The sequence below is a fragment of the Herbidospora cretacea genome (assembly GCF_001570605.1).
Classification (GTDB): Bacteria; Actinomycetota; Actinomycetes; order Streptosporangiales; family Streptosporangiaceae; genus Herbidospora; species Herbidospora cretacea.
Window position 1 is genome coordinate 1 of sequence record NZ_BBXG01000020.1, and the last position, 54495, is coordinate 54495.

60 protein-coding genes (1 of these 60 only partly in view) are annotated in these 54495 nt (G+C 70.9%); 38 read left to right on the plus strand and 22 right to left on the minus strand.

Annotation, left to right across the window (positions count from 1 at the left end):
• Positions 1 to 36 precede the first annotated feature (36 nt).
• The gene (locus AW270_RS29970; RefSeq protein ID WP_061299482.1) at positions 37 to 471 is read right to left on the minus strand and encodes an IS5 family transposase; all 435 of its coding nucleotides are present in this window, start codon (positions 469 to 471) and stop codon (positions 37 to 39) included.
• A gap of 946 nt (positions 472 to 1417) precedes the next feature.
• Between AW270_RS29970 and AW270_RS29975 the strand changes: the two genes are divergently transcribed.
• A complete protein-coding gene (locus AW270_RS29975) occupies positions 1418 to 1678 on the plus strand; it encodes a hypothetical protein (protein ID WP_061299483.1) in 261 nt (86 codons plus the stop codon).
• A gap of 11 nt (positions 1679 to 1689) precedes the next feature.
• On the opposite strand, the gene AW270_RS29980 is transcribed toward AW270_RS29975, so the two are convergent.
• Complete coding sequence (locus AW270_RS29980; RefSeq protein ID WP_061299484.1) at positions 1690 to 2505, minus strand: esterase/lipase family protein; 816 nt, start codon at positions 2503 to 2505, stop codon at positions 1690 to 1692.
• Positions 2506 to 3489: 984 nt separating this feature from the next.
• Positions 3490 to 4092: a TetR/AcrR family transcriptional regulator gene (locus tag AW270_RS29990; protein ID WP_061299486.1), complete on the minus strand. Its 603-nt coding sequence runs from the start codon at positions 4090 to 4092 to the stop codon at positions 3490 to 3492.
• Positions 4093 to 4205: 113 nt separating this feature from the next.
• Here AW270_RS29990 and AW270_RS29995 point away from each other — a divergent pair, with 113 nt between their 5' ends.
• Entirely contained in the window at positions 4206 to 4751 is a 546-nt protein-coding gene (locus tag AW270_RS29995) for a hypothetical protein (protein WP_061299487.1), read from the plus strand.
• On the opposite strand, the gene AW270_RS30000 is transcribed toward AW270_RS29995, so the two are convergent.
• Genes AW270_RS30000 through AW270_RS30015 form a run of 4 tightly spaced genes read right to left on the minus strand, consistent with a single transcriptional unit; the run spans position 4748 to position 7333 of the window.
• Positions 4748 to 5413, minus strand: coding sequence for a 2-phosphosulfolactate phosphatase (locus tag AW270_RS30000; RefSeq protein WP_061299613.1), 666 nt, complete (start codon positions 5411 to 5413; stop codon positions 4748 to 4750). The two genes, AW270_RS29995 and AW270_RS30000, sit on opposite strands and share 4 nt — an antisense overlap.
• Positions 5391 to 6050, minus strand: a complete 660-nt coding sequence (locus AW270_RS30005; RefSeq protein WP_245674920.1) for a response regulator — start codon at positions 6048 to 6050, stop codon at positions 5391 to 5393. The genes AW270_RS30000 and AW270_RS30005 overlap by 23 nt, the downstream gene beginning before the upstream one ends.
• Positions 6047 to 7150: a sensor histidine kinase gene (locus AW270_RS30010; protein ID WP_061299488.1), complete on the minus strand. Its 1104-nt coding sequence runs from the start codon at positions 7148 to 7150 to the stop codon at positions 6047 to 6049. Before AW270_RS30010 ends, AW270_RS30005 begins: the two co-directional genes overlap by 4 nt.
• 3 nt (positions 7151 to 7153) lie before the next feature.
• On the minus strand, positions 7154 to 7333 hold the full coding sequence (locus AW270_RS30015) for a hypothetical protein (protein ID WP_061299489.1): 180 nt from the start codon (positions 7331 to 7333) through the stop codon (positions 7154 to 7156).
• Between the two features lie 132 nt (positions 7334 to 7465).
• On the opposite strand from AW270_RS30015, the gene AW270_RS30020 reads away from it, so the two are divergent.
• From AW270_RS30020 to AW270_RS30030, 3 genes are read left to right on the plus strand one after another with little or no spacing between them, the layout of a single operon-like run.
• Positions 7466 to 7792: a PadR family transcriptional regulator gene (locus tag AW270_RS30020; protein ID WP_061299490.1), complete on the plus strand. Its 327-nt coding sequence runs from the start codon at positions 7466 to 7468 to the stop codon at positions 7790 to 7792.
• Positions 7789 to 8145, plus strand: coding sequence for a DUF1048 domain-containing protein (locus AW270_RS30025; RefSeq protein ID WP_061299491.1), 357 nt, complete (start codon positions 7789 to 7791; stop codon positions 8143 to 8145). Before AW270_RS30020 ends, AW270_RS30025 begins: the two co-directional genes overlap by 4 nt.
• 1 nt (position 8146) lies before the next feature.
• Positions 8147 to 8455, plus strand: coding sequence for a DUF1048 domain-containing protein (locus tag AW270_RS30030; RefSeq protein WP_061299492.1), 309 nt, complete (start codon positions 8147 to 8149; stop codon positions 8453 to 8455).
• A 2-nt stretch (positions 8456 to 8457) separates the two neighbouring features.
• Here AW270_RS30030 and AW270_RS30035 read toward each other — a convergent pair whose 3' ends face one another.
• The gene (locus tag AW270_RS30035; RefSeq protein ID WP_061299493.1) at positions 8458 to 9273 is read right to left on the minus strand and encodes an SDR family NAD(P)-dependent oxidoreductase; all 816 of its coding nucleotides are present in this window, start codon (positions 9271 to 9273) and stop codon (positions 8458 to 8460) included.
• A 101-nt stretch (positions 9274 to 9374) separates the two neighbouring features.
• Here AW270_RS30035 and AW270_RS30040 point away from each other — a divergent pair, with 101 nt between their 5' ends.
• From AW270_RS30040 to AW270_RS30065, 8 genes are all read left to right on the plus strand, one after another.
• On the plus strand, positions 9375 to 9986 hold the full coding sequence (locus tag AW270_RS30040) for a TetR/AcrR family transcriptional regulator (RefSeq protein WP_061299494.1): 612 nt from the start codon (positions 9375 to 9377) through the stop codon (positions 9984 to 9986).
• A 25-nt stretch (positions 9987 to 10011) separates the two neighbouring features.
• Positions 10012 to 11778 (plus strand): bifunctional metallophosphatase/5'-nucleotidase, encoded by a 1767-nt coding sequence (locus AW270_RS30045; RefSeq protein ID WP_061299495.1) that lies wholly within the window; start codon positions 10012 to 10014, stop codon positions 11776 to 11778.
• Positions 11779 to 11942: 164 nt separating this feature from the next.
• Positions 11943 to 13193: an RICIN domain-containing protein gene (locus AW270_RS30050; RefSeq protein ID WP_218009385.1), complete on the plus strand. Its 1251-nt coding sequence runs from the start codon at positions 11943 to 11945 to the stop codon at positions 13191 to 13193.
• A gap of 115 nt (positions 13194 to 13308) precedes the next feature.
• Positions 13309 to 13851, plus strand: coding sequence for a type 1 glutamine amidotransferase domain-containing protein (locus AW270_RS30055; protein WP_061299497.1), 543 nt, complete (start codon positions 13309 to 13311; stop codon positions 13849 to 13851).
• An 86-nt stretch (positions 13852 to 13937) separates the two neighbouring features.
• Positions 13938 to 16061, plus strand: a complete 2124-nt coding sequence (locus tag AW270_RS30060; protein WP_061299498.1) for a peptidase domain-containing ABC transporter — start codon at positions 13938 to 13940, stop codon at positions 16059 to 16061.
• A 104-nt stretch (positions 16062 to 16165) separates the two neighbouring features.
• The gene (locus AW270_RS41940; RefSeq protein WP_275477785.1) at positions 16166 to 16297 is read left to right on the plus strand and encodes a hypothetical protein; all 132 of its coding nucleotides are present in this window, start codon (positions 16166 to 16168) and stop codon (positions 16295 to 16297) included.
• Positions 16298 to 16416: 119 nt separating this feature from the next.
• Entirely contained in the window at positions 16417 to 16548 is a 132-nt protein-coding gene (locus tag AW270_RS39160; protein WP_157522822.1) for a bacteriocin, read from the plus strand.
• Between the two features lie 71 nt (positions 16549 to 16619).
• Positions 16620 to 17267 (plus strand): HAD family hydrolase, encoded by a 648-nt coding sequence (locus tag AW270_RS30065; RefSeq protein ID WP_061299499.1) that lies wholly within the window; start codon positions 16620 to 16622, stop codon positions 17265 to 17267.
• Here the strand turns inward: AW270_RS30065 and AW270_RS30070 are convergent.
• From AW270_RS30070 to AW270_RS30080, 3 genes are read right to left on the minus strand one after another with little or no spacing between them, the layout of a single operon-like run.
• Positions 17264 to 18244 carry a TolB-like translocation protein gene (locus AW270_RS30070; protein WP_061299500.1) on the minus strand — a complete coding sequence of 327 codons (981 nt, stop codon included), beginning with the start codon at positions 18242 to 18244 and terminating at the stop codon, positions 17264 to 17266. The genes AW270_RS30065 and AW270_RS30070 overlap by 4 nt on opposite strands.
• On the minus strand, positions 18231 to 18713 hold the full coding sequence (locus AW270_RS30075) for a SigE family RNA polymerase sigma factor (protein WP_061299501.1): 483 nt from the start codon (positions 18711 to 18713) through the stop codon (positions 18231 to 18233). The genes AW270_RS30070 and AW270_RS30075 overlap by 14 nt, the downstream gene beginning before the upstream one ends.
• Before the next feature lie 4 nt (positions 18714 to 18717).
• On the minus strand, positions 18718 to 21396 hold the full coding sequence (locus AW270_RS30080; RefSeq protein ID WP_061299502.1) for an FAD-binding and (Fe-S)-binding domain-containing protein: 2679 nt from the start codon (positions 21394 to 21396) through the stop codon (positions 18718 to 18720).
• A 77-nt stretch (positions 21397 to 21473) separates the two neighbouring features.
• On the opposite strand from AW270_RS30080, the gene AW270_RS30085 reads away from it, so the two are divergent.
• Positions 21474 to 21866, plus strand: coding sequence for a VOC family protein (locus AW270_RS30085; protein ID WP_061299503.1), 393 nt, complete (start codon positions 21474 to 21476; stop codon positions 21864 to 21866).
• Between the two features lie 52 nt (positions 21867 to 21918).
• Complete coding sequence (gene lysA, locus AW270_RS30090) at positions 21919 to 23121, plus strand: diaminopimelate decarboxylase (protein WP_061299504.1); 1203 nt, start codon at positions 21919 to 21921, stop codon at positions 23119 to 23121.
• Positions 23122 to 23193: 72 nt separating this feature from the next.
• On the opposite strand, the gene AW270_RS39955 is transcribed toward lysA, so the two are convergent.
• Positions 23194 to 24978: a hypothetical protein gene (locus AW270_RS39955; protein WP_157522825.1), complete on the minus strand. Its 1785-nt coding sequence runs from the start codon at positions 24976 to 24978 to the stop codon at positions 23194 to 23196.
• A 106-nt stretch (positions 24979 to 25084) separates the two neighbouring features.
• The gene (locus AW270_RS30105; protein ID WP_061299507.1) at positions 25085 to 25489 is read right to left on the minus strand and encodes a hypothetical protein; all 405 of its coding nucleotides are present in this window, start codon (positions 25487 to 25489) and stop codon (positions 25085 to 25087) included.
• A gap of 186 nt (positions 25490 to 25675) precedes the next feature.
• On the opposite strand from AW270_RS30105, the gene AW270_RS30110 reads away from it, so the two are divergent.
• The gene (locus AW270_RS30110) at positions 25676 to 25960 is read left to right on the plus strand and encodes an SAV_915 family protein (protein WP_218009386.1); all 285 of its coding nucleotides are present in this window, start codon (positions 25676 to 25678) and stop codon (positions 25958 to 25960) included.
• A gap of 66 nt (positions 25961 to 26026) precedes the next feature.
• Here AW270_RS30110 and AW270_RS30115 read toward each other — a convergent pair whose 3' ends face one another.
• Complete coding sequence (locus tag AW270_RS30115) at positions 26027 to 26860, minus strand: alpha/beta fold hydrolase (RefSeq protein ID WP_061299509.1); 834 nt, start codon at positions 26858 to 26860, stop codon at positions 26027 to 26029.
• 145 nt (positions 26861 to 27005) lie between these two features.
• On the opposite strand from AW270_RS30115, the gene AW270_RS30120 reads away from it, so the two are divergent.
• Positions 27006 to 27284 carry a sulfurtransferase TusA family protein gene (locus tag AW270_RS30120; RefSeq protein ID WP_061299510.1) on the plus strand — a complete coding sequence of 93 codons (279 nt, stop codon included), beginning with the start codon at positions 27006 to 27008 and terminating at the stop codon, positions 27282 to 27284.
• A gap of 57 nt (positions 27285 to 27341) precedes the next feature.
• Positions 27342 to 27743, plus strand: a complete 402-nt coding sequence (locus AW270_RS30125) for a cellulose binding domain-containing protein (RefSeq protein WP_061299511.1) — start codon at positions 27342 to 27344, stop codon at positions 27741 to 27743.
• Here the strand turns inward: AW270_RS30125 and AW270_RS30130 are convergent.
• Positions 27730 to 28317: a TetR/AcrR family transcriptional regulator gene (locus tag AW270_RS30130; RefSeq protein ID WP_061299512.1), complete on the minus strand. Its 588-nt coding sequence runs from the start codon at positions 28315 to 28317 to the stop codon at positions 27730 to 27732. The genes AW270_RS30125 and AW270_RS30130 overlap by 14 nt on opposite strands.
• A gap of 30 nt (positions 28318 to 28347) precedes the next feature.
• Between AW270_RS30130 and AW270_RS30135 the strand changes: the two genes are divergently transcribed.
• Both AW270_RS30135 and AW270_RS30140 read left to right on the plus strand, forming a co-directional pair.
• On the plus strand, positions 28348 to 28746 hold the full coding sequence (locus tag AW270_RS30135) for a VOC family protein (RefSeq protein ID WP_061299513.1): 399 nt from the start codon (positions 28348 to 28350) through the stop codon (positions 28744 to 28746).
• Between the two features lie 92 nt (positions 28747 to 28838).
• Complete coding sequence (locus tag AW270_RS30140) at positions 28839 to 29414, plus strand: (2Fe-2S)-binding protein (RefSeq protein WP_061299514.1); 576 nt, start codon at positions 28839 to 28841, stop codon at positions 29412 to 29414.
• A gap of 4 nt (positions 29415 to 29418) precedes the next feature.
• On the opposite strand, the gene AW270_RS30145 is transcribed toward AW270_RS30140, so the two are convergent.
• Positions 29419 to 29802 (minus strand): YdeI/OmpD-associated family protein, encoded by a 384-nt coding sequence (locus AW270_RS30145; protein ID WP_061299515.1) that lies wholly within the window; start codon positions 29800 to 29802, stop codon positions 29419 to 29421.
• A gap of 129 nt (positions 29803 to 29931) precedes the next feature.
• On the opposite strand from AW270_RS30145, the gene AW270_RS30150 reads away from it, so the two are divergent.
• Genes AW270_RS30150 through AW270_RS30170 form a run of 5 tightly spaced genes read left to right on the plus strand, consistent with a single transcriptional unit; the run spans position 29932 to position 35571 of the window.
• A complete protein-coding gene (locus AW270_RS30150) occupies positions 29932 to 30738 on the plus strand; it encodes an ABC transporter ATP-binding protein (RefSeq protein ID WP_157522827.1) in 807 nt (268 codons plus the stop codon).
• A 42-nt stretch (positions 30739 to 30780) separates the two neighbouring features.
• The gene (locus AW270_RS30155) at positions 30781 to 31767 is read left to right on the plus strand and encodes an ABC transporter substrate-binding protein (RefSeq protein ID WP_061299517.1); all 987 of its coding nucleotides are present in this window, start codon (positions 30781 to 30783) and stop codon (positions 31765 to 31767) included.
• Positions 31764 to 33848 carry an iron ABC transporter permease gene (locus tag AW270_RS30160; RefSeq protein ID WP_082801935.1) on the plus strand — a complete coding sequence of 695 codons (2085 nt, stop codon included), beginning with the start codon at positions 31764 to 31766 and terminating at the stop codon, positions 33846 to 33848. Before AW270_RS30155 ends, AW270_RS30160 begins: the two co-directional genes overlap by 4 nt.
• Position 33849: 1 nt before the next feature.
• A complete protein-coding gene (locus AW270_RS30165; RefSeq protein WP_061299518.1) occupies positions 33850 to 34740 on the plus strand; it encodes a siderophore-interacting protein in 891 nt (296 codons plus the stop codon).
• Positions 34741 to 34779: 39 nt separating this feature from the next.
• Entirely contained in the window at positions 34780 to 35571 is a 792-nt protein-coding gene (locus tag AW270_RS30170; protein WP_061299519.1) for an NmrA family NAD(P)-binding protein, read from the plus strand.
• 175 nt (positions 35572 to 35746) lie between these two features.
• Here AW270_RS30170 and AW270_RS30175 read toward each other — a convergent pair whose 3' ends face one another.
• Positions 35747 to 40396, minus strand: a complete 4650-nt coding sequence (locus AW270_RS30175) for a CLIPPER-2 domain-containing protein (RefSeq protein WP_061299520.1) — start codon at positions 40394 to 40396, stop codon at positions 35747 to 35749.
• Positions 40397 to 40622: 226 nt separating this feature from the next.
• On the opposite strand from AW270_RS30175, the gene AW270_RS30180 reads away from it, so the two are divergent.
• Entirely contained in the window at positions 40623 to 41162 is a 540-nt protein-coding gene (locus tag AW270_RS30180; protein ID WP_061299521.1) for a hypothetical protein, read from the plus strand.
• Between the two features lie 31 nt (positions 41163 to 41193).
• The gene (locus tag AW270_RS30185) at positions 41194 to 42594 is read left to right on the plus strand and encodes a PepSY-associated TM helix domain-containing protein (protein ID WP_061299522.1); all 1401 of its coding nucleotides are present in this window, start codon (positions 41194 to 41196) and stop codon (positions 42592 to 42594) included.
• A gap of 4 nt (positions 42595 to 42598) precedes the next feature.
• Here the strand turns inward: AW270_RS30185 and AW270_RS30190 are convergent, their stop codons facing one another.
• Positions 42599 to 43495: a sulfite exporter TauE/SafE family protein gene (locus AW270_RS30190; RefSeq protein ID WP_061299523.1), complete on the minus strand. Its 897-nt coding sequence runs from the start codon at positions 43493 to 43495 to the stop codon at positions 42599 to 42601.
• Between the two features lie 154 nt (positions 43496 to 43649).
• Here AW270_RS30190 and AW270_RS30195 point away from each other — a divergent pair, with 154 nt between their 5' ends.
• The 11 genes from AW270_RS30195 to menD all read left to right on the plus strand — a co-directional run bounded on the left by AW270_RS30195 (position 43650) and on the right by menD (position 53138).
• On the plus strand, positions 43650 to 44027 hold the full coding sequence (locus AW270_RS30195) for a hypothetical protein (RefSeq protein WP_061299524.1): 378 nt from the start codon (positions 43650 to 43652) through the stop codon (positions 44025 to 44027).
• Positions 44028 to 44063: 36 nt separating this feature from the next.
• The gene (locus tag AW270_RS30200) at positions 44064 to 44978 is read left to right on the plus strand and encodes an SDR family NAD(P)-dependent oxidoreductase (protein WP_061299525.1); all 915 of its coding nucleotides are present in this window, start codon (positions 44064 to 44066) and stop codon (positions 44976 to 44978) included.
• Positions 44979 to 44990: 12 nt separating this feature from the next.
• A complete protein-coding gene (locus AW270_RS30205; protein WP_061299526.1) occupies positions 44991 to 45776 on the plus strand; it encodes an isocitrate lyase/PEP mutase family protein in 786 nt (261 codons plus the stop codon).
• A gap of 19 nt (positions 45777 to 45795) precedes the next feature.
• Entirely contained in the window at positions 45796 to 46395 is a 600-nt protein-coding gene (locus tag AW270_RS30210) for a sulfite oxidase-like oxidoreductase (RefSeq protein WP_061299527.1), read from the plus strand.
• Complete coding sequence (locus AW270_RS30215) at positions 46388 to 47110, plus strand: ferredoxin reductase (protein ID WP_061299528.1); 723 nt, start codon at positions 46388 to 46390, stop codon at positions 47108 to 47110. The genes AW270_RS30210 and AW270_RS30215 overlap by 8 nt, the downstream gene beginning before the upstream one ends.
• A gap of 3 nt (positions 47111 to 47113) precedes the next feature.
• Positions 47114 to 47374 (plus strand): DUF6510 family protein, encoded by a 261-nt coding sequence (locus AW270_RS30220; RefSeq protein ID WP_061299529.1) that lies wholly within the window; start codon positions 47114 to 47116, stop codon positions 47372 to 47374.
• Positions 47375 to 47419: 45 nt separating this feature from the next.
• Entirely contained in the window at positions 47420 to 48550 is a 1131-nt protein-coding gene (locus tag AW270_RS30225; RefSeq protein ID WP_061299530.1) for an amidohydrolase family protein, read from the plus strand.
• Positions 48551 to 48628: 78 nt separating this feature from the next.
• A complete protein-coding gene (locus AW270_RS30230; RefSeq protein WP_061299531.1) occupies positions 48629 to 49432 on the plus strand; it encodes a class I SAM-dependent methyltransferase in 804 nt (267 codons plus the stop codon).
• Positions 49432 to 50616, plus strand: a complete 1185-nt coding sequence (locus AW270_RS30235) for an isochorismate synthase (protein WP_063819392.1) — start codon at positions 49432 to 49434, stop codon at positions 50614 to 50616. The genes AW270_RS30230 and AW270_RS30235 overlap by 1 nt, the downstream gene beginning before the upstream one ends.
• 6 nt (positions 50617 to 50622) lie before the next feature.
• Positions 50623 to 51501 (plus strand): 1,4-dihydroxy-2-naphthoyl-CoA synthase, encoded by an 879-nt coding sequence (locus AW270_RS30240; RefSeq protein WP_061299532.1) that lies wholly within the window; start codon positions 50623 to 50625, stop codon positions 51499 to 51501.
• Entirely contained in the window at positions 51489 to 53138 is a 1650-nt protein-coding gene (gene menD, locus AW270_RS30245) for a 2-succinyl-5-enolpyruvyl-6-hydroxy-3-cyclohexene-1-carboxylic-acid synthase (protein WP_061299533.1), read from the plus strand. Before AW270_RS30240 ends, menD begins: the two co-directional genes overlap by 13 nt.
• On the opposite strand, the gene AW270_RS30250 is transcribed toward menD, so the two are convergent.
• The 4 genes in view from AW270_RS30250 to AW270_RS30265 are tightly spaced (each overlapping or abutting the next) and all read right to left on the minus strand, a layout consistent with a single transcriptional unit that may run on beyond the window.
• Complete coding sequence (locus tag AW270_RS30250; RefSeq protein WP_061299534.1) at positions 53108 to 53692, minus strand: GTP-binding protein; 585 nt, start codon at positions 53690 to 53692, stop codon at positions 53108 to 53110. The two genes, menD and AW270_RS30250, sit on opposite strands and share 31 nt — an antisense overlap.
• Positions 53673 to 54032 (minus strand): DUF742 domain-containing protein, encoded by a 360-nt coding sequence (locus AW270_RS30255; RefSeq protein ID WP_061299535.1) that lies wholly within the window; start codon positions 54030 to 54032, stop codon positions 53673 to 53675. Before AW270_RS30255 ends, AW270_RS30250 begins: the two co-directional genes overlap by 20 nt.
• A complete protein-coding gene (locus AW270_RS30260; protein ID WP_061299536.1) occupies positions 54029 to 54442 on the minus strand; it encodes a roadblock/LC7 domain-containing protein in 414 nt (137 codons plus the stop codon). The genes AW270_RS30255 and AW270_RS30260 overlap by 4 nt, the downstream gene beginning before the upstream one ends.
• Positions 54439 to 54495 carry the end of a sensor histidine kinase gene (locus AW270_RS30265; protein WP_061299537.1) on the minus strand. It continues 2193 nt past the right edge of the window, so only the last 57 of its 2250 coding nucleotides appear in the window; the start codon falls outside the window, past its right edge; its stop codon occupies positions 54439 to 54441. The genes AW270_RS30260 and AW270_RS30265 overlap by 4 nt, the downstream gene beginning before the upstream one ends.

Genomic DNA, 54495 nt, shown 5'->3' on the forward strand with positions numbered 1-54495 from the left:
GCCGTAACCATCGTCGCGCCGTTTGGCGCTCCTGCACTACCGGGCCGGCTTCGTCTTGACGGGTGATTCGCCCCTTTGGCGTAGCCCCTTTTCCTGGTCGAGGGCCTCGGCCAGCGCTGCGGCCAGCTCGCCGTCCAGGACCATCCCGGCGGCGTGCTGATGCGCCCGGACAGTCGTGGAGTCCACGCTGATCAGTCCCAGATCGACCTGCCCACGAGCGGCGGCCTCGGCGATCATCGCCTGCATCAGGTCTTCGAAGACACCGGCCTTGGCCCAGGACCGGAACCGGTCATAGGCGGTGGACCACGGCCCGTACTCCACCGGCAGGTCCCGCCACGGGCTGCCCGTCCGGAACCGCCACATCACGGCATTGAACTGATGCCGCAGGTCCGGGATCGGGCCCCGCTCACCCAAGGGCAGGTGAGGCTCGATCAAGGACCACTCTGCGTCGTTGAGGTCTCCACGCGCCATGGCGATGACCTATCAGGACCTGCAGATCACCCGCACGCGAATCCCTCTGATCTCAACTCCGTACAGACCCTAGGACGGCGGTATGGCAACGCACCGTCGATCGGATCGAATTGGCGATCCGGCCAACGCGGGGCTCGTGAACCTGGATCGGGTTTCTCTCCGGGTCTGTGCCCTAATATCTGGCAACCTGTCGGCCTCGGCGAACTCACAGGTCACGGCTGGATAGTTCTTGGCTATCTGCGCCTGCCAGCCCTCCCTCGGCCTGCTGATCACCTTCACGGCCGGGCACCTGACCGCTGGAAAGCCTGCTGCCGCCCCACCCGCCTGCCCGCCCGGCACGTCACCACCAGCCTGGACGCCGGGCACGTCACCACCAGCCTGGACGCCGGGCACGTCACCACCCGTCCGACCGCCCCGAGCACCCTCACCGAAGCCGCAGCTCGGCCACACCCCGCGGCTACGCACCCCCAACGGGGATATGGAATCCGGGCGTCTTGCCCGTCAGACCGAATCTCAGAAGTCGCTCAACGGCACCGCGACTGACCTGTCCGTCCACACCGTGCTGGTGTTCGCCCAACACCCGGCAGATACGAAGTCCAGCCAGCTCGGCGACCGCGAAGGGTCACGTTGGTGAAGGAGATGCTCAGCGACTTCCGCGACGGAATGAACCAGGACGAATTAACCAGAGCGTCCCGATGGTCGGCTCGCACACCCAGACCGTCAACATCAACCGCGTCCCGTACTGCTGCTGCCGTCGTCCGGCAAGACTCTTACAGCGTGCCGGTCCGCAGCGATTCCACCGGCTGGGTAATTACGCGGACGAGCGGTGGATCGAAGCTCAGGTGCAGGCGTTCGCGCAGTCCATCACGCTCAGTACCCCGGCGTCGGTCGAGGCAGGCAGACGGCCGAGCTGTCCGGCAGTGTCATGCAACGATCAGGCGCGTTGATGGGCTCGCGCGTGATGCAACTGCGCTACCCGACGGCGGTCGGCTGGGGCGAATCGGTCAACCAGCCGATCGGCAGTGGCGCAGACTTCGTAGACGCGGGCCGTGACGTGGACAAGGTCGGAATCCTCGACCTGCGGACCCCGCTGCTCCCCCCGCTGAACGCCGGCACCGTCGCCGTGTCGGTCACCAACGACGCGACGCGCGCCCACACCGGGGGCACCCCGATCCCCACCTCGACGACCATCGAGGTCGTCAGGTAGTCCTCTTCACCTCACACCGCCGGGATGGACGCCGCCAACGTCCGCGCCGGCGGGGCCTCAAGTGCGTCGAGCACGATCTGGTGCACCACCAGGTCGAAGTTGACGGCGAAATGGCCGCTGAAGTCGAGCGGGGCGCGGTCCTGGAGCAGGATGTTGGTGACGTTGTCGCCGGTGAGGAAGCTTGACGTGTACGGCGTGACCACCGTGTCGTACCGAGTGGCGATCACCGTGTAGTCGACTCCGGGCACCGTGTCGCCCCCGCCGTTCAACAGCTTCATGAAGTCGGAGTCGACCATCTGCTGCTGGCAGGCCCGGCACACCAGCGCGATCGCCGGGCTGAGCCCGAGCAACCGAGCGAGGTTGACCATCCCGTTGGAACTGGAGCCGTGGTTGGACGGCGTGATGGCGATCAGCCGGTGGACCTTGTCGGCGCCGTTCAGGAACTTCAGGTAGTAACGCGGCATCATCCCGCCCTGCGAATGACCGACGATGTCCACCTCGGCCGCTCCGGTCGCCGTCAGCACCCGGTCGACGAAGTCCGAGAGCTGCTGGGCCGACTGGGCGATGTCCCCCACGCCCTGGAGCGGCCCTGTGGCCTGCACGCGGCCGTAGTTGAGCGCGAAGACACAGTGACCTCTGGCCTTCAGCCTCGGTGAGAGCGTCGCGAAGGCGCCCGCCATGTGGTCGAACGTCCCATGGACCAGAACCACCGGACGCGGACGGACCGGTGACGGCTTGCAGTTCCAGATGTTGGCCCCAAGGGGCGAGATGTCAGCGACGGCAGGCACGGCGTTCAGGCCGACACCGGCGGCCAGAACCACGGCCACCGCGACGGCCTTGGCTGCGGCGCCGAGAGCTCTGGCGCGGAGAGCTCTGGCACGGAGAGCTGCGGCACGGAAAGCTCCGACACGGGGAGCCTCCACTTGGAGGGCATCAACCTGGAGGGCATCCACCGGGGAAGCAGTAACCCGGCGACTTGGGGCCCGAAGAACTGCGGCCCGCAGAATCTCGAAACGGAGAACCGTAGCTGGACGGCGGGCACGATGGTGGATCGTCATCCCCCTATTGCGGCGCGGAGCCGAGAGGAGGCCGGGCAGCACTCACCGCCCAAAGAGATCATTTGCACTGATCATTACTTTGGCAGGTCATGGCCTGCCCGTGGGCGGGCGACCGCTGGATCAGCACACGCCCTCTATCGGTCGAAACCAACCAGTCGCCGCGCCCTGAAGCCCATCAATGCTCGCCTTCAGCACTTCACATGGCACGGGCTCGCACGTAGGCAAGCACCACTCTGGATCACCAGGCGTCCTCGGCCAGCCAAGACAAACCGACCACCGCTCCCGAAAGCCCACCGATGCCAACTCCGGCATATCCAGTAACTCGGGATGCAACTGAGCACGCAGCCACTAGATCAGCGCACGTCCTCGGCCAACTGAGACAAACCGACCACCGCGACCGGAAGCGCACCCATGCTCAGCTTCAGCGCGTTCGATGGCCCGAACTCGCGCATGGGAGCGGCTACCAAATCCGCATATCCTCGGCCCGCTGAGACGAACCGCACCCATAAAGGCACCGGTGCTCGGCTTCGGCAGGTTGATTGGCACGGGCTCATACGTGAGAACGACCACTACATCAGCGCACGTCAGCGGCCCGCTGAGACAAACCGGCCGACGCGACCGGGAGCGCACCCATGCTCAGCTTCAGCATGTTCGGTGGCCCGGGTTTCCACGTGGAAGCGGTCGCCACGTCAGCGCATCCTCGGCCAGTTGGGAAGTACCGGCCCCCGTACCCCAAGGGACACGATTCTCGGCTCAGCCAGGTCGACCCTCGTCCGCAGCCGTGTGCACCTGGAGCAGCCCGTCGACCCCCCGCAGAAACGTGTCACTCACCAGCGCCGGATCGAACAGACACCCAGCAGCCATGGCCCCGTCCCGCAACATCACGAAGTGCCGCGCGGCGGGCGCCGCGCCTGATTCGCGGATCTCGGCCAGCAGGTCGGTGACGGTCTCCAGGAACCACGTCCGGTGGGCGAGCACGGCCTTCCGGACGGGCGAATCCAGCTCCGGATACTCCGCGGCCGCGTTGAGGAAGGCGCACCCGCGGAACCCAGGTGACTGGATGCTCTGCGCGATCGCCCTGCTCAGGGCTCGGACCGTCTCCGCAGGCGGGAGCGCGGCGGCGACGGCCTCACCCGCCCGGCTCCGGATCCCCTGGTCCACCTCGTGCAGGTAAGCGAGGACAAGGTCCTCTTTGCCAGGAAAGTGCCGATAAAGGGTGGCCCGCGTCACCTGGGCTTCGGCCACGATGCGGTCGATGCCGACGGCGTGGATGCCCTCCGCGTAGAAGAGCCGGGTGGCCGTGTCGAGCAGCCGGGATCGCGCCTCGGAGGTCCGGCCTGCGGATGAGCTGCGCATACCCACACTCTAGTAGGTAGAACGTTCGGTCTTGACAGCCCCAGCCGCCACTCGCCATGCTGATGCCGAGATAGAACGTTCTGTCTCCCACAACGAAAAAGAGAAGGATCATCATGAGCGCTGTCGCCACCGTCTCCGGGACCGCGTCTGTCCTGCGGCGGCTGTATTTCGTCCGGTTCGGGTTCGCCATCGTCTGGGCCCTGGCGATGTTCACGACCGCCTCGGAGCTCGGTCCGCTCGCGGTCACCCTGCTGGTGCTCTACCCGCTGTTCGACGTCGCCGCCGCGGTTGTCGACGCCCGTGCGTCCCGCGCCACCGGGTCACCCGTTCTTCTGTACGTCAACATCGCGGTCAGCCTGGTCACCGCCGTCGCCGTGGCGATCGCGGCCGCGTCGGGCATCCCGGCGGTGCTGCGGGTGTGGGGCGCGTGGGCCATCGCGGCGGGGCTCGTGCAGCTGGTCGTGGGGGTCACCCGCCGCGCGATGGGCGGGCAGTGGCCGATGATCATCAGTGGTGGCCTGTCCGTGGTCGCCGGTGTGACGTTCGTCCTCGGCGCCTCCATGGTCGACCCTACGCTGTTCAACGCGGCCGGTTACGCCATCCCCGGCGGCATCCTGTTCCTCGTCTCGGCCATCCGCCTCGGCCGCCGGGACCGTTAGGAAGCCGGGCGCAGGACCATGAGCGCGTCTTCCCGGCGAGCCGCCATGGCGAAGGGGAAGCGGTCGAGTTCCAGGCAGAGCGCGACGTCATCAGGATGAACCCCCAGACGCACACCCTCCCTCAGTTCGGTGGCGGCGCGCGACGCCTCCGCACGGTGGAGGAACTCCGCGGCGTCAGGGTCGGTCCCGGCCACCCTCCCGGCGATGTACTGGGCACAAGCCAGATCCTCGTCGGCCCGGCCGTCCTCGCCGGTGACCACGAACGTCAAGCCCTCCGTCCCGGCCGACCGCAGGACCCGGGCCGTGGCTTCCGCGACCACGAAGCTCGCGCAGAGCACCAGGGGCGCGTCCTTGACCGCGAGCACGCCGACCGTCCCCGCCGTGGTCTTCTGGACGACGGTCCGTCCGCTCAGGTCGGCGGATCGCAGCAAGCCCGGTGAGTTGACCAGGTCGAAGCCGGGCGCGGCCGGGCCGTCCTTGAGCGCCAGCCACTCCGGATGGGACGCCTTGAGCGCCAGCGCCTCCTCCAGCGACCCGGCCAGCACGATCTTCTCCGCGCCCCGGGCGAAGGCCCAGGCGGCGACGGTGAAGGCCCGCATGACGTCGACCACGACCGCCACGGCCGGGGGCTCGGCCAGGTCACCGATCCCGAGGAAGCGCATGTCCACCTCCGAGGTTCTCGTGGGCGTAGACGGCGGCCTCCGTGCGGTTGCGGACGCCGATCTTGGCGAAGGCGTTGTTGATGTGGGTCTTCACGGTGGTCTCCGCGATGAACAGGGCCGCGCCGATCTCGGTGTTGCTCAGGCCGCCGGCGACGAGCCGGAGCACTTCGGCCTCCCGCGCGGTCAGCCCGTCGGGCCAGGTCGTGACCGTCGGCGGGGCCGCCCGGGACAGCGCGTCGACCAGCCGCCGGGACACCGAGGCCGTGAAGGTCGACTGGCCGGAGGCGGCCGAGCGGAGCGCGGCGGCGATCTCGGTCCGCCCGGCGTCCTTGGTGAGGTACCCGCGGGCGCCGGCCAGCAGCGCGGAATCGACCGACTGGTCGTCGTCATAGGTCGTGAGGACGACCACGGCCACCTCCGGGTACTGCCGCACGATGCGGCGGGTGGCCTCGGCGCCGTCCATGACGGGCATGCGCAGGTCCATGAGCACCACGTCGGGGCGCAGGTCGGCGACCAGCGCCAGGGCCCTCTCGCCGTCGGGCGCGTCGCCGACGACCTCGACGTCGTCGACCAGGCCGAGCAGGGCGACCAGGCCTTCGCGCATGAGCTGCTGGTCGTCCACGACCACGACTCTCACCCGGGCACCTCCGCTCTGACCTCCCACCCGCCGTCGTCAGGTCCGGCGCGCAGGGTGCCGCCCGCCAGGGCCAGGCGTTCGGACATGCCCTGCAGTCCGTGCCCGTACGAGAGGGGCGGTGTCACCTGGCAGGGGTTGCGCACCACCAGGCGCACAGCGCCCTCACCGTAGCCGAGTTCCACCGTGACCGGCTGACGCGGCGCGTGTCTCGCGGCGTTGGTGAGGGCCTCGCGGGCGGTTCTGAGCAGGCAGACCTCGGCAGCGGGGCTGATGGGCCGGCGGACGCCGGTCGTGCGCAGGACGGCGGGGACGTCGTGGTCGGCGCGGAAGTCGGCGACGAGCAGGCCGAGGGCGTCGGGCAGCGGCGGGACGTCCTCGCGGAGCGCCGCCACGGCCGACCTGGCCTCGACGAGGCCCTCCCGGGCGAGCGCGCGTGACCTGCGGATGCGGCTCACCGCGCCGTCGACGTCGCCGCGTTCGGTGAGGAGGGCCTCGGCGACCTCCAGCTGGACGCCGAGCGCGCCCAGCGAGTGGGCCAGGACGTCGTGGAGTTCCCTGGCGATGTGGGCGCGTTCGTCCAGGGCCATGGCTCTGGCCCTGTCCTGCTGGGCGCGGCGGTAGTGGCGGCGGTGCAGCGCGAACAGGACCGTGCAGAGGATCACCACGGCCCGGACGCCGATCTCCTCGCGCGGCCGGTCCCACCAGATCATGCTGACGGCGGTGAGGGCGAGGTCGGCGGCGGTGACCGCGACGATGGCCGCCATCGTGGGGGTGACGTGCGCGGCGAACAGGAGCAGGGCCGCGAACAGGAAGACCGTGGGGGCCGCCTGCTCCGACCCCGACACCGAGGCGGCCGCCGCCGACCCTCCCGCCAGCAGCGCCGCGGCGGTTCTCGGGGCGCGCCGGTCGAGCAGGACGAAGGCCAGCCAGCACCCCATCGACGCCGCCAGCGCCGGCCACACGAGAACCGCCGCCTCGGCCGGTGACGTGGTGGCGAGCGACCAGATCAGGACGAGCGTCATCAGCAGCCTGACCAGCCGACCGGTTTCCGGGTCGTCGGCCGCCAGCAGCCGCACGACCCGGGCTCGCACCTCGCGCATGGCCTAGCGGGAGTCCCGCAGGGTCAGAATCATGTCGACCAAGATAATCCGGAAGACGACGAACCCGACGATGACGAGCACGGCGACCACGACGATCGCCAGCAGCAGCTTGCCGTTCAACTTCCCCCCGTTGGCGTCCAGGAACCGGTGCAGAAGATCGAGCCAGAGGCCCCGTTTGTCCATGGGCGAGACGGTAGGGACGGGCCGGGGTGGAGCGGCACCTCCGAAGGGTGGAGCGGGGGGTGGATCCCCGGTACTCCGTGCTACTTTGTAGTGGTACTCGGTGGCACCGAGTACCAAGCGAAGAGGACGCAGATGGACGACCTGACGGAGATGCTGAAGGGCACGCTCGAAGGCTGCGTGCTGGAGATCATCGGCGGCGAGGAGACCTACGGGTACGCCATCACCCGCCGCCTGAACGAGCTCGGCTTCGCCGACGTCGTCGAGGGGACCGTCTACACCATCCTGATGCGGCTGGAGAAGAACAAGCTGGTCCAGGTGACGAGACGACCGTCCGGGGTGGGGCCGCCGCGCAAGTTCTACGCCCTCAACGACGCGGGCCGCAGGGAGCTCGCGACGTTCTGGGCGAAGTGGGAGTACGTCACCTCACGGATCGACAAGCTCAAGGAAGGCGGGAGATGAACCTCTGGGACGCCATGACCGGAAACGATCTCAACAGGGAATGGCAGGCGTTCGAAGGACGGGCCAAGGCGCTGCCGGCCGACTACCAGGCGGCCTGGGGCCAGATCATCGCGCATCTGTTCCCCTACGGCGACTTCACCGGCCGCAACCTGATGCCGATCCTCGACGGCGCCCTGGGGCTGCTCGAAGAGACGGCGGCCGACGGGCGGGGCGTCGACGAGGTGCTGGGTGACGACATCGCGGGCTTCTGCGCCGCGCTGGCCGGCGGAGAGGGCGCGGAGACCTTCCGCGACCGGTGGCGCAGGCAGCTGAACAGGAACGTCGCGAGGAAACTGGGCCGGCTGGGAGGCTGACGTGGGCATCCGGGACATCATCGAGGGCAAGAGGCAGTGGCGGGCGCACCTGGCACGGGTGAAGGAGCTCCCGCCGGACTACCAGATCGTCTACAAGGAGATCCAGAAGTACTACTTCAAGGTCGGGCCGGTCGACCTGCTCGACGGGAGCCTGCTCACGGGCATCCTCGACTTCTTCGAGGAGGGGGTCGCGGCGGGCAAGGGCGTGCTGGAACTCGTCGGCGACGACGTCGCCGCCTTCTGCGACGATCTGATCAAGGACTCGCGCACGTTCGCGGAGATCTACCAGGAGTCCGTCAAGGAGACGTGAGGTCAGCCCGCCGCCCTGCGGCTGAGGTGCTCCCAGGCGCGATACTCCCCCATCCGGGCTCCGAGGCTCTGCTGGACGATGTCGAACGACGCGCCGCCCACGATGAGCCGCCGCGGCGGGTCGGGCAGATCCACGAGTTCCATGATGACCGGGGCCGCGGTGGCGGGGGCGGGTCCGGCCTCCTCGCCCCACATCTCGATCAGCTGGTCGCGGAGTTTTTGGTAGTTAGGGTCGGGGGTGGTCGCGGTGGTGCCGGTGGTGAACAGGCCGGTGTCGTAGCCGCCCATCTGGACGATGGTGAGCTTGACGCCGAACTGCTCGGCCTCCATCGCCACGGCGTCGGAGATCGAGTCGAGGGCCGACTTGCCGGCCGCGTACAGACCGACCATCGGGAATCCCCCGCCGGTGCCCATGGTCGTGATCTGCAGGATCCGGCCCGAGCCCTGATCGCGCAGGTGCGGGAGCACCGCCTGGGTGACCCAGAGCGCGCCGAAGACGTTGACGTCGAAATGGGCTCTGATCTGCTCCTCGGTCGCCTCCTCCACCATGCCGAGCAGCAGGGCGCCGGCGTTGTTGACCACGACGTCGAGCCGGCCGAAGGCCGCCACCGCCTTGCCGACGGTCGCGAACACGGCGGCGCGGTCGGTCACGTCGAGCGGCAGGCGGACCAGGTCGGCGGGGTGCCGCCCGGCGAGGTCGTCGAGCGGTTCGAGGTTGCGGGCGACCGCGACGACGCGGTCTCCGGCGTCGAGGGCCGCCTCGGTGAACGCGCGGCCGAGGCCTCGGGACGCACCGGTGATGAACCATACGCGGGTCACGGGGTTCCTTCTCTCTGGGATACAGGCAAGACGGTACGTCTCGTTTCGCAGGATTGTCAAGACGCAACGTCTCGTCTCAGACACGTGGTAGGGTCCGGGGCATGGTGAAGCAGCCCGATCCCGCCCGTCGCAGCGAGCGCTCGCGGCAGGCCATCCTCACCGCGGCGCGCGAGCTGATCCCCGAGGTGGGCTACGCCAAGCTGACCATCGAGGCCATCGCGGCGCGGGCCGGCGTGGGCAAGCAGACCATCTACCGCTGGTGGCCCTCCAAGGGCGCGGTGATCTTCGACGCATTCCTCGCGCTGAGCGAGGCCGGGCCCGAGCAGGACATGGCGCTGCCCGACACCGGCGACCTGGAGGCCGATCTCAAGCAGGTGATGCGGGCGACGGCGGCCGAGTTCGCCGACCCCGTGTTCGAGGGGCCGATCCGCGCGCTCAACATGGAGATCATCGAGAACCCCGGCCTGGCCGCCCAATATCGCGAGAAGCTGGCGGGGCCGCTCGACGAGGCGAAGAAGGAGCGGCTGCGCAGCGCGCAGCGGGCCGGGCAGCTCGCGGCCGACGCCGACCTCGATCTCGCGCTGGAGTTGCTCTACGCGCCCCTCTACCAGCGGTGGCTGCTCCGCTCCGGCCCGCTGACCTCGGACTACGCCGACAGCCTGGTCGACGCCTTCCTCAGGGCGATGGGTAAGAATTCCGTGACCCCTTGTTGACGCGGCTTCACTAGCGTCACCGGCCATGTCCTCCTTAACGTCTCGGGCCCTCGCCGCGGTCACCCTCGCCGCGGTCGCCCTGGCACCCGCCGTCCCGGCGAACGCCGACCTCGATCGTGAGGTCAAGGTCACGGTCATGGCCAGTTCCGACATCCACGGAAACGCGCTGAACTGGGACTACTTCAAGAACGCCGAGTACGACGACAGCGCCCACAACGACGTCGGCCTGGCCAAGATCTCCACCCTGGTCAACCAGATCCGCGCGGATCGCGGGGAAGACCACACCCTGCTCTTCGACTCCGGGGACACCATCCAGGGCACGCCGCTGGCCTACTACTACGCCAAGGTCGAGCCGATCACCGAGTCCCGTGAGACCCACCCCATCGCCAAGGCCATGAACGCCATCGGCTACGACGCCGTCACGCTGGGGAACCACGAGTTCAACTACGGCATCCCGCTGCTGGCCAAATGGGTCAAGCAGATGAAGGCGCCGGTGCTGGCCGCCAACGCGGTGTCGGCGAAGAACGGCAAGCCCGCCTACGAGCCCTACATCATCAAGACGATGAAGGTCCGGGGCGAGGAGAGCCCGATCAAGGTCGGCGTCCTCGGCCTGACCAATCCGGGCAGCGCCATCTGGGACAAGGCCAACGTCGAGGGCCGGCTAGAGTTCCTCGACCTGGTCGAGACGGCCAGGAAGTATGTCCCGATCATGCGCAACAAGGGCGCCGACGTCGTGCTCGTCACGGCGCACGCCGGTGACAACGGGCTGTCGTCCTACGGCACGGAGCTGCCGGTCGAGAACGCCTCCGCGCTGGTCGCCGAGCAGGTGCCGGGCATCGACGCCGTCCTGTTCGGGCACGCCCACAACGACGTGCCGCAGCGGTTCGTCACCAACATCGCCACCGGCAAGCAGGTGCTGCTGACCGAGCCGGGACGCTGGGGCCAGCGGCTGTCGGTCGTCGACTTCACCCTCACCAAGAAGCGGCGGACGTGGGAGGTCACCGCGAAGTCCTCGACCACGCTGAACGCCAACACCGTCGCCGAGGACCCGAAGATCGTCGAGCTCATGAAGGAGCAGCACGACACCACGGTCGGCTACGTCAACCAGGTCGTCGCGCAGTCGAAGGAGCAGCTCTCGGCGGCGGAGTCCCCCTACAAGGACACCCCGATCCTCGACTACATCCAGAAGGTGCAGACCGACGTCGTCACCCAGGCCGTGGCGGGCACTCCCGACGCCGGTCTGCCGGTGCTGTCGATCGCGGCGCCGTTCAGCCGGAGCGCGGTCTTCCCGGCCGGCCCGGTGAGCGTGCGGGACATGGCCGGTCTGTACGTCTACGACAACACCCTGCTCGGCATCAAGCTGACCGGGGCCCAGGTCAAGGACTTCCTGGAGTACTCCGCCAAGTACTTCGCCCAGGTCGCGCCGGACGCGCCGATCAACCTCGGCACCCTCACCAACGCGAGCGGGACGCCCGACTACAACTACGACCAGCTCTCCGGCGTCGACTACGACGTCGACATCTCCCAGCCGGTCGGGTCGCGCATCGTCGGCCTCAGCTTCAACGGCGCCCCGGTCACGGCCGGCCAGCAGTTCGTGGTGGCCATCAACAACTACCGCCAGTCGGGCGGCGGCGGCTTCCCGCACGTCACGACCGCTCCGGTGGTCTACAACGGGCAGGTGGAGATCCGCCAGGCGCTGATCGACGCCGCCACCGCCTCGGGCACCATCGACCCGGCGACCTTCGCCGACGTCAACTGGAGGCTCGTGCGCGCGGGCGTGCCGGTCTTCTAGGACCGGCTCCTTCGGCGGCATCGTGCGCGAGCACGGTGCCGCCGTCGTCGTAGCGGGGGACATAACACGGGGACATAACACGGGGCTTGAAGATCCTTGACATGTGCCGTTATTTGTTAGGAAACTTTCTTAAGAAAAGACGCACCCCCCAAGGGCAGGTACTCGTGAAACGTCTGTTCTCCGCCTTACTCGGCCTCGTCCTGATCGCCGTCCTCAGTCCGCCCGCGCACGCCGCGCCGTTCAAGGTCCTCGCCTTCTACAACGGCACCTGGGACGCCGCGCACATCGACTTCACCAAGGAGGCCAAGGAGTGGTTCCCGGCGGCGGGGGCCCAGAACGGCTTCACCTGGGAGGCGACCACCGACTGGTCGCGGCTGAGCTCGTCGACGATCTCCCAGTACAAGGTGGTCATGTTCCTCGACGACGCCCCGCCTGCCAGTCAGCGGGCGGCGTTCCAGACGTACATGAACAACGGCGGGGCGTGGATGGGGTTCCATGTGAGCGCCTGGACCAACGACCCCAACTCCTGGAGCTGGTACTACAACACGTTCCTCGGGTCGGGGGCGTTCGCCACGAACACATGGGGGCCGACGGCCGAGACGCTGAAGATCGAGAACCGGAACCACCCGTCGACCGCCGGGCTGCCCGCCACGGTCCAGTCGTCGGTCAGCGAGTGGTACTCGTGGAGCCGGGACCTGCGGCAGAACCCCGCCATCAACATCCTGGCCTCGATCGACACCTCCAGCTTCCCGGTCGGCACCGACCCCAACCAGCAGTGGCGCAGCGGGTTCTACCCGATCATGTGGACGAACACGAACTACAAGATGCTCTACACGAACTTCGGCCACAACGGGATGAACTACTCGACCAACACCCGCACCTCGTCGACGTTCGCCAGCGCCCAGCAGAACCAGTGGCTCATCCAGGGCATCCGCTGGCTCGCCGGTGAGGGCTCCACCCCGCCGCAGACCGGCCCCATCTCCCCCACGACCTGGTATTCGGTCGTGAACGAGAACAGCGCCAAGTGCCTCGACGCCCGCGCCGCCGGGACGGTCAGCGGAACGGCGATCCAGCAGTACACCTGCAACGCGACCAACGCCCAGCAGTACCAGTTCGTCCCGACCAGCGGGGGTTACGTCCGGATCAACAACCGGGGCAACTCCGCCCAGGCCCTGGACGTCACCAACGTGTCGACGGCCGACAACGCGCCCATCCAGACCTGGACCTACGGCGGCGGCAACAACCAGCAGTGGCTGCCGGTCTCCGAGGGCGACGGCTACTACCACCTGGTCAACCGCAACAGCGGGAAGTGCCTGGACGTCCCGGCGGCCTCGCTGGCCAACTCGGTGCAGCTGGTGCAGTACACCTGCAACGGCACGGCGGCGCAGTCGTTCCGCCTGGTGGCGCAGAGCTAAGAAGGGTGATTCGGGTCCGGTTGGTCATATATCGCCACATCTCGTGATCAACCGGGCTTGCCTCGGCGACAAGTGGGCAGGGGAAGGGTCCGCATCGCTCAGAGGGGAGACCGACATGCTCGAAGGCAAGACCATCGCCTTCCTCGTGGCACCCGCAGGCGTCGAGCAGGTGGAACTCACCGAACCCTGGAAGGCCGTCGAGGACGCGGGCGGCACGCCCAAGCTGATCTCCACGAAGGAAGGGGAGATCCAGGCGTTCGACCACCTCGACCGGGCCGACAGGTTCCCGATCGACGCGACCGTCGGCCAGGCCGAGGCGGCCGAGTTCGACGGGCTGGTGCTGCCCGGCGGGGTCGCCAACCCCGACTACCTGCGGATGAATCCGAAGGCGGTCCGGTTCGTCCGGGACTTCTTCGACATGGGGAAGCCGGTCGCGGCGATCTGCCACGCGCCGTGGACGCTGATCGAGGCCGACGTGGTCCGGGACCGCACGATGACCTCCTGGCCGAGCCTCCAGACCGACCTGCGCAACGCGGGCGCGATCTGGCAGGACAGGGACGTCGTGGTCTGCACGGAAGGTCCGTCGACCCTGGTCACCAGCAGGATGCCGGATGACCTGAAGGCCTTCTGCGAGGCCACGCTCGACGCCTTCGCCTGATCTCCGGCAGGGACGGGGCCCGGCCTGCGCCGGGCCCCATGTCATGGACAAGTCGGGCCCAAGTCGGCGCTGCCACGATCTCGTGAGTGAACGTGAGAGTACCGGTCCGTCTCCAGTCCGGTCTGGCCGAGTGCGGGGCCGCCTGCCTGGCCATGGTGCTCAGTCACCACGGCCGGCACACCGGGGTCCGCGAGGTGTCCGAGCAGTGCGGGGTCGGCCGCGACGGCCTGTCGGCGCTGGCGATCGTCAAGGCGGCCCGCGGCTACGGGCTGACCGCGACCGCCTACAAGGCCGAGGCCATCGCCGACGCCCCCCTCCCCGCCGTGGCGCACTGGCGGCGCAACCACTTCGTCGTGGTCGAACGGCAGACCGCCCGGCACGTCGACGTCGTCGACCCCGCGATGGGCCGCCGCAGGCTGACCAGGGACGAGTTCGCCGAGGGCTACTCGGGGGTGCTGCTCACCTTCACCCCGGCCGAGACATTCCAGCCGCGCGGGCGGGCCAGAAGGACATGGGTGGGGCCGCTCGCCAGAACCGCCCTGCAGAAGGGCCTGGTCGCCCGGATCCTGCTGGCGTCGCTGATCCTCCAGGTCGTCGGGCTGGGCGTGCAGACGTTCTCGGGGATCCTCATCGACGGGGTGCTGCCGGGCAGGGACGTCTCGCTGCTGGGCCTGCTCGGGGTGGCGCTGGCGGTGGCCGGAATCGTGCATCTCGGGCTGACGTATCTGCGCGCGGCGACCGTGCTCAAGCTGCGGCTGCGAGCCGACCGGCTGCTGACGACCGAGGTGGTCGGGCATCTGTTCCGGCTCCCCTACCGCTATTTCGCCACGCGCGGCGCGGGGGACCTGGCCCAGCGCAGCGCGAGCGTGAGCCGGTTGCGGCAGCTCATCTCCGGGCCGATCACCACGGCGCTGCTCGACGGACCGCTCGCGGTCGGCTACGTGACCATCGTGCTGATCTCCTCGCCGCCGCTGGGGCTGTGCCTGCTGGGGCTGGCGTCGGTGCAGGCCGTCCTGCTGCTGACGACGCGCCGGAAGCGGGCCGACCTGAACCTGGCGGCGCTGTCGGCGCAGGTCCAGACGCAGGGGCAGCTCATCGAGGCGATCAAGGGCGTGGAGATCCTCAAGGCCGGGGCCATCGAGGACGCCGCGCTGAGCCGCTGGTCACGGCTGTTCATGGACCAGCTCAAGGCCGACGGGCAGCACGGCCGGACCGAGAACCTGGTCACCTCGGTGCTGGAGAGCATGCGCCTGCTCGCCCCGGCGGCGCTGCTGTGGACGGGCGGCTGGCAGGTCCTCGACGGCCGCCCCCTCGGCCAGACACTGACGCTGGTCGCGCTGGCCGGGGCGGCGCTGGCGCCGATCACGTCGCTGGTGGCGACGGTCCGGACGCTCCAGGAGGCGGGCACCCACCTGGAGCGGCTGGCCGACATCCTGGAGTTCACCCCCGAGCCGTACGGAGAGGTGAAGGTCGGCCACCTGCGCGGCCAGATCGAGCTCAGCGACGTGTCGTTCCGGCACGCCCCCAACGCGCCCTGGATCCTGTGGCGGATCTCGCTGACCGTCGGCCGGGGCCAGAAGGTCGCCCTGGTGGGCGGGAGCGGCTCGGGCAAGAGCACCCTGGCCAGGATCATGGTGGGCCTGTACGAACCCACCTTCGGCGCCGTCAGCTACGACTCGGTCCGGATGGAGGCGCTCCAGCGCTCGTCGCTGCGGCGCCACTTCGGGGTGGTCACCCAGGAGGCCCACCTGTTCACCGGCACCATCAGGGAGAACATCTCCCTCGGCCGCCCCGGCGCGACGCCCCGCGAGATCGTCGAGGCGGCGAGGATCGCGTGCGTGCACGACGAGATCATGGCCATGCCGATGAACTACGAGACCAACCTGTCGGAGGGCATGGGCCTGTCGGGCGGCCAGAAACAGCGGCTGGCGCTGGCCAGGGCGGTGCTCGGGCGGCCGAAGGTGCTGCTGTTCGACGAGGCCACCAGCCACCTCGACACCGTCACCGAGGCCGCCATCGAACGCAATCTCGCCGCGCTGACCCAGACCCGCATCGTGATCGCCCACCGGCTGAGCACGGTCCGCGACGCCGACCTGATCGTCGTCATCGACGACGGCCGGGTGGTCGAACAGGGCACCCACGACGAGCTGCTGGACCTCGGCGGGCACTACACCCGGCTGGTGGCGCACCAAGAGAAGGCCCTGCCGTGACGGGGGCCGACTTGTACGCGGCTGGGATCTCGGCCCGAGCCGCGTACCAGAGGCTGCTGGAAGTCTTCGGAGCGCAAGATTCACGCACGACGAAAGGAATCGCCATGAGCGACTTCGAGACCACCGCGCAGCGGCTCGACGACACCGACCTCGCCGAAGTCACGGGCGGCATGTGGGCGAACTACGACTGGATGAACTACGACTGGCGCGACGCCGTCATGATGGCCCTGCCGTAACCACGCTCCGCTTGGAGCGGGCCGCGCGCGGCTTGCGAGTCAGGCACAAGTGATCGCCAAGTGGGCGCTGGGATCTTGGGTCTCGCAAGGTTCACGGAACGAGACACAAGGGGGTTGTCATGAACAACTTCGAGAACACCGCCCAGGAGCTCGGCGACAACGAGCTCGCCGAAGTCACGGGCGGCATGTGGGCGAACTACGACTGGATGAACTACGACTGGCGCGACGCCGTCATCGACGCTCTTCCGTAACCCTGACACCCAGGGGGTGAACGGGGCCGTCCCTTTCGGGGCGGCCCCGTTCCGCGTGTCAGGCTAGGCACATGATCGAAGCCGTCGTTTTCGACCTCGACGGAGTCGTCGTCGACTCCGAGCCCGTCTGGGAAGAGGTCCGCCGTGCCGTCGTCGCCGAGTTCGGCGGCACCTGGATGCCCGACACGCAGAAGCGCCTGATGGGCATGAGCACCCCGGAATGGGCCGACTACCTGACCGGTGAGCTGGGCGTCTGGCTCTCGCCCGACGAGACCGCCGACACCGTCATCGAGCGGATGGCCGAGCGCTACCGCCACCACCTGCCGCTGCTCCCGCACGCCGCGGCGACCATGCGCGCCATCGCCGACCAGTGGCCGGTCGGGGTGGCCAGCTCCTCCCCCGCCGTCCTGATCGAGACCGTGCTGACGGCCCTCGACGTGGACGTGCGGGTGGCGATCTCGACCGAGACGATGAAGCGCGGCAAGCCCGCGCCCGACGTCTACCTGGCCGTGGTCGAGCAGCTCGGGGTCGAGCCCGGCCGGGCGGTCGCGGTGGAGGACTCCAGCAACGGGCTGCGGTCGGCCGCGGCGGCCGGGCTGATCGTCGTCGCGGTGCCGCAGGCGGCCTACCCGCCCGACGACGACGCGCTGGCCGGAGCCTCGCTGGTGCTGACCGACCTGGCCGAGCTCACGCCCGAAGCGGTGGCACGGCTGGCCTAGTGGCGGGCCAGCCCGGGGATGACGACGCCGCCCTGGGGCGGGTACTCGCCGACGAGTTTCTCCTCCTGGCCGATCTCGTAGAGGCGCTGCGTCCGGTCGCCGGGCTCGACCACGACGAACCCGGTCGCGGTCGGGCCCACCGGCCAGCGGCCCTCCGGGATCCTCAGGTAGGCCTCGGCCCGCCCGTCGGGGCCGAACATCCGGATCACCGGCTCCTTCCCGTATTCGTGGAGGTAGAGCTGGTCGCCCCGGGTCTGGATCCACAGTCCGTGGTCCTCGTCGGCGAACGGGCCGGTCTCGGCGCGGAGGACGACCGGCCGCCCGGCGACGGTCAGGGTGAGCTCGTCGGTGGCCTTCTGGGGCGGCTGGAGGATCAGGTCGCCGCCGGCCGTCAGGCCGACGATCTCGTCGCCCTCCGGCACCTCCGGACGGGTCACCCCGCCGGTGCGCAGGTCGACGTCGAGGTAGTGGAAGACCTCGCCGTCGCGGTGGTTGGCCAGGATGATCCGGCTGGAGTCGGCCGCCCACACCCAGGGGCCGTAGACACCGCTCAGCTCGGCCGGGATCCGGAGGTCGGGGCCGCCGAGCAGGTCGCTCATCAGGTAGCCGCCGTCGTCGTCGGGGACGCCGAGCCAGCGGCCGTCCGGGGAGATGGTGTAGTTGCCGGGCGGGTAGATCGTGTCGATCCCGATCTCGATGTCCCGGCCGTCGGTCAGCCGCAGCATGGTCGAACAGCCGGTGCGGCAGGCGGAGTAGAGGGAGTGGGCCCGCGCGCTGGCATAGGGCGGCTTGTTGAGGACGGGGGCCGGTTCCGGCTGGGGGCGCAGCCACGTGAACAGGGCGATCACCACGGCCGCGACCGCCACGGCGCTCCAGCGGGCGGTCCGGCGGCGTCCGGCGGTGTCGATGGCCCGGTCGGGGTCGCCGTAGTCGCGGGCGTCGTCGGCGAGGTCCCGGTAGGCCTCACGCGGGTTCATGGATGCCTGCCTTTCTCAGCCGCTTCAGGGCGTCGTGGGTGTGGCGTTTGACCGTGCCGACCGAGCAGCCGAGCCGGGCGGCGATCTGCGCCTCGGGCAGGTCTTCGTAGAAGCGCAGGTAGAGGACGATGCGCTGTTTGGCGGTGAGGGTGGTCAGGGCGTGCCGGAGCACGATCTTCAGCTCGGTGTCGGGGGACGGCGCGGCGGTGTCGGGGGGCTGGGAGGTGGGGAAGAAGACCAGGCTGCGGGGACGGTGCCAGGTCCGTAACTGGTTGATCATGATCTTCTTCAGGTACGCCTCCGGGTCGTCGGCGGCCGAGATCCGCCGCCACTTGGCCGCCGCCTTGGCCAGCGTCTCCTGCATGAGGTCCTCGGCCTTGCCGTGGTCGCCGGTGAGCAGGTAGGCGGCGCGCGACAGCGCGCGGCCGCGTACGGCCACGAACTTCCGGAATCCCTCGGCGTCATGCATCGTCCTAAGGACTCCGCGGGGGGCCGGAAGGTTGAGACGCCAGGAACTCCGCGAGGTGGACGGCGTGGATCCCGGTGCCGTGCTCGATCTGGGTGCGGCAGCTGAAGCCGTCCGCGAGGACCCGGGCCCCCGAGGACGCGCGCAGGGCGGGGAAGAGGGCCTGTTCGCCGACGGCCATCGAGAGGTCGTGGTGGCCGGGCTCGAAGCCGAAGTTCCCGGCCAGGCCGCAGCAGCCCGCGTCGAGCTGGGTGACGTCGGCGCCGGACCTGCGCAGGACGCGGAGGTCGGCGTCGGCGCCCATGATCGCGTGCTGGTGGCAGTGGGGCTGGGTGACGACCCGGCCCGGGACGTGCGGCGGGTCGACGTCGTGGTCGTCGAGGAGCTCGGCCAGGGTCCTGGTCCGGTCGGCCAGCCTCCTGATGTCGGCGTCGCCGGGCAGGAGCTCGGGGGCGTCGGAGCGGAGGACGGCCGTGCAGGAGGGTTCGAGGCCGACGAACGGGACGCCGCTGTCGAGGTCGTCGCGCAGGACGCGGGCGGTCCGGCGCAGCACGAGCCTGGCCACGCCGAGCTGACCGGTGGAGATCCAGGTGAGGCCGCAGCAGATGGGGGCGCGCGGGATGCGTACCGAGAAACCGGCTCTGGTCAGCACTCTCGTGGCGGCCACCGCGACCCGGGGGGTGAAGTTGTCGGTGAACGTGTCGGGCAGCAGGAGGACCTGCGGGCCGCGCTGCTCGGCGCGGAAGGTGTCGCTGAAGCGGACGCGGGCCGGGCGCGGCAGGTCGCGTTCCCGGGCCAGGCCGGGCGGGCGCGGGGCGCGCAGCAGCAGGGGGACGCGGGCCCAGAGCGGGAGCCAGCCCAGGGCGTAGTGGGAGAGTGGCCGGATCCGGCCCCGGTAGTAGTGGTGCAGGAACTCGGCCTTGTAGGTGGCCATGTCGACGTGGACCGGGCAGTCGGAGCGGCAGCCCTTGCACGACAGGCACAGGTCGAGGGCGTCCTTGACCTCCTCCGAGCGCCAGCCGTCGGTGATCACGTCGCCCTGGAGCATCTCGAAGAGCAGCCGGGCCCTGCCCCGGGTGGAGTGGCGCTCGTCGCGGGTGACCCGGAAGCTGGGGCACATCACGCCGCCGGTGTCGCGGCGGCACTCGCCCACCCCGGCGCAGTTCGTCGTCTCGGCCGCGAAGCCGTTCCGGAAGGTGAAGACGGTCTCGACGTCGGGCGGGCGGGTCTTCAGGTGGTCGTCGAGCCGGTCGGGGTCGATCAGGCGGCCGGGGCTCATCCGGTTGCGCGGGTCGAAGATCTCCTTGAAGCGGGTGAACGCCGCCATGACCCGGTCGCCGAACATCCTCGGCCACAGCTCGCCCCGGGCCAGGCCGTCGCCGTGCTCGCCGGAGAACGAGCCGCCGTAGGAGACGACCAGGTCGGCGGCCTCCTCGACGAAGGCGCGGTAGCCGGCGCGGCGGAACGGGATCCGCGTGTGGACGCAGCCGTGCCCGAAATGGCCGTAGAGGGAGGAGGCTCCGTAGCCGTGGTCCTCCTGGAGCCGGCGCAGGTCCCGGAGGTAGGCGCCGACGCGGTCGGGCGGGACGGCCGAGTCCTCCCAGCCGGGCCAGGCGTCGCCCGCCGTCGCGCCGACCGCCGCCTCGCGGATGGCGGCGACCGAGGCGACGTCGCGGCTGATGACGGGCCGCACGCCCAGGTCGGCGGCCATGTGGCGGGCCTGGGCCTCGGCCTCCTCCAGGGTGTCGGCGCCGAACTGGACGACCAGCCAGCCGCCGCCCCTGGGCAGCCTGTCGATCGCGGCCAGGTTGAGGCGGCGGGCGCGTTCGTACCGGATGAGCCGGTCGTCCATGCCCTCCACGGCGATCGGGTGGTAGGCCGCCATGGCGGGGGCGAGGTCGGCGGCCTCGAAGACGTCGCGGAAGCCGAGGATCGCGACCGCGCCCGCCCTCGGCTGGGGGACCATCTTCAGGCGGGCCTGGAGGACGGTGACCAGGGTGGACTCGGAGCCGACCAGCGCCCTGGCGAGGTCGCGGCCGTTCTCGGGGAGGAGGGCGTCGAGGCCGTAGCCGGAGACCCGGCGCGGGATCCGGGGGAACCGGGCGCGGATGTCGTCCTCGTAGTCGTCGGCCAGGGCTCTGACGGCGCTTCCCAGGGGTTCCGGCGGGTCCGACGTCCAGAATCGGGTGCCGCCGTAGGTGAGGACCTCCAGGTCCAGGACGTTGTCGGAGGTCTTCCCGTAGGCCTGGGCGGTGGCGCCGCAGGCGTCGTTGCCGATCATGCCGCCGATGGTGCAGTGGTTGTGGGTGGCCGGTCTCGGGCCGAACATCAGGCCCCCGGCGGTGAGGTCGTCGAGGACCGTGCCGGGTTCGGTGATCACGGTGCCGTCGCCGCCGTCGCGGGTCCGGGTGCAGTGGGCCGACCAGTCGATGATCACCGCGGTGTTGCAGCACTGCCCGGCCAGGCTGGTGCCGCCGCCTCTCGACAGGATCGGCACGTCGTGGTCGGCGCAGATCTCCACCGTGCGGGCCGCGTCGTCGACGGATTCCGGTACGACCACACCGATCGGCACCTCGCGATAGTTCGAGGCGTCGGTCGAATAGGCCGCCCTGGTCCCCCGGTCGAAACGGATCTCGCCGTTCACGTGGTCGCGCAGGGCGCTTTGGAGGCGGTCGAAGAGCGCCATACGTGCCGCCCTTGCCCGGGGGTGGTAGGTCCGAACGGGTGCTCCGGCAAAATTTCCCGGATGTCTAAAGTGGGATCATGACGGAAACGCCGACGGTCATCCCGACCATCCGCTACCACGACGCCGACAAGGCCATCGAGTGGCTGACCTCCGTGCTGGGGTTCACCTCGCCCGAGGTCTACCGCTCGGAGGAGGGCGTGATCGTCCACGCCCAGCTCAGCCGGGGCAACGGCATGCTGATGCTGGGCACGGTCGGCCAGGGTCTCGACCTGCCGACCGGCCCCGCGAGCACCTACGTCGTGGTCGACGACGACGAGATCGACGCCCTGTACGAGATCGCGACCGCCGCCGGGGCCGAGGTGATCCGGGAACTGCGCACCGAGGACTACGGCGGGCGGGGATACACGATCCGCGACGCCGAGGGGAACGTGTGGAGCGTCGGGAGTTATGACCCCGTCAATTCGGCGTAGGAACGGCATATGGAGCCCGGTTTATTGCCAGATGGGTTCTTAGTGTCGATTCATGTCATTCGCTGAAATCGCCCGGCGATTCGGGACCCCCGCGTATGTCGTCGACGAAGACGCCGTCCGGCGCCGGTGCCGTGAATACCGGGCCGCACTGCCCTCCTCGACGGTGGCCTACGCGGGCAAGGCGTTCCTGACGCAGGCCATGGCGTCGTGGGTGGCCGAAGAAGGCCTGTCGCTCGACGTCTGCTCCGGCGGGGAGCTCGCGCTCGCCCGATCCGTCGGGTTCCCCCTCTCGCGGATCATCTTCCACGGGAACGCCAAGACCCCCGCCGAGCTGCGGGAGGCCGTCGGGGTCGGGCGCGTCGTCATCGACAACGTCGCCGAGATCCACCGCCTGGCCGCGCTCGTGCCGCTCGACGAACGGCAGGACGTCTACCTGCGGGTGACCCCCGGCGTCGAGGCAGGGGCCCACGCGGCGATCCGCACCGGCTCGGAGACCCAGAAGTTCGGCATCCCCCTGGCCGAGCTGCCCGACGCGGTGGCGCGGGTGCTCAGCCAGCCGGAGCTGCGGCTGGCCGGGCTGCACTGCCACATCGGCTCGCAGATCACGTCGGTGGCGCCCTTCGAGGCGGCGGCCCGGATCATGGCCGACCAGCTGGCCATGGTGCGGGACCGGTTCGCCACCACCCTGCCCGAGCTCGACCTCGGGGGCGGGCACGGGGTGGCCTACCTGCCCGATGACCACGGTCTCGACCTGGGCCACTTCGCGGCGGCGGTGCCGAAGGTGGTCGCCGAGCGGTGCCGGGCCCTCGGCGTGCCCGAACCCCGGCTGGTGTTCGAGCCGGGCCGGGCCATCGTCGCCGAGGCCGGGGTGACGCTCTATCGGGTGATCTCGGTCAAGCGGCAGGGCGGCCGGACCTTCGTCGCGGTGGACGGCGGCATGAGCGACAACCCCCGGCCCGCGCTCTACGGGGCGCGTTACGCAGTCTCGGTGCCCGGCAGGTCCGGCGGGCCGGTGACGGTCGTGGGGCGGCACTGCGAGGCGGGGGACGTGATCGCGGAGGACGTGCCCGCCGGGGACGCGCGGCCGGGGGATCTCGTGGTCGTGCGGGTGACCGGGGCCTACCACCACGCGATGGGGTCCTCGTACAACCTGACCTGCCGGCCACCCGTCGTGGCGGTGCGGGACGGGGTGGCGCGGCTGGTCGTGCGGCGCGAGGAGCCCCTGGAGCTGCTGCGGCGCGAGGTCGGGCGCTGAGACGCGGGAACGCCGCCCCGCGCGAGGCGGGACGGCGTTTCCGGTGTTTCCGGTGTTTCCGGCGTCAGGTGATCAGACGGCGTTGACGCAGACCACTCGCGGGTTCAGCACGAGCGACAGCAGGCCGGCGTTGAAGACGCTGACCTCCCACGCGGTGCCGGCGGAGTTGGGAGCCGTGGTGACGGTGTGCAGCGGCGTGCCGGTCGGCTCCAGGGCGAAGCCGCCGCCGACGGCGCGCTTGCCAACCGGGCAGATCGCCGGGCCGGAGCACTGGCTGAGCGCGCCGCAGGTGACGGTCAGACCGTTGACGATCTCGTAGCCGGACACACCCGGGATGCCCTGCGGGCCGACCGGGCCGGTGAGGCCGAGCGGGCCCCTCGGACCTTCCGGGCCGGGCCATCCGGGCGGACCCTGGGGACCCTGCGGGCCCTCCGGACCACGCGGACCACGCGGGCCGCGGGGACCCTGGCAGCCCGGCTTGCACGGGTGCACGTCGCCCGCCGAGCGCTGCGCCTCAGCGGCGGCAGCGGCGACCTGACCGGCGGCGGGCAGCGCGGCGGCGGCCTCGTCCAGCAGGGTCGCGGCCTGCGCCGGAGCAGCCTTCACCGCGTCCGGAACGGTCTTCACAGCGTCCGGAGCAGCCTTCACAGCGTCCGGGACAGCCGGGAGAGCCGGAACGGCCGGGACCGCCGGAACCACGGCGGGAACGGCCGGGACCGCCGGGACCGCCGGGACGACGGGCGGCACCGGGACGACGGGCGGCACCGGGACGACGGGCGGCACCGGGTCGGCGGCCTTGATCGCGCCCTGAGCCGCGGCGGCCTTCATCGCCGCGGCGGCGGCGCGCTTCTCGGCGGCCTTGAGCATCATCTGGAACCGCTTCTCGGCGGCCCTGCGCATCATCTCAGCGCGCTTGGCGGCGGCCTTCTGCAGCGCCTCAGCCCGCTTCGCGGCGGCCGACGCGGCCTTGGCGACCTTGGCGGCCTTGGCGGCGGCGGCCTGAACGGCAGCCGAAGCCGGAGCAGCCTGGACCACAGCGGCCTCAACCGGAGCCGGCTTGGCAGCGGCCTCAGCCGGCGGCTCCGGGGCCTCGACCACGGCCGGAGCGATCCGAGCCGCGGCAGCCCGGACCGAAGCGGCCTTGGCGGCAGCCCGGACCGAAGCGGCCTTGGCAGCGGCCCGAGCCGGAGCAACCTTGACCGGAGCAACCGGGACCGCGAAAGGCTCGACCGGCACGACCAGGGCCCCGGCGGGCTTGACCGGAGCAGGCTTGGCCAGAACAGGCTTGGCCGCAGCAGGCTTGGCCGCAGCAGGCTTGGTCAGAGCGGGCGAAATGGGGGCGGCCTTGGCCGGAGCGACCGGAGCCGCCCCCGGCTTGACCGGCTTGGCCGGGGCTGGGGTGGTCTTGACCGGAGCAACAGGAGCCGGAGCGACCGGAGCCGGCGGAACCGGGGTCGGGGCGGCCTGAGGCCTGACCCCCCGGGCCGGAGCGGGAGCAACGGGAGCGGCCTGGGCCTTCTTGGCGGCCCTGGCGGCGGCCCTCTTGGCGGCCTTCGCGGCGCGGCGCTTCTGCTTCGCCCGAGCGGCGGCGTCGGCGGGGGCGGCGGCCGGGCCGGCCGTCGCGGGCGTCTCGCCGGTGGCGCCCGGGGTGGTCAGGAGGGCGCTGGCCTTCTTGGCGGCGGCCGCCGCGGCCTTCTGGGCCGACTTCTCGGCCGCGCCGGGGACGCTCTGCGCGGCAGGTGTCGGCGGGTCGATGGGGTTGACCTGCGCCGAGGCGGCCGCCCCGGAGAAGGTGACCAGGGCCGCGGCGAGAACGCCGCTCAGCCCGATACTCAATTTGCTGGCACGCGCGTGCATGTGCACTTCCATACGGGTCGTCATTGCTCAATGTCCGAACACCAGTGAGGCGTCCGGCCGGAAAGTACCCGTATGAATTCAGGAGTCAGCCCCGCACAACGCTAACTCAGGACAAAGTCTTATGGTGCGCAATTCGGTCTTTGCGCGGATATGCATAGACAACAGGAACCCGGGCGGGCACCCGCAACGGCATCGGCGTCCGCATCGCGGACCCCACCAGCCCGGCCCCGGCCAGCAGCGCCAGCCGCAGCCAGTCGGCCCGCGCGAACGTCAGCTCACCGAGGCCGTTGACCAGGAATCCCGTCATCAGGAACCATCCGACCACCGCCGCCGCACCCGCCGCCACCGGCCGCCGCACGACCAGCCCGATCAGGGCCGACATCGCGGCCATCGCGGCGACCCGCTCGGACACCTGCGGCACGGCCATGGCCACCACGGCCACCGCGCCGACCGCCATCGCGGCACCGGCCGGAATGAGCATCTCCAGCGAACCAGCGCGCCGAGAAACCATTTCGAGTTCCTCCTCTCACCTCCATCCAACAAGCGCGCCGGCCGATGGCAAGCCATATTTATGCCGTTCCTACGCCGCCTTGACGCCGTGCCTACGCGTCAACGGGGCGTCAGCATTCTGCGGAGGGCCGTCAGATCGGCGTAGAGAAAGTCCCGCGGCCTTTTCCGCGCCCCTAACGTCGATGCCGTGAACGAGGAAGGGAATTCGACGATGGACGTGCCGCTATTCGTGCCGGTCCGGAACTCCGGCTGCGCTGACGCCCTCCGGGTGTTCCGCACCCCCGACGGAGCCCGCACAGCGGTGGCCTTCACCTCGCCGGTCCGGCTCGCTCTCGTGCTCGGCGCCGACCAGCGCTGGATCCGGCTCTGCGAACCGGCGCTCCGCGCCCTGCTCAGGGACATCGGTGTCACGGGCATCGTCCTCGACCCCCAGGCGACCGCCGCCCGACCGGCGCCGCACGCCGCCGCGTAGGCACACGAAAACGCGCCTCGGGGTGGCGCCGGAGCCACCCCGAGGCGTACCAAAGATCTTGTTCGGCTACCGCTCCAGGAAGTCGAGCAGTTCCTTGTTGACCTCTTCCGCGTGGGTCCAGCCGATGTTGTGCGGGCCACCCTCGATCGTGACGAAGGTCAGGTCCTTGATCAGGCCGGGCAGGCGGGCGGCGGTGCTGGCGTAGGGCAGGATGCGGTCCTGGTCGCCGTGGACCAGCAGGACCGGCACGTCGATCTTCGGCAGGTCGCCGCGGAAGTCCTCCAGCCAGGTGTCGACGCACTTGTAGGCCGAATAGGGGCTGCCGAGGCAGGCGGCCATGAAGCTGTTGTTCCAGGCCTCCTGGCTGATGCGGGTGCCCATGTACATGTCGACGTTGTTGAAGTCGTTCAGGAACTTGGTGAAGTAGGCGGGCCGGTCGTGCGCGACGGACTCCTTGATGCCGTCGAAGACCGACTTGTCGACGCCCTCGGGGTTGCCGGCCGTCTTGAGCAGGAACGGCGGGATGGCGGCCAGCAGGACCGCCCGGCGGACCCGGTCGTTGCCGTAATTGCCCAGGTATCGCGTGACCTCGCCGGTGCCCATGGAGAAGCCGACCAGGTCGACCTCGGGGAGGTTGAGGTGGTCGAGCAGGATCTTGAGGTCGTGCGCGTAGGTGTCGTAGTCGTGGCCGCTGGTGGGCTGGCTCGACTTGCCCCAGCCGCGCCGGTCGTAGGTGATGACCCGGAACCCGGCGTCGAGCAGGACCCGCTGCTGCTTCTCCCAGGACGCGCCGTTCAACGGGTAGCCGTGGATCAGGACGACCGGCCGTCCGGAGCCGTGGTCCTCGAAATGGATGTCGATCGTGTCGCTGTTCTCCCGGCCGACGGTGACCTTGCCCATGTCGTTCCCCCTGACATCGATTGGCCCCGGCCACGCTAGCAATCCGACATTCAGCCGGTTTTACTGCCGAAACTCCCTTTCGTGGACGGACTGCGGCATGATCCCCGCCCGCATTCGCTTGACCTGGTTGGGGGAGACTTGTCTCATGGCCAACGAACCGGTGGTGCTCGACGGCGGCGACCGTCGCTGCGTGCTGCTCCTCATCGAGCTGCGCGGGCTGGTCGACTCGCTCACGCCGGGGACGACCGTCCACCTGCGGGCCACCGACCCGGCGGCCCCCATCGACCTGCCGGCCTGGTGCCACCTGACCGGCCACACCTACCTGGGCGTCGTCGGCGACCACGTCTACGGGGTCAGGGTCGCCGAGCGGGGCGCGGCCACTGAGCCCGACCGCCCCTGGCACGTGAAAGATTCATCGCGCTGACCTGGGGTCATGCATCGTTCCATTGACCGTGTGGATCTCCCGCCGGACCATCCGCGCATGAGGTTCCTGACCGCCCTCGCCGTCGCCGCCGCCCTCGTGCTCGGCACGTCCGCTCCCGCCCACGCGATGTCGTACTCCTGCGACGTCACCTACGACGCCACCAACTGGACCGGCGGCTTCGTCACATCCATCACCATCGAGAACACCGGGACGTCCACCTTCAGCCCCTGGATCCTGCAGATCGTCTTCGCCGGGAACGAGACGATGAGCAGCGGGTGGACCGCCACCTGGACCCAGACTCCGCCGAGCCTCCAGGCCGTCAACCCGTCGTGGGCTCCGTCGATCGCCCCGGGGACCACCTCCGCGCCCATCGGCTTCGTGGCGACGCACACCGGGGCCTACGTGAACCCGACCGGCATCACGCTCAACGGCGTCCCCTGCACGGTCACCTACATCTGAGCGATTCCAGCAGTTCGGTGAGGGCTCGCCGGGTGTCGTCGAGGGCCGACGGCTCGGTGGCGAGCCACAGCGCGGCCTCGTTCATCGCGCCGGAGAGCAGGCGGGTGAGCGGGGCCGCCGGCCGTTCGGGGAGCAGGCCGAGGCGCATCAGGCCGGTGAGCGCCTCCTCCAGGTGGAAGGCCGAGGTCGCCTCGTCGAAGGCGCGCCACTCGGCCCAGCCGAGGACCGCCGGGCCGTCGACGAGCAGGATGCGCTGAAGCGCCGGGTCGGTGGTCGCGGTGAGGAAGGCCTGGCAGCCCGCGACGAAGGCGGCCCACGGATCGCCCTCGGCCGCCGCCACGACGCGGTCGGCGATCTCGCGGTGGACCGCCTCCAGCACCGCCCGGAACAGCGCCACCTTGCCGTCGAACTGGTGGTAGAGCGCGCCCTTGGTGACCCCGGCGGCGGCGGTGATCTCGCTCAGCCCCACGTCGGCGTAGCCGCGCGCGGCGAACAGCCGCCGGGCCTCGGCGATCAGGGCCAGGCGGGTGCGCTCTTTCTGTTCGGCTCGCACGGGTGATCTCCCAATTGACATACCGTCGGTATGCGAAATAGCGTACCGGACATGAAGACGTCGAGTTTCTATCCCGTGATCGCCACTCCGGTCATCGCCGAGTCCCGCGACTTCTACGTGCGGAACTTCGGCTTCTCGATCGTTTTCGAGGCCGATTGGTACGTCAGCCTGAAGAACCCCAGCGGCTACGAACTGGCCCTGCTCGACCCGGCGCATCCGACGATCCCGGCCGGCTACCGCGAGCCGGCCCGCGGGGTGCTGCTCAACTTCGAGGTCGACGACGTCGACGCCGAATGGCGGCGGCTGGTCGTCGAGGGCGGCCTCGAACCCGCTCTGGACCTGCGCAGCGAGGAGTTCGGCCAGCGTCACTTCATCGTGGCGGCGCCCGAAGGCGTGTTGATCGACGTCATCACCGAGATCCCGCCGACCGGGGAGTTCGCGGCCGGGTAGCGTGCGCCCACTCCCCGATCACCCTGACCATCTCCAGCAGTTCCCGTCGAAGCCCGGCGGCTCACCCGGACATCGGCTGGATAATCGGCCGAATGACGACCATCGAGGCCGCCGTCGCCGACGTCGCCGGAATCAACGCGTTCTTCGCGCTCGGCGTGGGCGGCGGGCTCCCGCTCGTCGAGCACCTGAAGAGCGACGCGGTCATCGACGCGACCGCGAAGCGGCTGCTCACCCTCGACCGCAGGGTCGCCGCGTCCATCCTGTTCCAGGGGGTGCTGGCGCGGCTCTGGTCTCCGTACGTCGGCCTCCGGGCCACCCACGGCGTCTCGCTCGACCTGGCCGACGCGCGCTGGTCGGACGACGGGGTGAGCGTGCCGGAGCTGCGCGAGGGGCCGAGGTTCCCGCTCGGACCGCTGGTGGCGGCGCTGCCGTGGGTGTCGCCGCAGGTCCTCTACGGCAACGCGGCCTCGGCGCTGGCCGGCGCGGTCGGCGCGGTCGCCCGGGCCCGGCCGGGGAGCGCGTCCCGGGCCGAGGCGCTGGGGCGGGAGCTGCTGGCCGAGGGTCCCCTCGCCGGCCGGCTCGACCGGCGGGGCGTCCGGCGGTCGTGCTGTCTCTACTACCGGGTGGGCGGCATCTGCGGCGACTGCGTCCTCACCGCCGTGCGCTGACGGGTCAGGCCTTGGTCCCCGACCACCGGCCGTCGGATTTGGCCTGGTCGACCTGGGCCTGCCCGGCGGGGCGCATCCGGCCCTCGTCGATGAGCCGCTGGGCCAGGTCGCTGTTGCGCGGCGACCACTTGGAGGTCTTCTTCCTGGGCTGGTAGCGCAGGATGTAGTAGTCGTCGTCGTAGCGGTACATCTTCGAGTCGACCCAGCCGTAGCAGGCCGAGGTCTCCAGGGCCTCCTCGAAGGTGATCGTCGGGATGCCGCGCCCCTTCTTCGCGAACTTCAGCCAGAGGCCGGGTTCGTGGGCGTGGTTCTTCTCCAGCCAGTCGGCGAACGCCTCGGCGGAGGCGAACGGGATGATCAGGAATCCGTCGGACTCGTGGCGCTCCATGGCGGGAAATCTGCCACCAGTGGTGGCGATCTAACGGGCGCGTGAGCAGATTCCCTGGGATGAAACCGATACGCCCGTCCTTTTTGCCCGAACTTGAACGTCAACAAAGGTTAGCCTAACCTAAGCCCCGTGACCGAAACCTCAGCGTTGCGCGGCTCCGGCCTGTCCCTCGCCTATCACGGCGCTCCCGTCGTCCGGGACGCCGGGATCGAGCTGCGGCCCGGCCGGGTGACCGCCCTCGTCGGCCCCAACGGCAGCGGCAAGTCGACCCTGCTGCGCGCGCTGGCCCGCCTCCACGAGCCGGTCTCCGGTTCGGTACGGCTCGGCGACGGCACCTCGGTCTTCGATCTCGCGCCCCGCGAGTTCGCCAGGAAGGTCACCCTGCTGTCCCAGTCACGCCCGACGCCTGCGGGGGTGATGGTGCGGGACGTGATCTCGTACGGCCGCCATCCCCACCGGGGGCGCTGGCGCGCCGACGACCCCGAGGGCGCGGCGGCGGTGGCGCGGGCCATGGACCTGACCGGGACCACCGCCATGGCCGACCGCCCGGCCGACGAGCTGTCCGGCGGCGAACTCCAGCGGGTCTGGCTGGCCACGTGCCTGGCCCAGGAGACCGGCGTGCTGCTGCTCGACGAGCCCACGACCTTCCTGGACCTGCGCTACCAGGTCGAACTCCTCGACCTGGTGCGCGACCTGGCCGACCACCACGACGTCGCCGTCGGCGTCGTGCTGCACGACCTCGACCAGGCCGCCGCCGTCGCCGACGAGATCGTGCTGCTGCACGGCGGCCGGATCAGGGCCGTCGGCTCCCCCGCCGGCGTCCTCACCGAGGCGAACCTGACCGAGGCCTACGGCATCCGCGTCGAGGTCACCGACGACGGCGCCGCGATCCGGACCCGCCCGGTCGGCCGTCACTCGCGCCGGATCAGCGTCTGAGCGACCCGTCCCCCCGTTCCACCGTTTGAAGGACTGCCCTCCATGAAGCCCCTGCGCACCGCGCTCCTCATCGCCGCCGTCCTGGGATTGGGCGCGTGCGGCACGACCGAGCCCGCCGCAGCCCCCGCTCCGGCCGCGCCCGCCGCGTCCGGCTCCGCCCAGCCGATCACCCTCACCGACTCGCTCGGCCGCGAGGTCACGCTGGCCAAGCCCGCCACCCGGGTCGTCGGCCTGGAGTGGGGCGAGATCGAGATGCTCGTCGGCCTCGGTGTGATGCCCGTCGGCGCGGCCGACGTGAAGGGCTACGCCACCTGGGTCACCGCCGCGCCGCTCGACCCGTCGGTCAAGGACGTCGGCACCCGGGGCGAGCCGAGCGTCGACGCGATCGCGGCGCTCCAGCCCGACCTGGTCGTCATGGAGGCCCCGGCCAACAGTCCGCTGGTGGCGCAGCTGGAGAAGTTCGTCCCGGTGCTGGTGCCCAAGGGCTCCTTCGCCACCGACAACCTCGGCCGCATGCGCGCCGACCTGAAGATGATCGCGACCGCCGTCGGCAAGCAGGCCGAGGCCGACAAGCTGCTGACCGACATGGACGCCAGGTTCGCCTCGGCGAAGTCGTCCCTGGAGGCCGCCGGTGCGGCGGGCAGCCCGTTCGCGATGGCCGACGGCTGGTCGGAGGGCGGCAGCGTGTCGATCCGCCTGTTCGGCAAGGGCGCCCTGGTCGCCGAGACCGCCGAGGCCATCGGCCTGCGCAACGCCTGGGAGGGCGAGGTCGACCCCGACTGGGGCCTCGGCACCACCGACGTCGAGGGCCTGACCCCGCTCAAGGACGAGAACATCCGCTTCTTCTACAACGCCAGCGACGGCGCCGACGTCTTCGCCGACGACCTCAGGAACAACGCCATCTGGACGTCGCTGCCCTTCGTGAAGAAGGGCCGTCTCACCAAGCTCCCCGACGGCATCTGGACCTTCGGCGGCCCCCTCTCCCTGGGCCAGTACGCCGACGCGCTCGTGAAGGCCTACACGGCTTGAACACCGATCTCCGCCTGACGACCCCGGAAGCCGCGAGCCCCACGGGCACCCGGCGGCGTCTGGGTGTCGCCGGGGTCGGGCTGATCGCTGTCGGCGCGATCGTCGTGGTCGCGGCGGTGCACATCACCCAGGGCACCTCCTCGGTCGGGCTGTTCGAGCTGCTCGACACCGGGGACGAGGCCATGCGGGTGCTGCTGGCCTCCCGGTTGCCGCGTCTGCTGGCCGCCGTCGCGGTCGGGCTGGCGCTGGGCGCGTCGGGGGCGCTGCTCCAGTCGATCTCGCGCAACCCGCTCGCCTCGCCCGACACCCTGGCGGTCTCCTCCGGCGCGTACCTGGCCGTGGTGGCCGGGGCGGCGCTGGGCGTCAACCTGCCGACGCTGCCGTCGGGCGGGCTGGCGTTCCTCGGCGGGCTGGCGGCGGCCGGGCTGGTCATGGCGGTGTCGGCGGGCGGGCGCAGCGGCACCACGCGGCTGATCCTGGCCGGGTCGGCGGCGGCGCTGGCGTTCACGGCGCTGACGAACCTGATGATGATCCTGTTCCAGCAGGAGACGACGGGCCTGTACGCCTGGGGTTCGGGCGCGCTGACCCAGAAGGACCTGTCGGTCGTGACGCAGGTCGGTCCGATCATCCTGGTCGCGCTGGCGGCCGGGACCCTGCTCGGGCCCCGGCTCGACGTGCTCGGGCTCGGCGACGAGGGCGCGACCGTGCTCGGCGTGAACGTGCGCCGGTTGCGGTTCGGGGTGACCCTGCTCGCCGTGCTGCTGGCCACCTCGGCGGTCGTGATCGCCGGGCCGGTCGGGTTCGTCGGGCTGTGCGCGCCGGTGGTCGTGCGGCTGGCCGGGCGTTGGCTGCCCGGTCTGCTGGCCCACCGGGTCCTGGTCCCGCTCTCCGGCCTGGCCGGGGTGCTGGTGGTGCTGGCCGCCGACGTGTCGCTGCGGGCACTGTTCGGCGGCCAGTCCGGGGTCGACGTGCCGCCCGGAGTGGTGACGGCGCTGGTCGGGGCCGGGGTGATGATCTATCTCGCCCGGCGGCACCGCGACGCCGGGCCGGCCCGCCGCCCGCCCGGCATCCGGGCCGCCGCCCACCGGTCCCGCGCCGTCTTCACCCTGCTCGTCGCCGGCGGTACGGTCCTGCTCGCAGGGGCCGTCGTGCTCGGCATGCTCCTCGGGGACACCTTCCTGCGGACCGGTGACGTGGCGCTGTGGTTCCAGGGCCGGACGGGCATGGGCATCACGTTCGTGCTCGACCAGCGCTATCCCCGCGTCCTGGCGGCGGTGCTGGCCGGGGCCGCGCTCGCGGTGGCCGGGACGATCATCCAGGCCGTCTGCCGCAACCCGCTGGCGGAGCCGAGCGTGCTCGGCATCACCTCGGGCGCCGGGGCCGGCGCGATCTCGATCATCTCCTTCGCCCCGGCGGCCGGGCTGTGGGCCGTGACCGGCGCGGCCGGGCTGGGCGCGCTGGTGTCGTTTGGGCTGGTCTACGGCCTGGCGTGGAAGGGCGGGCTGAGCTCAGACCGGCTGGTGCTGATGGGCTTCGCGGTCGCCTCGGCCGGCACGGCGCTGACCGTGCTGATCATCGTCGAGACCGACCCCTGGAACACCGCCACGGCGCTGACCTGGCTCTCCGGCTCGACCTACGGCCGCACCCCGCTGCAACTGCTGCCGGTGGCGATCGCCCTGGCGGTCGTGGTGCCGCTGGTGGCCGGGCAGCGCAGGGAGCTCGACCTGCTCTCCCTCGACGAGCACACCCCGCGCATCCTGGGCGTGCCGGTCGAACCGGCCCGGCTCACCGCCCTGGCGGGCGCGGTCGTGCTCACCGCGACGGCGGTGTCGGCCATCGGCGTGGTCGGCTTCGTCGGCCTGGTCGCCCCGCACGCCGCCCGCGCCCTGGCGGGCGGCCGGCACACCCGCGTCCTGCCGGTCGCCGCCCTGCTGGGCGCGCTGCTGGTCAGCCTCGCCGACACCCTGGGCCGGACGGTCATCGCCCCCGCCCAGATCCCCGCCGGACTGGTCACCGCCATGCTCGGCACACCGTATTTCGTCTGGCTGCTGTGGCGGTCACGAGCGGGACAGGAGTCCTGACATGCACGACCCCTGGCACGTCTTCCAGGTGCGGGTCCGCCGCGTCGACCGGCTCAGCCCGGCGTTCCTCCGCGTCACCTTCACCGGCGACGACCTGGAACACTTCGCCGACCCCGGCTACGACCAGCGGATCAAGCTGGTCCTGCCGATCCCCGAGTACGGCACCCTGCTGTTCCCCGACGGCCCCGACTGGTACGAGCGCTACCGCGCCCTGCCGCCGGACCGGAAGAACCCGTTCCGGACCTACACCGTCCGCGCCGTCCGCCCCGAGAAGGCCGAGGTGGACGTGGACGTCATCATGCACCCCGACGACGGCCACCTGGGCCCGGCCGTGAGGTGGGCGGCCAACGTCCAGGAGGACGACCGCTGCGCGCTGTGGGGCCCGGACGCCCGGCACGGCGGCCCCTACGGCGGCCTGGAGTTCAAGCTCCCCGCCGAGGGCGGGACCCTGCTGCTCGCGGGCGACGAGACGGCGGTCCCGGCGATCATGCGCATCCTGGAGCAGCTCCCCGCCGACGTCACCGGCGAGGCGCTGATGGAGGTGCCGCAGGCGGTGGACGTCCTGACGGAGACCGCCCCCGCCGGAATGCGGGTGACCTGGCTCCCCCGCGACGGCGCGGAACACGGATCGCGGCTGGTCGAGGCGGTTGAGGCCGCGGCGGCCCGCCTCATCCCGCCGGCCGCCCCCGCTCAGGTCGAGGACGTCGACATAGACGAGGACATCCTGTGGGAGATCCCCGAGACGCCCCCGGCGGCCTGTTCCGTGTGGCTGGCCGGGGAGGCCGGAGTGGTCAAGACGCTCCGCCGCCACCTGGTGGGAGAGCGCGGCCTCGACCGGAAGGCGGTCGCCTTCATGGGCTACTGGCGGAAGGGCAGGGCCGAGTCGATCTGAGGCCAGGTTCTGACCGCATCGGTTCCTAGGGTCGGCGGCATGACACGCATCCTGGTCACCGGCGCGACGGGCAACGTCGGCCGCCCCCTGGTGACCCAGCTCATCGAGGCGGGCCACGAGGTCCGCGCGCTCACCCGGAACCCCGCGCAAGCGAACCTCCCCGACGGCGTGGAGATCGTCGAGGGCGACCTGTCCCACCCCTCGGGCCTCTTCGACGACGTGGACGCCGCCCACCTCATCACCTTCGCCGGCGACCCCTCGGCCATCGCGACGGCGGCCAGGGCCCTGAAACGGGTGACGCTGCTGCGCGGCTCCCCCGACGCCGACCCGCTGGAACTCGCCCTCCGCGAGGCGGGCCTGCGCCCGACGGGCCTGGCCCCCGTCGAGTTCATGTCCAACGCCCTGGACTGGGCCGACACCATCAGGACGGAGGGCGTGGTGAGACACGGCTTCGCGACCGTGCCCAGCTCGACGGTCCACGAGTCCGACATCGCGGCCGTGGCGGCCGCCGCCCTGACGGAGGACGGCCACCAGGGCGAGGAGTACTGGATCACCGGCCCCGAGGCGCTGACCGTCCCGGAGAAGGTGGCGGTGCTGTCGAAGGTCCTCGCCCGCGACATCCGCTACGAGGAACTGACCGCCGAGCAGATGACGGCCCACTGGGCGTCGTGGGGCTTCGACGAGGACGACATCGCCTTCATGCTCCAGATGAGCACCGACCCACCCGTCCAGGGCCGCACGGTCCTGCCCACGGTCGAACAGGTCACGGGCCGCCCGGCCCGCACGTTCGCCGACTGGGTCCGCGAGAACGCGGCGGCCTTCACGGGCTGAGACGGGCCGTCGTCGCGGCGGGGAGCCCGCGCGGCCGGTTGCCGCCGGACGCGCGGAGGACGCGGGTGCGGCGGGCGGCGCCGGGGTGGGCGGAGCCGTAACGGAGAAGGGCCTGAAAGGCGGTCGCCCGCGTTCTCCGGGGAGGACGCGGGCGACCGTGTGGAGTGTTCTTCGGTCAGAGCGCCAGGCGGGCGACCGCGAGGGTGCCCAGGCCCGGGACGTACTGGCTGGTGCCGTCGCCCAGGGGGGCGCAGGTGGCCTCGGCGGTCATGGTGCGGCAGGCCCACGTCTTCCTGGCCTTGACCTTGACCTTCTTGGCGACCTTCACGAACTTGTGGGGCTTGTGGTGGTGCTTCCAGCCCCACTCGCCCCAGCCGCGGTGGTGGTGACGGTGGTGCCACTTGTGGTGGTGGCGGTGACCGTGGTGCCACTTGTGATGGTGATGGTGGCCGTGGTGCCACTTGTGGTGATGGTGGTGGCGGGGCTTGTGGTGGTGGCGGCCCTCGTCGAGGTCGTCGTCCTCATCCTCGCGCTCCTCCTCGGCCTCTTCCTCGTGGTCGACCGGGTCGATCGGGAAGGGCTTCACCGGCTTGTGCGGCCGGGGCCACCAGCAGTGCTTCTTCTTCTTGTCCCAGCCCCACTTGCAGTGGTGGTGCGGCGGGCGGGGCGGGAAGGCGCGGCTGACGCCGACGGTCACGGTGCACGGCGCGGCGGTCGAGCCGGGCAGGCAGATCGTGTCGGCGACGGTGGTGCTGACCTCGTCGACCAGGTTGCGGCCGGCCGCGTTGCTGTTCGCCCTGATCTGGAAGGTGATGACGACGTTCGCGTTGTTCGCGAGCGAGCCCTCCCAGTTGAGGGTGGTGCCGGTGATCGTGGCGGCGCCGGTCGAGCTGGCGATCGAACCCGGGACGAGCGTGCCGTTGTTCAGCACGTCGACCAGGGCGGTGTGGATCTGCAGCGGCGAGAGCGCGTACCCGGAGAGGTTGGTGATGGTCTCCGTGATGGTGACGATCTGGCCGGCGCGGACCGGGTTCGGGGTGGCGGTCTGCGCGACCGACACATTGGGCAGCAGGATCTTGACCGGGACGGTGGCCTGGCTCTGGTTCGAGGCCAGCGGGCCGTCCGTGTCGGTGCCCGACGCCTGGGCGTAGGTGGTGAACGTGCCGGTCTTCGCCTCTTCGCCGGTGATGACGTGCGAGGCGGTGCACACCATTGTCGCCGACGGGGTGCCCTGCGGGCCGAGCGTGGTGCTCGGGCAGACGATGTTCGACACGGTCGGGTCGTCGACGACGATCCCGGTGACGTTGCCGATGCCCTGGTGGGTCAGCGTGAACCGGTACTGGACGGTGTCGCCGACCTGGAACGGGTTGTCGGGCGTGCGCGGGTTCAGCACCGTGGTGGTGAGCTGCAGCTCCTGCGGGTCGGCGTTGATCGTGACGACCGGGCCGCACGGAGTGGTGCAGGTCGCGCCCGGCGTGGCCGAGCTGACGTGGTCCTGCATGGTGTCGCCGCCGGCGTCCTGGCGGGCCGTCACCGAGAACGTGATGGTCTCGGTCTCACCCGGGACGAGCGAGTCGACCCAGGTCAGGTTGGTGCCGGAGATGCCGGCCACGCCCGACGAGAACGCCAGGTCGTTGTTGTAGTTGGCGTGGTTGAACACGTTCGACAGGTTGTCGACGAGCTGCGCACCCGGGATGTCGAGCAGACCCGCGTTGGTCACGTGGATCGTGTACGTGACCACGCCGCCCGGGTGGGTCGAGGTGGTGCTGACCGACTCGGCGATGTGCAGGATCGGCCTGACGACGACGGTCCGGACCGAGGTCTCGGTCTGGTTCGACGCGATCGGCGCGCCACCGTCGTTGCCCTGTGCCTGGGCCAGCGTGGTGAAGGTGCCGTCCCGGGCGTCCTCGGCGGTGATGACGTGCGATGCGGTGCAGGTCATCGTGGCCGTCGGGGTGCCCTGCGGGCCGAGCTCGGTGCGCGGGCAGGTGATCGGGCTGACGTTCTGGTCGAAGATCTGCACGCCGGTCACCGACCCGATGCCCTGGTGGGTCACCGTGAAGGTGTAGTTGACCGTGTCGCCGACCTTGAACGGGTTGTCGGGGAGACGCGGGTTCGAGACGGCGGCCGTCAGGATCAGCTTCTGCGGCGCGGCGGCGACCGCGACCGTGCTGGTGCACGGAAGCGCGGTGGTCGGGCCGGTGGCGCAGGTCGCGCCGGTGACCGGCGAGGTGATCGAGTCGGTCAGGCTGGTGCCGCCGGCGCTCTGGTCGGCGGTGACCGAGAACGTGATCTGCTCCGACTCACCAGGCGCCAGGTTCGACGTCGACCAGGTCAGCGTGTTGCCGTTGATCGCGGCCGTGCCGTGCGTCGCGGTGAGGTCGTTGTTGTAGGAGGCGTTGTTCAGCACGTTCGACAGGTTGTCGGTGATGCTCGCCGGCGCGATCGCCAGCTTGCCGGTGTTGGTCACCGTGATGGTGTAGGTGACCGTGCCGCCGACGTCGATCGTCTTGGCCGAGACGGTCTCGGCGATCGTCATCTGCGGCTTCTCGACGACGACCGGGACAGAGGTGGTCGTCTGGTTCGAGGTCTCCGTGGCGCCGTTGTAGGTGCCGGTGGCCGTCGCCTTCGTGGTGAAGGTGCCGGTCAGCGTCTCGTTCGGCTGGATGACGTGCGAACCGGTGCAGGTCATCGTCGCCGACGGGGTGCCCTCCGGGCCGAGCGTGGTGCTCGGGCAGACGACGTTGGTGACGTCCGGGTCGTTGATCTTGACGCCGGTGACCGTGCCGACGCCGCCGTGGGTGACGGTGAAGCTGTAGTCCACCTCGTCACCCGCCTTGAACGGGTTGGTCGGCGGACGCGGGTTGGTGACCGTGGTGGTCAGGGTCAGCGACTGCGGGTCGGGCGTGATCGGCACCGACTTGCCACAGGGCAGCGGGGCCTGACGGCCGGCGCGGCGCTGGACCGAGAACTCCGCCGACGGGGTCACGACACAGTCGGCTCCGGCGGTCGAGGAGGTGATGACGTCGGTCAGCGTCTGGCCGCCCGAGTCGAGGTGCGTCGTCACCGAGAAGGTGATCTTCGTCTGCGCGTTGACCGGCAGGTTGCCGAACCAGGTCAGCGTGGTGCCGGTGATCGAGGCGGTGCCGACCGTCGCGGTGAGGTCGTTGTTGTACGTCGCCTTGTCCAGCACCTTCGACAGGTCGTCGCTCAGCGTGGCCGGGTTCAGCGCGACGCCGCCGGTGTTGGTGGCCGTGATGGTGTAGGTCACCTTCTGGCCGACCTTCGCCGGGTCGGGCGTGACGGTCTCCGCGATGTCCAGCATCGAGGTGAGCTGCTTGACCGGGACCGTGGCCGACGACGGGTTCGAGCTGATCGGCCCGCCGATCGAGGTCGCGTTCGCGGTCGCCGTCGTGGTGAAGGTGTCCTTGCCGGTCGCGTCCGCGACGGTGATCGTGTGCTCACCGGTGCAGGTCATCGACGCCGACGCGGTGCCCGCCGGGCCGAGCGTGGTCGTCGGGCAGACGATGTTCGTCGCCGTCGGGTCGCTCACCGAGACGCCGGTGAGCGGGCTCGGGCCGGTGTTGGTCACCAGGAAGTCGTAGTGGACGACGTCGCCCACGACGTGCGGGTCCGACGGCGGCCGCTGGTCCTGCTTCTGGACGGTGGTCACCAGGTCCAGGAGCTGGAGCGGCGTCACCGAGCCGACGACCAGGTTCCTGATCAGGTGGGTGTCGATCAGACCGCCGGTGGAGGCGCTGAAGCCGAACTTGACCGTCGGCGGGGCCGGCTCGTCGAGCTGCTTGTCCAGCACGCGCTGGTAGCCGTTGCCGTCGTTGAAGTCGATGTCGACGTGCAGCAGTTCGGCGGAGCTGAGGGTGATGCGGACCCGGCGCAGCGCCGGGCCGGGGCCGGCGCCCGGGTCACGGAGGCTGCCGGGCAGCGTGGTGACGAAGCCGGCCGGCTTGGTGGCGTCGGGCGTCATCGTGGTCGCGATCCAGCAGTAGTCGATCAGACCCTGGCCGGGGCCGCGCACCGTGACGGTGTCGGGGACCTGGATGGTGGTCGCGATCGGCGACTTCTTGTTCGCGGGGCACTGGTTGCCGCGGTTCTCGCCGTCGTTGACGAAGTTGCCGTAGGCGTCGAGGCCGACGCCGAGGTAGCCGGAGTCGACGCCGGGTGTCAGGTTGCGCTGGGCGTAGCCGAGCGAGCCGCCGTCGGCGCCGTCGTCCTTCAGCTCGGCCGCGCCGTCGACCAGGAAGAAGCCGATGCCGTCGGCGCCGTTGCCGCCGTACTGGAACTGGTCGAACTCGACGACGAGGCCGTTGTTGTTCGACAGGGCGCGGTTGTAGACGACGCCGCCGACCCGGTAGTTCGCGTTGTCGGTCAGCTGCAGATAACCGGGGATCACGCCGGGCGCGGGAACCGGCGGGGTCGTCTGCGTCGGCTGATTGCACGGCCCGGTGGCGGAGACGCCGGGGGGCGGTACGACGGTCGCGCCGGTGAGGCAGACCGTGCCGAGCGGCACGAAGCCGGAGTCGGCGATGGTCGCGCCGGTGAAGGTTTCATTGAGCAGCAGCGACGCGGGCTGGAGCTGCTTGCGAACCTTGAAGACCTGGGTCTCCTTGCGGAGCCTGTTCGCGACCGCCTGCTGGTACCGGTTGAGGGTGACCGGCTTGACCTTCTTCGCCGTCTTGACGGCCTTGGCCGGCTTGGCCGTGACGACTGCACGGCTGACCTGCGACCGGACACCGGAGGGGTTCTTCTCCCCCGGGTCGGCGAGGGCGACGGTCGAACCCGTCGTCCCCGCCAGGAAAAACGCCAAAGTGGCGGTGGAAAGAGGTCGAACGAGCGACCTTGATGCGAAGATCACGCATTCACGCTAAGAGTGTGACCTCGTAATACTACGGAGCGCATCCGTCCGTGTTCGGTCAACGATCACCAATAGGCCGATGTGCCGGTAATCGAACGGCCGGGGCCTCTGTCGCGTATCTCCGGTTGTGAGCGCTTGAGGCCTTGCCTCTCTGATCGTTTCTGGGAGCATTGCGGTCGTGGACATCGGCGGGCCCGGCTTACGCGTCGCACGCGCGGCGGTCTTCGCCGTCGTCTGCGTGGTCGCGTCGCTCGCCATGCACGTGCTCGCCGGGGGTTCCCCCGTCCACCTGCCGCTCGTGGGGGCGGCCACGTTAGCGACCGGCTGCGTCGCCTTCGCGCTGGCCCGGCGCCGCCTGTCCGGCCCGGTGCTGCTCGCCTTCTCCTTCCTCTTCCAGTACGGCATGCACCACCTGTTCGCCCTGGGGGCCGTGACGCCCCCGGCCGACCACCACACCGGCGGGGCCGCGGCCGCGCTCGGCATGGCGGTCGCCCACGGCGTGGTCGCGGTGCTGTCGGCGGCCTGGCTGTCGCGGGGCGAGAACGCCCTGGCGGAGTTGCTGCACCTGCTGGTGGCGCGTCTGTTCGTGCTGCTGCGGCCCCGGATCCCGGCCGTCGGGGTCGTGGTGTTCCGGGGCGAGGCGGCCGCCGTTCCGCAGGAGAGGTTCCTCGCGTCCGTCCTCCGGCGGAGAGGTCCACCGGTTCAGCCCGCCCGCTGAACCTCGTCGACCTCTCATCCGGAGAAAAAACATGACCACGATCGACGTGCGTCCGACGACGCCCGATTCCGACTCCACATCGTCAACGCACAACTACCGCCTGCTGTGGCGGTGGCACTTCTACGCCGGGGTGTTCGTCGCCCCGATCCTGTTCGTGATGGCCGTGACCGGCTCGATCTACCTGTTCAAGCAGCCCTTCGACGCGGCGATGCAGCGGGACGTGCGCGAGGTGGCCGCCGTCGCGAACCCGGTGCCGCTCGCCGACCAGGTCGCGGCTGCCCAGGCCGTGAAGCCGGGCGTCGCCATCCGGGCGGTGATCCCGCCCTCGGGGCCCGACCGCTCCACCCGGGTCATCTTCCAGGGCGCCGACCCGGGCCCGTTCGCCGACGGCGTCTCCGTGTACGTCAACCCGGCCGACGCCACGGTCCTCGGCACGGTCGACGACGCGGCGACGTTCATGACGATGATCCGCAAGATCCACGGCGAGCTGATGGCCGGGGTCGTCGGCGACCGGATCGTGGAGACGGCCGCCTGCTGGTCGCTGATCCTCATCGCCACCGGCACCTACATGTGGTGGACGACCAGGAAGCGGGCCGCCCCGAAGAGGCGGACCCGCGCCTCGCTGCGCCGCCTGCACATGTGGACCGGCGTCGGCGCCGGTGTGGCGATCGTGTTCCTGGTCCTGTCGGGGCTGCCGTGGTCGGGCTTCTGGGGCGACTACGTGAACAAGGCGCAGGCCTATTTCGACTCCGGCTACCCCGAGGTGACCTCGTCGTCGACGCTCACCGGCGACCTGTCGCACCACCCCGACGTGAAGGTGCCGTGGGCGGCCGAGAACCTGCCGGTGCCCGAGTCGACGGCGCACCACGGCGGGGGCGGCGGCGTGCTCCAGCCGGGCGCGATCGCGCTGGAGGCGGCGCTGACGGCGGCCCGGCCGGCGATCCGCGACTGCCCGCCGGGACAGTGTGACCTGAAGATGCTGCTGCCCGCCGAGCCGACCGGCGTCTACACGGTCGTCACCGACCACTACCGCGACCCGTCGGCCGGGCAGACCCTGCACATCGACCAGTACAGCGGGAAGATCCTCACCGACTACGGCTGGAACGAGTACGGCGTGATGGCCAAGGCCGTCGAACTGGGCATCGCGATCCACGAGGGCCGCCGCTACGGCCTGGTGAACCTGCTCGTCATGCTCGGGGCGTGCCTGGCGCTGATCACGCTGATCGTGACCGGTGTGTGGATGTGGTGGAAGCGCCGCCCGAAGGGCCGGATCGGCGCGCCGCGCCGCCCGGCGAACGGGCGCACCACCTGGGGCGTGGTGGCCCTGCTCGCCGTGCTGGGGCTGCTGTTCCCGCTGGCCGGGCTGACGATGGTCGTGATGGTGATCATCGACAGAGTGGTCGACAGGGTGGTCGTGAAGGTGCGCGGCTGACCTCTCAGGCCGCCGGGGTCAGCTCGGCCTCGGCGGCCTTGGTCTTGCGGTGCTCGCCGACCGAGTAGGCGATCGCCCCGACCCAGACGAGCGCGAGGATGACGTACACGACGGTCTGGGTCCCGCTGGAGGCGGCGATCCAGTCACTGCGCAGGAGCGTGCGCACGTTGGTGAGGATGATCAGGCCGCCGACGGCGGAGCCGAGGATGCGCGGCGCGACGTAGCGCACGATGAAGGCGGCGATCGGCGCGGCGATGACGCCGCCGAGCAGCAGCACGCCGACCCAGGCGAAGTCGATGTTCTCCGAGCCGATGCCGAACAGGAAGCCGAGCGAGGCGGCGATGGCGACGAGGAACTCGCTGGCGTCGATCGAGCCGATGACCTTGCGCGGCTCCATCCGGCCGCTGGCCAGGATCGCCGGGGTGCCGACCGGGCCCCAGCCGCCGCCGCCGGTCGCGTCGACGAACCCGGCGAACAGCCCGAGCGGGGCCAGGAACCGCTTGCGCATGGGCTTGCCGAGGTTCTTCTTCGGCAGGCCGAAGGCGGTGAAGCGGATCAGGATGTAGAGGCCGAGCGTGAGCAGGATCAGCGACATGATCGGCGCGCCCGACTCGGTGGACAGGCTCGACAGGAAGGTCGCGCCCGCGAAGGCGCCGATGGCGCCCGGGATGCCGATCTTCGCGACGACCTTCCAGTCGATGTTGTTGAAGCGCCAGTGGGCGACGCCCGAGGCGAGGGTTGTGCCGATCTCGGCCAGGTGCACGGTCGCCGACGCGGCGGCGGCGTTGGTGCCGATGGCCAGCAGCAGGGTGGTGGAGGTGACGCCGTAAGCCATGCCGAGGCTGCCGTCGACGAGTTGGGCCGCGAATCCGACGAGCCCGAGCAAGAGCAGTGACCGCACGGCATCTCCTTGTCTTCCTACTTTGCCCCTAGGTTAAATGAAGACCTTTCTGGGATGAAACTGCCGTTCTGTGCCATCTGCAAAAGGCCAGGTCGGGGTAACGGTCTCGCCAGTCCCCCGGCCTCCGGTCCCGCGCCTTCCTAATGTCAGCCGTGTGAACGCACTGACGAGCGGAGACCTCGCCCTGGGCGCGGCGGTCGGGGTCGGCGGCCTGGGTCTGAGCATGGTCGGCCTGCTGGTGAACCGGCGGGTTCTCGAAGAGCCGGGGCCGCCTCCGGTGGCGTGGCGGATCGCCCGCGTCCGCGGCACCCAGTCACTCTGCTGGCTGACCAACACGGGCACCGACCGGGCTCTGTCGGTGACGGCCGACCGGCGCAAGGCCGGGCCTGGCCTCGGCGACCTGCCCTCGGCGGTGGCCATCGGGCCGGGGTCGAGCTGGCAGTTCCTGCTGCGCCCGGCGGCCCGGCACCCCGGGGTCATCTGGCTGACCTGGGAGGGGCAGCCGGAGCCGGTGGCCGTGCCGATGCCTTGACCCCGGTTTGACGGCTGGCTCGCTAGTTTCGGAGTTATGACCGTTAAAACGCCTTTTGGGGCAGATTCCACGGCGAGTGAGGTCATCGAAGGCATCGACCTCGGCGGCAGACGCGCCATCGTCACCGGCGCCAACTCCGGCATCGGCCTGGAGACCGCCCGGGTCCTGGCCGACGCGGGGGCCGAGGTCATGCTCGCGGTCCGCGACGTCGACGCCGGCATCCGCGCCGCCGACGAGATCGGCGGCAAGATCGCCATCGCCCATCTGGACCTCTCCGACCAGGCCTCGGTCCGCGACTTCGTCGCCGGGTGGGCCGGGCCGCTCGACATCCTGGTCGACAACGCGGGCATCTCGGCGCCCCCGCTGACCCGGACGCCCGAGGGCTGGGAGCTTCAGTTCGCCACCAACCACCTGGGCCACTTCACCCTGACCACCGGCCTGCACGAGGCGCTGGCCATGCGCCCGGGAGCGCGCGTGGTGGTGCTGAGCTCGGTCGCCAACCTGCGGTCGCCGGTGGTGTTCGACGACATCCACTACATGCGCCGCGAGTACGACCCGATGGAGGCCTACGGCCAGTCGAAGACCGCCAACGCGCTGTTCGCGGTCGGCGCGGCCGGGCGCTGGGCGGGCGACGGGATCATGGTGAACGCGGTGATGCCCGGGGTGATCCGCACCGGCATCCAGCGCCACTTCACCGAAGAGGGCTTCCAGAGCCTCATGGACAACACCGGCCGCCCGGCGGGCAAGACCATCCCGCAGGGCGCCGCCACCAGCGTCCTGGTGGCGACCTCACCGCTGCTCGACGGGGTCACCGGCCGCTACTTCGAGGACTGCAACGAGGCCGAGCCCTACCCGGGCACCGGCCCGAAGCGCGGCTACGCGCCCTACGCGGTCGACCCGGAGCTCGCCATGCGGCTCTGGTACGTCTCCCAGGAGATGCTCGGAACCTGATCTACTGGCCTCATGTCCACCGACAAGGCACGACTTTTCCGTTCACTGCACGTCCCCGGTGACCCGCTGCTGCTGCCCAACGCCTGGGACGCCGCCAGCGCCCGGCTGATCGAGCAGGCCGGCGCCAAGGCGGTCGCCACGACCAGCGCGGGCGTCGCGTGGAGCCTCGGGGTGGCCGACGGCGACCACCTCGGCCGCGACCGCGCCGCCGAGGCCGTGCGGCGGGTGGCCGCGACGGTCGGGGTGCCGGTCACCGCCGACGTCGAGAGCGGCTTCGGCGACACGCCCGACGACGTGGCGGTGACGATCGCCCGGATCATCGAGGCGGGGGCCGTGGGCGTCAACATCGAGGACGGCGTGCGGGACATCGCCGACCAGCAGGCCCGGCTCGCCGCCGCCCGCCGGGCCGCCGACGACGCCGGAATCCCGCTGTACATCAACGCCCGCATCGACGTCTTCCTCCGGGGCGGCGACGACCTGGCCGACACCCTGCGCCGGGCCTCGGCGTTCCTGGAGGCGGGCGCGACGGGGATCTTCGTGCCGGGCGTCACCGACCCGGGCCTGGTGTCACAGCTCGTCAAGGAGATCGACGCGCCGCTCAACGTGCTGCTGGGGCCGGGCGCGCCGCCGGTCGCGGCCTTCGCCGAGGCCGGGGTGGCCCGGATCAGCCTGGGCTCGTCGGTGGCCTCGGCCGCCTACGCCGTGGCCAGGGCCGCGACGCTGGAACTGCTCACCGACGGGACGTACACCTCGATCGCCGGGGGTCTGTCCTTCCGCGATCTCAACAACCTTCTCTAAATGGGGTAAGACGGCACCTATGGGGATCATCTCGCGCGCTTTCAGTGGCCGCCCACGGGAACCGGACGCCAAGCTGCCGCCCGGCCAGTACCTCGTCCACGACTTCCCGGTCCTGTCGGCCGGGCCGACCCCGCGGGTGCCGCTCGACCGGTGGGAGTTCTCCATCGACACGGCCGAGGGCCAGGTTCACCGCTGGTCGTGGGAGGAGTTCCAGGCCCTTCCGCAGGAGACGCCGACGGTCGACCTCCACTGCGTGACGAAGTGGTCGAAGTTCGGCACCGGGTGGAAGGGCGTCAGCCTCGACGTGCTGATGGAGGACGTCGAGTCGGCCGCCGAGTACGCGCTGGCCTACAGCTACGGCGGTTACACGACCAACCTGCCGCTGGAGGACCTCCTCGACGGCAAGGCCTGGATCGTGCACGAGTACGACGGCGAGGAGCTCGCCCCCGCCCACGGCGGCCCGGCCCGGCTCCTGGTGCCGCACCTCTACCTGTGGAAGTCGGCCAAGTGGATCAAGGGCCTCCGCCTCCTCGACGAGGACTGGCCGGGCTTCTGGGAGACCGCGGGCTACCACAACTACGGCGACCCGTGGCGCGAGCAGCGCTACCAGGGTGATTAAGCGCCTGAACTGGCGGGTGGCCACCCTCGTGTCCACCCGTCAGGAGACCCCGACGGCGCGAACGCTGGTCTTCGACGTGCCCGGCTGGCCCGGCCATCTGCCCGGCCAGCACGTCGACGTGCGGCTGACCGCCCCCGACGGCTACAGCACCCAGCGCAGTTACTCCATCGCCAACGCCTCGTCCGAGGACCGGCTGGAGCTGACGGTCCAGACGGTCGGCGACGGCGAGGTGTCGCCCTACCTGACCGAGGTGCTGGAGCCCGGCGACCAGATCGAGCTGCGCGGCCCGGTCGGCGGCTGGTTCGTCTGGCGGCCCCACTCCTCCCCGCCGGTGCTGCTGGTCGGGGGCGGGTCGGGCATCGTGCCGCTGATGGCGATGGTCCGCTCGCGGGGCAAGAGCGACACCCCGTTCCGGCTGCTCTACTCGCTGCGCGACCCCGGCCAGCTCTTCTACGCCGACGAGCTGGAGAAGGTGATGGCGGGGGTCGAGGTGGCCTATCTCTACACCCGGATCGCCCCGCCCGACGCGGGCCGCGCCGCCGGGCGTCTCCAGGCGGCCGACCTAATCGCCTACGGCTGGCCGCCGGAGACCGCACCCGACGTCTACGTCTGCGGCCCGACGGGGTTCGTCGAGGCCGCGGCCGACCTGCTGACCGGGCTGGGCCACGACCCGGCCAAGATCAGAACCGAGCGTTTCGGACCCACCGGAGGCTGACCCATGGACTACCAGGACGGCAACGCCCTCGCCGGGCCGCTGAGCGAGATCTTCACCCTCGACGTCACCGTGGCGCAGGGCACCTGCGCGGGCTGCGGCCTGCGGGGCCCGCTGGCCGGGCTGCACGTCTACGGCGCCGCCCCCGGCCTGGTGGCCCGCTGCCCCGGGTGCGAGGAGGTCGTGCTGACGCTGGTCAGGGGGCCGAAGGACGTCTGGCTCGACATGCGGGGGGCGGTGTCGCTCAGGATCCCGGTCACTGAGTAGCCCCATACTCAAGCGCGCGACCGGAAATGGGCGGATAGTCGGCACATGCCCATCATTCGCGCGCGCCGCGTCTTCGACGGCAGGGATCTGACCGCCAAGCGGGCCGTCGTCGTCTCGGACGGCAGGATCGTCGAACTGCTCGACGACGCGCCCGAGAGCGGCGACGTCCGCGACCTCGGCGACGTCACCCTGCTGCCGGGGCTCGTCGACACCCACGTCCACCTGGCCTTCGACGCCTCCCCCGACCCGATCGCGGCCCTCGACGCCCCGGGCCTGCTCGACCGGATGCGCGCCGCCGCCCACGCCCACCTGGCCGTCGGCGTCACCACGGTGCGCGACCTGGGCGACCGCGGCTACCTGGCCTTACGCCTGGCCCGGGAGATGACCGACGGGCCGGAGATCCTCAGCGCCGGAGCCCCGATCACCTCGGTCAGAGGGCACTGCTGGTTCCTCGGGGGCGAGGCCGAGGGGGTCGACGGCGTGCGCAAGGCCGTCCGCGAACGGGCCGACAAGGGCGCCCACGCCGTCAAGATGATGATCACGGGCGGCGAGATGACGCCCGGGACCTTCTCCCACCTCAACCAGTTCAGCCGGGCCGAGATCGAGGCGGCGGCCGACGAGGCGCGCCGTCACGGGCTGCCGATCGCCGGGCACGCCCACAGCGGGCCGGGCATCCTGGCCGCGGCCGAGGCCGGGTTCGACACGGTCGAGCACGTCACCTTCCTGACCGAGGACGGCGTCGCCCCCGACCCCGGGATCATGGCGACCATGGCCGCGAACGGCGTGGCCGCCTCGCTGACCGTCGGCGTCCAGCCCGGCTTCCCGCCGCCGCCGAGGATCGCCGCGCTGCTGCCCCGGCTCCACGAGAGCCTGCGCCTGCTGTACGAGTCGGGCGTCACCATCGTCGGCGGCAGCGACTCGGGCATCGGCCCGCCCAAGCCCCACGGCATCCTCACCCGCGGCGGGGAGATGCTGTCCATGTCCGGGATGACCCCGGTCGAGATGCTGCGCGCGTTCACCTCCGACGCCGCCAGGGTCTGCCGGATCGACCGCAGGAAGGGCCGGATCGCGCCCGGCTTCGACGCCGACCTCCTCGCCGTGCACGGCGACCCCACGATCGATCACACCGCTCTCCGGAACACCGCCGCCGTGTTTCGGAAGGGCGCACCACTCTGAGTGTCTGCCGATGACCTGATGTGATCACGGCCTAGCATGCGGAACCGGACTGCTTGTCTTTCCCGGGGGGGAAATCCGATGACGCATGCGCTCGCGCACCAATATGTCTTCGACAACGACGGCGACCACTCCGCCGACCAGCACCGCTGCCTGGCCGACCTGCTCGACCCGCTGACCTTCGCCCGGCTCGCCCAGACCGGCGTCCGGGACGGCTGGAACTGCCTGGAGATCGGGGCCGGCGGCGGCAGCGTCGCGCGGTGGCTGGCCGACCGGGCCGCGCCGCGCGGCCACGTCTTCGCCACCGACATCAAGCCGGGGCTCATCCCGCCGCACGACGGGCTCACCGTCACCCGGCACGACATCGTGCACGACCCGCTGCCAGAGGCGGCGTTCGACCTGATCCACGCCCGGCTCGTGCTCAGCCACCTGACCGAGCGGGCGGCGGTCCTGCGGCGGCTGCGCGACGCGCTGAAGCCGGGCGGCTGGCTGCAGGTCGACGAGATCGACGTCACCCACTGGCCCGCCCTGATGACGCCCGACCACACCGCCCGGGAGCTCTACGAGACGTTCCTGCGCGCGATGGCCTCGGTGCTGGTCGACGTGGGCAGCGACCCGACGTGGGGGCGTTCGGCCGCCCAGGAGATCGCCGAGGCCGGGTTCGTCCAGATCGACCCGTGGTGCCACGTCGAGGTGTGGGGGCCGAAGTCGCCCGGCCTGGAACTGCTCACCAGCAACAGCTTCCACCTGGAGGACCACTTCCTGGCCACCGGCCTGACGAAGGACCAGCTCGGCGAGGTGCGGGCGGTCATGGCCGACCCGGGGTTCCGCGCGGTCTCCTTCACCGTCCACTCGGTGCTGGCGCGCCGGCCAGAGGGGACCTGATGGACCTGGTGCGGACGGTTCCGATCCAGGATCCGGGCCCGCTGATCGACGCCGTGCCCTTCTCCGACAGCCTGCTGTGGCTGCACGGCGACGAGGGCATGGCCGGGTGGGGGGTCGCGGCCCGGTTCGAGGTGAGCGGGCCCGGCCGGTTCGAGCACGCCCGCCGCTGGTTCCGGCGCTGGCTGGCCCAGCGCAACGTCGACGACCGGGTGGGCCTGCCGGGCTCGGGTCCGGTCGCGTTCGGCAGCTTCACCTTCGACCACGGGCCGGGGCGGTCGGTGTTCGTGATCCCGCAGGTCCTCATCGCCAAGCGCGGCCGCGCGTCGTGGATGACGACCGTGGGCGACCCCTGCCATCCCGATGGAACGGTCCCGGACCCGCTGCCGAACGTCCGCTGGCTGGCGCAGCCCGACGCCCGCGACCGCTTCCACAAGCAGGTGAGCAGGGCGGTCGAGGACATCCGCGCCGGGCGGCTGCACAAGGTCGTGCTGGCCAGGGACGTGCGGGGGCTGCTGGGCGGGCCCTTCGACCCGCGCACGGCGGTCTCCCGGCTGAACGAGAGGTTCCCCGGCTGCTGGACGTTCGCCGTCGACGGCCTGGTGGGCGCCTCGCCCGAGCTGCTGACCGGGCGGTTCGGCCGGATGGTGAAGTCGCTGGTGCTGGCCGGCACCGAGTGGCCCGGCGGGGCGATCGGCCTGGGCACCGAGAAGACCGCGGTGGAACACGAACTGGCCGCCGACTCGGCCGAGGACGTGCTGCGGGCCCACTGCCTGGAGCTCGACGTCCACGAGCCGCACGAGCTGCAACTGGCCAACGTCACCCACCTGGCGACCCGGATCAGCGGCACGCTCAGCCACAACGTCGACGCGCTCACCCTGGCCTCGCGGCTCCATCCGACCGCCGCCGTCTGCGGCACCCCGTTCCGGGAGGCCCTGGCGCTGCTGCGCGAGCTGGAGAACCTCGACCGGGGGCGCTACGCCGGCCCCGTCGGCTGGCAGGACATGCGCGGCGACGGCGAGTGGTGCATCGCGCTGCGCTGCGCCGAGGTGAAGGGGCCCGACCTCCGGCTGTTCGCCGGATGCGGCATCGTGGGCGACTCGAACCCCGCCTCGGAGTGGCACGAGACCGAGGCGAAGCTCGGCGCCATCCGGGATCTGTTCGCCGAACCCTCCTGCGTAAAGTGAGACAGCATGGTTTCTGAACTGTTCGACGAGAAGGCGTGGCGCCCTGTCGAGGGCTTCGACTTCGCCGACATCACCTACCACCGGGCGGTTGATCAGGGCACGGTTCGGATCGCCTTCAACCGTCCCGAAGTGCGCAACGCCTTCCGCCCGCAGACGGTCGACGAGCTCTACCGGGCCTTCGACCACGCCCGCCAGCAGGTCGACGTGGGCTGCGTGCTGCTGACCGGCAACGGCCCCTCGCCCCGCGACGGCGGCTGGGCGTTCTGCTCCGGCGGCGACCAGCGCATCCGGGGCAAGGACGGCTACCAGTACGCCGACGGCACCCCGGCCACCGGCCGCCTCCACATCCTGGAGGTGCAGCGGCAGATCCGCTTCATGGGCAAGGTCGTCATCTGCGTGGTGCCGGGCTGGGCGGCGGGCGGCGGCCACAGCCTCCACGTGGTGGCCGACCTGACGCTCGCCAGCCGTGAACACGCCAGGTTCAAGCAGACCGACGCCGACGTCGCCAGCTTCGACGGCGGTTTCGGCAGCGCCTACCTGGCCCGCCAGGTGGGCCAGAAGTTCGCCCGCGAGATCTTCTTCCTGGGCGACACCTACAGCGCCGACGACGCCCACCGCATGGGCATGGTCAACGCGGTCGTGCCCCACGAGGAGCTGGAGGTCGTCGCGCTGGAGTGGGCCCGCAAGATCAACGGCAAGAGCCCGACCGCGCAGCGGATGCTCAAATACTCGTTCAACCTGATCGACGACGGACTGGTGGGCCAGCAGGTGTTCGCGGGGGAGGCGACGCGGCTGGCGTACATGACCGACGAGGCGGCCGAAGGCCGCGACTCCTTCCTGGAGAAACGCTCACCCGATTGGAGCCCGTTCCCATGGCACTTCTGAGCGGGAACGGCTCGACGGCGCTGGCCGGGGTGGTCGTCGACGAACTGGCCCGCTGCGGGCTGGCCGAGGTCGTCGTCTCCCCCGGCTCACGGTCCACCGCCCTCGCGCTGGCCTTCCACAACAGCGACGACATCCGGCTCCACGTGCGGGTCGACGAGCGCTCGGCGGCGTTCCTGGCGCTGGGCCTGGCCCGGCGGTCGGGCCGCCCGGTGGCTCTGGTCTGCACGTCCGGCACCGCCGCCGCCAACTACCTGCCCGCCGTGGTCGAGGCCGCCGAGTCGGGCGTCCCGCTGCTGCTGCTGACGGCCGACCGGCCGCCGGAGCTGCGGGCGACCGGTGCCAACCAGACGGTCGACCAGATCAAGCTCTACGGCGGCCACGTGCGCTGGTTCTGCGAGATGGGCGCGGCCGAGCCCGGCCAGATGCCCTACTGGCGGACCACGATCGACCGGGCCTGGGCGGCCATGCTCCACCCCGACCCGGGGCCGGTCCACCTCAACCTCGCCTTCCGCGACCCGCTCATCCCGTCGGGCGACGCCGACAAGCTGCTGGAGGGCCGGGCCGACCGCCAGCCGTGGACGGCCATGGTCCCGCCCGCGCTCACGGGCGATCCGGTGGAGCTGCCGCAAGAGGAGCGCGGGGTCATCCTGCTCGGCGACGGCGCGGAGGACGACGACTGGGAGGGCCTGGCCGAGGCGACCGGCTGGCCGATCCTGGCCGAGCCGACCAGCGGTTTCCGGCGCGGCCCGGCGGCGATCTCGACCTACCGCAGCCTGCTCGGCGACCCGGCGTTCGCGCGGGTTTTCCGCCCCGGCCTGGTCGTGACGTCGGGCCGGGTGGGCCTGTCGCGGGCGGCGCTGGCCTACATCCGGTCGGCCGAACGCCACGTCGTGGTGTCGCGGCAGGGCCGCCACCCCGACCCGACGCGGACCGCCTCGGCCGTGGTCCCGTCGGTCCGGGCCGGTGCGCCGATCGGCCCGACCGACTGGACGGCCACCTGGCACGAGGCCGAGAAACGCGCCCGCGACGCCATCGACCTGCTGCTCGACACGATCCCGGTGAGCGAGCCCCGGCTGGCCCGCGACCTGGTGGCGGCGCTGCCGTCCAACGCGCTGCTGTTCGCCGGGTCGAGCATGCCGATCCGCGACCTCGACCTGGCCATGCGGCCGCGCGACGGGATCAGGATCCTGGCCAACCGGGGCGCCTCGGGCATCGACGGCCTGGTGTCGTCGGCGATCGGCGCGGCGCTGGCCCACGACGGCCCGTCGTACGCCCTGCTCGGCGACCTGTCCCTGATCCACGACCAGAACGGCCTGGTCATGGGCCCGATGGAGCCCCGGCCCGACCTGACGATCATGGTGATCAACAACGACGGCGGCGGCATCTTCTCGACCCTGGAACCGGCCGGCCGCCCGGAGTTCGAGCGCCTGTTCGGCACGCCCCACGGCGTCAGCGCCCGCGACGTCGCCGCGATGGCCCAGGTGCCCTACGCCCGGGTCAACGCCGTCAGCGAGCTGCAGCCGTCCACCGGCCTGTGGGTCGTCGAGACGGTCACCGAACGCGACGAGCAGGCGGCCGTGCGGCGGCGGCTCCAGGAGGCGGTGTCTCAGACGCTGGCGACCGGGCGCTTGCTGTAGGCGTGCTGCACGAGGGTGATCAGCACCTCCTTGCCGGAGGCGCGGCGGCGCGCGTCGCACAGCAGCACCGGGATGTCCGGTGGCAGGCTGAGCGCCAGCTTCACCTCGGCCAGGTCGTAGACCGGGGCGCCCTCGAAGCAGTTCACCGCGACCACGAACGGCGTGCCGCGCCGCTCGAAGTAGTCGACCGACGGGAAGCAGTCGGACAGACGCCGGGTGTCGGCCAGCACGACGGCGCCCAGGGCGCCCTTGGCCAGCTCGTCCCAGACGAACCAGAACCGCTCCTGGCCGGGGGTGCCGAACAGGTAGAGCACGTAGTCGTCGCCGACGCTGATCCGGCCGAAGTCCATCGCCACCGTGGTGGTCGTCTTCTTCTCGACGCCGGACAGGTCGTCGACGCCGACGCTGCGGTCGGTCAGCACCTCCTCGGTGCGCAGCGGCCGGATCTCCGACACCGCGCCGACCATCGTCGTCTTGCCCACCCCGAAGCCGCCCGCGATCAGCAGCTTCACCGGGGTGGGCAGGTGAGGCTTGTCAGAGGGCACGGAGGCCATCGAGCACCGCCCTGTACATTCGCTCGTCGAGGACGTCCACCTCGGGCTGCGGATCCTGGACCGCCACGAAACCGGCGTCGAGCAGGTCGCCGAGCAGCACCCGGACCGTGCCCGCGGGCAGGTCGAGGGTGGCCGCGATCTCGGCGACCGACAGCGGGCGGACGCACATCTTCACGATCGCCACGTGTTCGGGGTCGAGCCCGACCTCCAGGCCGGTCGGCTGCCTGACGGCCACCGCCAGGGAGATCAGGTCGAGGTTCGCGCGGGCCTCGGTTCGGCCGCGCGAGATGACATAGGGACGGACGACCTGCTCGTCGTAGAGTTGCTCGTCAGGGTTCACGGGTCGCTCCTGACCGAAGAAGACGCCACGGACCGTGCGGGAGACGTCAGGTACTGCCCGACGCGGACCACGAGCATCGCCATCTCGTAGGCGACCAGGCCGACGTCGGCGTCCTCCTCGCAGAGCACGGCGAGGCAGGCGCCCTTGCCGGCGACCGTCACCAGCAGGTAGGCCGACCGCATCTCGATGATGGTCTGCCGGACGGCGCCGCCCTCGAACCGTTCGCTCACGCCGCGCGCCAGCGACTGCACCCCGGCGGCGACCGCCGACAGGTGCTCGGCGCTGGCCATCTCCAGGTCGCGTGAGCTCGCCAGCAGCAGCCCGTCGGAGGACAGCACGATGCCGTGCCGCACCTCCCTGACGTTGCTGACCAGGTCGTCGAGGAGCCAGGCGAGGTCGGCCGCGGTCACCGATCGTCCCCTTCGTTCTGTTGGAGTTCGCGGGCCGCGGTCCGGCCGCGCCG

Excerpts from the sequence above, each read along its gene's own strand:
- AW270_RS30155 (WP_061299517.1), top strand. The coding sequence starts at position 30,781 with ATGAAGCCCCTGCGCACCGCGCTCCTCATCGCCGCCGTCCTGGGATTG.
- AW270_RS30015 (WP_061299489.1), bottom strand. The coding sequence starts at position 7,333 with ATGGACAAACGGGGCCTCTGGCTCGATCTTCTGCACCGGTTCCTGGAC.
- AW270_RS29995 (WP_061299487.1), top strand. The coding sequence starts at position 4,206 with ATGAGCGCTGTCGCCACCGTCTCCGGGACCGCGTCTGTCCTGCGGCGG.
- AW270_RS30070 (WP_061299500.1), bottom strand. The coding sequence starts at position 18,244 with ATGAACCCGCGTGAGGCCTACCGGGACCTCGCCGACGACGCCCGCGAC.
- AW270_RS30225 (WP_061299530.1), top strand. The coding sequence starts at position 47,420 with ATGCCCATCATTCGCGCGCGCCGCGTCTTCGACGGCAGGGATCTGACC.
- AW270_RS30240 (WP_061299532.1), top strand. The coding sequence starts at position 50,623 with ATGGTTTCTGAACTGTTCGACGAGAAGGCGTGGCGCCCTGTCGAGGGC.
- AW270_RS30085 (WP_061299503.1), top strand. The coding sequence starts at position 21,474 with ATGACGGAAACGCCGACGGTCATCCCGACCATCCGCTACCACGACGCC.
- AW270_RS39955 (WP_157522825.1), bottom strand. The coding sequence starts at position 24,978 with ATGCACGCGCGTGCCAGCAAATTGAGTATCGGGCTGAGCGGCGTTCTC.
- AW270_RS30205 (WP_061299526.1), top strand. The coding sequence starts at position 44,991 with ATGTCCACCGACAAGGCACGACTTTTCCGTTCACTGCACGTCCCCGGT.
- AW270_RS30115 (WP_061299509.1), bottom strand. The coding sequence starts at position 26,860 with ATGGGCAAGGTCACCGTCGGCCGGGAGAACAGCGACACGATCGACATC.
- AW270_RS30210 (WP_061299527.1), top strand. The coding sequence starts at position 45,796 with ATGGGGATCATCTCGCGCGCTTTCAGTGGCCGCCCACGGGAACCGGAC.
- lysA (WP_061299504.1), top strand. The coding sequence starts at position 21,919 with ATGTCATTCGCTGAAATCGCCCGGCGATTCGGGACCCCCGCGTATGTC.
- AW270_RS30010 (WP_061299488.1), bottom strand. The coding sequence starts at position 7,150 with ATGCGCGAGGTGCGAGCCCGGGTCGTGCGGCTGCTGGCGGCCGACGAC.
- AW270_RS30165 (WP_061299518.1), top strand. The coding sequence starts at position 33,850 with ATGCACGACCCCTGGCACGTCTTCCAGGTGCGGGTCCGCCGCGTCGAC.
- AW270_RS30135 (WP_061299513.1), top strand. The coding sequence starts at position 28,348 with ATGAAGACGTCGAGTTTCTATCCCGTGATCGCCACTCCGGTCATCGCC.
- AW270_RS29970 (WP_061299482.1), bottom strand. The coding sequence starts at position 471 with ATGGCGCGTGGAGACCTCAACGACGCAGAGTGGTCCTTGATCGAGCCT.
- AW270_RS29975 (WP_061299483.1), top strand. The coding sequence starts at position 1,418 with ATGGGCTCGCGCGTGATGCAACTGCGCTACCCGACGGCGGTCGGCTGG.
- AW270_RS30120 (WP_061299510.1), top strand. The coding sequence starts at position 27,006 with ATGGCCAACGAACCGGTGGTGCTCGACGGCGGCGACCGTCGCTGCGTG.
- AW270_RS30075 (WP_061299501.1), bottom strand. The coding sequence starts at position 18,713 with ATGCATGACGCCGAGGGATTCCGGAAGTTCGTGGCCGTACGCGGCCGC.
- AW270_RS30105 (WP_061299507.1), bottom strand. The coding sequence starts at position 25,489 with ATGGTTTCTCGGCGCGCTGGTTCGCTGGAGATGCTCATTCCGGCCGGT.
- AW270_RS30130 (WP_061299512.1), bottom strand. The coding sequence starts at position 28,317 with ATGTCAATTGGGAGATCACCCGTGCGAGCCGAACAGAAAGAGCGCACC.
- AW270_RS30000 (WP_061299613.1), bottom strand. The coding sequence starts at position 5,413 with ATGCGCTTCCTCGGGATCGGTGACCTGGCCGAGCCCCCGGCCGTGGCG.
- AW270_RS30080 (WP_061299502.1), bottom strand. The coding sequence starts at position 21,396 with ATGGCGCTCTTCGACCGCCTCCAAAGCGCCCTGCGCGACCACGTGAAC.
- AW270_RS30235 (WP_063819392.1), top strand. The coding sequence starts at position 49,432 with ATGGACCTGGTGCGGACGGTTCCGATCCAGGATCCGGGCCCGCTGATC.
- AW270_RS30125 (WP_061299511.1), top strand. The coding sequence starts at position 27,342 with ATGAGGTTCCTGACCGCCCTCGCCGTCGCCGCCGCCCTCGTGCTCGGC.
- AW270_RS30250 (WP_061299534.1), bottom strand. The coding sequence starts at position 53,692 with ATGGCCTCCGTGCCCTCTGACAAGCCTCACCTGCCCACCCCGGTGAAG.
- AW270_RS30185 (WP_061299522.1), top strand. The coding sequence starts at position 41,194 with ATGACCACGATCGACGTGCGTCCGACGACGCCCGATTCCGACTCCACA.
- AW270_RS30230 (WP_061299531.1), top strand. The coding sequence starts at position 48,629 with ATGACGCATGCGCTCGCGCACCAATATGTCTTCGACAACGACGGCGAC.
- AW270_RS41940 (WP_275477785.1), top strand. The coding sequence starts at position 16,166 with ATGAGCGACTTCGAGACCACCGCGCAGCGGCTCGACGACACCGACCTC.
- AW270_RS30145 (WP_061299515.1), bottom strand. The coding sequence starts at position 29,802 with ATGGAGCGCCACGAGTCCGACGGATTCCTGATCATCCCGTTCGCCTCC.
- AW270_RS30140 (WP_061299514.1), top strand. The coding sequence starts at position 28,839 with ATGACGACCATCGAGGCCGCCGTCGCCGACGTCGCCGGAATCAACGCG.
- AW270_RS30025 (WP_061299491.1), top strand. The coding sequence starts at position 7,789 with ATGAACCTCTGGGACGCCATGACCGGAAACGATCTCAACAGGGAATGG.
- AW270_RS30045 (WP_061299495.1), top strand. The coding sequence starts at position 10,012 with ATGTCCTCCTTAACGTCTCGGGCCCTCGCCGCGGTCACCCTCGCCGCG.
- AW270_RS30040 (WP_061299494.1), top strand. The coding sequence starts at position 9,375 with ATGGTGAAGCAGCCCGATCCCGCCCGTCGCAGCGAGCGCTCGCGGCAG.
- AW270_RS30055 (WP_061299497.1), top strand. The coding sequence starts at position 13,309 with ATGCTCGAAGGCAAGACCATCGCCTTCCTCGTGGCACCCGCAGGCGTC.
- menD (WP_061299533.1), top strand. The coding sequence starts at position 51,489 with ATGGCACTTCTGAGCGGGAACGGCTCGACGGCGCTGGCCGGGGTGGTC.
- AW270_RS30065 (WP_061299499.1), top strand. The coding sequence starts at position 16,620 with ATGATCGAAGCCGTCGTTTTCGACCTCGACGGAGTCGTCGTCGACTCC.
- AW270_RS30200 (WP_061299525.1), top strand. The coding sequence starts at position 44,064 with ATGACCGTTAAAACGCCTTTTGGGGCAGATTCCACGGCGAGTGAGGTC.
- AW270_RS30220 (WP_061299529.1), top strand. The coding sequence starts at position 47,114 with ATGGACTACCAGGACGGCAACGCCCTCGCCGGGCCGCTGAGCGAGATC.
- AW270_RS30020 (WP_061299490.1), top strand. The coding sequence starts at position 7,466 with ATGGACGACCTGACGGAGATGCTGAAGGGCACGCTCGAAGGCTGCGTG.
- AW270_RS30170 (WP_061299519.1), top strand. The coding sequence starts at position 34,780 with ATGACACGCATCCTGGTCACCGGCGCGACGGGCAACGTCGGCCGCCCC.
- AW270_RS29990 (WP_061299486.1), bottom strand. The coding sequence starts at position 4,092 with ATGCGCAGCTCATCCGCAGGCCGGACCTCCGAGGCGCGATCCCGGCTG.
- AW270_RS39160 (WP_157522822.1), top strand. The coding sequence starts at position 16,417 with ATGAACAACTTCGAGAACACCGCCCAGGAGCTCGGCGACAACGAGCTC.